The organism is Bacillus sp. SM2101, assembly GCF_018588585.1.
Taxonomy (GTDB): domain Bacteria; phylum Bacillota; class Bacilli; order Bacillales; family SM2101; genus Nanhaiella; species Nanhaiella sioensis.
The window spans coordinates 1-57671 of record NZ_JAEUFG010000027.1; the positions used below are offsets into that span (position 1 = coordinate 1).

General features: G+C 34.8%; 56 protein-coding genes and 2 tRNA genes (1 of these 58 running past the window's edge). 1 reads left to right on the top strand and 57 read right to left on the bottom strand.

What is annotated here, in order from left to right; all coding sequences use genetic code 11:
- Positions 1-708: 708 nt before the first annotated feature.
- From lysS to metG, 47 genes are all read right to left on the bottom strand, one after another.
- Positions 709-2193: a lysine--tRNA ligase gene (gene lysS / locus JM172_RS19535; protein ID WP_214484057.1), complete on the bottom strand. Its 1485-nt coding sequence runs from the start codon at positions 2191-2193 to the stop codon at positions 709-711.
- 461 nt (positions 2194-2654) lie between these two features.
- A complete protein-coding gene (dusB, locus tag JM172_RS19540; protein WP_214484058.1) occupies positions 2655-3656 on the bottom strand; it encodes a tRNA dihydrouridine synthase DusB in 1002 nt (333 codons plus the stop codon).
- A 43-nt stretch (positions 3657-3699) separates the two neighbouring features.
- Complete coding sequence (locus tag JM172_RS19545; RefSeq protein WP_214484059.1) at positions 3700-3912, bottom strand: helix-turn-helix domain-containing protein; 213 nt, start codon at positions 3910-3912, stop codon at positions 3700-3702.
- Positions 3864-4391 carry a 2-amino-4-hydroxy-6-hydroxymethyldihydropteridine diphosphokinase gene (gene folK / locus JM172_RS19550; RefSeq protein WP_214484060.1) on the bottom strand — a complete coding sequence of 176 codons (528 nt, stop codon included), beginning with the start codon at positions 4389-4391 and terminating at the stop codon, positions 3864-3866. The genes JM172_RS19545 and folK overlap by 49 nt, the downstream gene beginning before the upstream one ends.
- Positions 4392-4751 (bottom strand): dihydroneopterin aldolase, encoded by a 360-nt coding sequence (folB, locus tag JM172_RS19555; protein WP_214484109.1) that lies wholly within the window; start codon positions 4749-4751, stop codon positions 4392-4394.
- A complete protein-coding gene (gene folP / locus JM172_RS19560) occupies positions 4744-5520 on the bottom strand; it encodes a dihydropteroate synthase (protein ID WP_214484110.1) in 777 nt (258 codons plus the stop codon). Before folP ends, folB begins: the two co-directional genes overlap by 8 nt.
- Positions 5521-5594: 74 nt before the next feature.
- Complete coding sequence (pabC, locus tag JM172_RS19565; protein WP_214484061.1) at positions 5595-6464, bottom strand: aminodeoxychorismate lyase; 870 nt, start codon at positions 6462-6464, stop codon at positions 5595-5597.
- Positions 6465-6471: 7 nt separating this feature from the next.
- Entirely contained in the window at positions 6472-7050 is a 579-nt protein-coding gene (gene pabA, locus JM172_RS19570) for an aminodeoxychorismate/anthranilate synthase component II (protein WP_214484062.1), read from the bottom strand.
- Between the two features lie 78 nt (positions 7051-7128).
- Positions 7129-8544 (bottom strand): anthranilate synthase component I, encoded by a 1416-nt coding sequence (gene trpE / locus JM172_RS19575; RefSeq protein ID WP_214484063.1) that lies wholly within the window; start codon positions 8542-8544, stop codon positions 7129-7131.
- A 479-nt stretch (positions 8545-9023) separates the two neighbouring features.
- Positions 9024-9947, bottom strand: a complete 924-nt coding sequence (cysK, locus tag JM172_RS19580) for a cysteine synthase A (protein WP_214484064.1) — start codon at positions 9945-9947, stop codon at positions 9024-9026.
- A 104-nt stretch (positions 9948-10051) separates the two neighbouring features.
- Positions 10052-10978: a peptidyl-prolyl cis-trans isomerase gene (locus JM172_RS19585; protein WP_214484065.1), complete on the bottom strand. Its 927-nt coding sequence runs from the start codon at positions 10976-10978 to the stop codon at positions 10052-10054.
- Between the two features lie 402 nt (positions 10979-11380).
- Entirely contained in the window at positions 11381-12259 is an 879-nt protein-coding gene (gene hslO / locus JM172_RS19590) for an Hsp33 family molecular chaperone HslO (protein ID WP_214484066.1), read from the bottom strand.
- Between the two features lie 69 nt (positions 12260-12328).
- Positions 12329-13108, bottom strand: coding sequence for a type III pantothenate kinase (locus tag JM172_RS19595; RefSeq protein WP_214484111.1), 780 nt, complete (start codon positions 13106-13108; stop codon positions 12329-12331).
- A 407-nt stretch (positions 13109-13515) separates the two neighbouring features.
- On the bottom strand, positions 13516-15447 hold the full coding sequence (gene ftsH / locus JM172_RS19600) for an ATP-dependent zinc metalloprotease FtsH (RefSeq protein ID WP_214484067.1): 1932 nt from the start codon (positions 15445-15447) through the stop codon (positions 13516-13518).
- Positions 15448-15552: 105 nt separating this feature from the next.
- Entirely contained in the window at positions 15553-16095 is a 543-nt protein-coding gene (gene hpt, locus JM172_RS19605; RefSeq protein ID WP_214484068.1) for a hypoxanthine phosphoribosyltransferase, read from the bottom strand.
- A gap of 21 nt (positions 16096-16116) precedes the next feature.
- Positions 16117-17502: a tRNA lysidine(34) synthetase TilS gene (tilS, locus tag JM172_RS19610; RefSeq protein WP_250886786.1), complete on the bottom strand. Its 1386-nt coding sequence runs from the start codon at positions 17500-17502 to the stop codon at positions 16117-16119.
- 102 nt (positions 17503-17604) lie between these two features.
- Positions 17605-18585, bottom strand: a complete 981-nt coding sequence (locus tag JM172_RS19615) for a protein kinase domain-containing protein (protein ID WP_214484069.1) — start codon at positions 18583-18585, stop codon at positions 17605-17607.
- Positions 18554-19291, bottom strand: coding sequence for a vWA domain-containing protein (locus tag JM172_RS19620; protein WP_214484070.1), 738 nt, complete (start codon positions 19289-19291; stop codon positions 18554-18556). The genes JM172_RS19615 and JM172_RS19620 overlap by 32 nt, the downstream gene beginning before the upstream one ends.
- 68 nt (positions 19292-19359) lie before the next feature.
- Entirely contained in the window at positions 19360-21834 is a 2475-nt protein-coding gene (gene spoIIE, locus JM172_RS19625) for a stage II sporulation protein E (protein WP_214484071.1), read from the bottom strand.
- A gap of 377 nt (positions 21835-22211) precedes the next feature.
- Positions 22212-22283 (bottom strand) — tRNA-Glu (locus tag JM172_RS19630).
- 30 nt (positions 22284-22313) lie between these two features.
- Positions 22314-22387, bottom strand: a tRNA-Met gene (locus JM172_RS19635).
- A gap of 563 nt (positions 22388-22950) precedes the next feature.
- Positions 22951-23355, bottom strand: a complete 405-nt coding sequence (locus JM172_RS19640; RefSeq protein WP_214484072.1) for a S1 domain-containing RNA-binding protein — start codon at positions 23353-23355, stop codon at positions 22951-22953.
- 90 nt (positions 23356-23445) lie between these two features.
- A complete protein-coding gene (locus JM172_RS19645) occupies positions 23446-23817 on the bottom strand; it encodes an FtsB family cell division protein (RefSeq protein ID WP_214484073.1) in 372 nt (123 codons plus the stop codon).
- Positions 23818-23819: 2 nt separating this feature from the next.
- Entirely contained in the window at positions 23820-24470 is a 651-nt protein-coding gene (yabQ, locus tag JM172_RS19650; protein ID WP_214484074.1) for a spore cortex biosynthesis protein YabQ, read from the bottom strand.
- Entirely contained in the window at positions 24467-24772 is a 306-nt protein-coding gene (yabP, locus tag JM172_RS19655; protein ID WP_214484075.1) for a sporulation protein YabP, read from the bottom strand. Before yabP ends, yabQ begins: the two co-directional genes overlap by 4 nt.
- A 151-nt stretch (positions 24773-24923) precedes the next feature.
- Positions 24924-25190 carry an RNA-binding S4 domain-containing protein gene (locus JM172_RS19660; RefSeq protein ID WP_214484113.1) on the bottom strand — a complete coding sequence of 89 codons (267 nt, stop codon included), beginning with the start codon at positions 25188-25190 and terminating at the stop codon, positions 24924-24926.
- A gap of 127 nt (positions 25191-25317) precedes the next feature.
- A complete protein-coding gene (gene yabN / locus JM172_RS19665) occupies positions 25318-26784 on the bottom strand; it encodes a bifunctional methyltransferase/pyrophosphohydrolase YabN (protein ID WP_352223880.1) in 1467 nt (488 codons plus the stop codon).
- On the bottom strand, positions 26784-28385 hold the full coding sequence (locus tag JM172_RS19670) for a putative polysaccharide biosynthesis protein (RefSeq protein WP_250886787.1): 1602 nt from the start codon (positions 28383-28385) through the stop codon (positions 26784-26786). The genes yabN and JM172_RS19670 overlap by 1 nt, the downstream gene beginning before the upstream one ends.
- A 330-nt stretch (positions 28386-28715) precedes the next feature.
- A complete protein-coding gene (gene spoVT, locus JM172_RS19675; RefSeq protein ID WP_214484078.1) occupies positions 28716-29252 on the bottom strand; it encodes a stage V sporulation protein T in 537 nt (178 codons plus the stop codon).
- Between the two features lie 183 nt (positions 29253-29435).
- A complete protein-coding gene (gene mfd / locus JM172_RS19680; RefSeq protein ID WP_214484079.1) occupies positions 29436-32969 on the bottom strand; it encodes a transcription-repair coupling factor in 3534 nt (1177 codons plus the stop codon).
- Between the two features lie 400 nt (positions 32970-33369).
- Complete coding sequence (fin, locus tag JM172_RS19685; protein ID WP_214484080.1) at positions 33370-33600, bottom strand: anti-sigma-F factor Fin; 231 nt, start codon at positions 33598-33600, stop codon at positions 33370-33372.
- Between the two features lie 69 nt (positions 33601-33669).
- The gene (gene pth / locus JM172_RS19690; protein WP_214484081.1) at positions 33670-34227 is read right to left on the bottom strand and encodes an aminoacyl-tRNA hydrolase; all 558 of its coding nucleotides are present in this window, start codon (positions 34225-34227) and stop codon (positions 33670-33672) included.
- A 330-nt stretch (positions 34228-34557) separates the two neighbouring features.
- The gene (locus JM172_RS19695; protein ID WP_214484082.1) at positions 34558-35184 is read right to left on the bottom strand and encodes a 50S ribosomal protein L25/general stress protein Ctc; all 627 of its coding nucleotides are present in this window, start codon (positions 35182-35184) and stop codon (positions 34558-34560) included.
- A gap of 86 nt (positions 35185-35270) precedes the next feature.
- Positions 35271-36218 (bottom strand): ribose-phosphate diphosphokinase, encoded by a 948-nt coding sequence (locus JM172_RS19700; protein WP_214484083.1) that lies wholly within the window; start codon positions 36216-36218, stop codon positions 35271-35273.
- Between the two features lie 77 nt (positions 36219-36295).
- Positions 36296-37669, bottom strand: a complete 1374-nt coding sequence (glmU, locus tag JM172_RS19705) for a bifunctional UDP-N-acetylglucosamine diphosphorylase/glucosamine-1-phosphate N-acetyltransferase GlmU (RefSeq protein ID WP_214484084.1) — start codon at positions 37667-37669, stop codon at positions 36296-36298.
- Positions 37670-38133: 464 nt separating this feature from the next.
- Positions 38134-38421, bottom strand: coding sequence for a septation regulator SpoVG (gene spoVG / locus JM172_RS19710; protein WP_214484085.1), 288 nt, complete (start codon positions 38419-38421; stop codon positions 38134-38136).
- A gap of 133 nt (positions 38422-38554) precedes the next feature.
- Positions 38555-38929, bottom strand: coding sequence for a RidA family protein (locus tag JM172_RS19715; protein ID WP_214484086.1), 375 nt, complete (start codon positions 38927-38929; stop codon positions 38555-38557).
- A gap of 21 nt (positions 38930-38950) precedes the next feature.
- On the bottom strand, positions 38951-39775 hold the full coding sequence (gene purR / locus JM172_RS19720; RefSeq protein ID WP_214484087.1) for a pur operon repressor: 825 nt from the start codon (positions 39773-39775) through the stop codon (positions 38951-38953).
- A 56-nt stretch (positions 39776-39831) separates the two neighbouring features.
- The gene (gene ispE, locus JM172_RS19725) at positions 39832-40701 is read right to left on the bottom strand and encodes a 4-(cytidine 5'-diphospho)-2-C-methyl-D-erythritol kinase (protein WP_214484088.1); all 870 of its coding nucleotides are present in this window, start codon (positions 40699-40701) and stop codon (positions 39832-39834) included.
- Between the two features lie 164 nt (positions 40702-40865).
- Positions 40866-41051 carry a small, acid-soluble spore protein, alpha/beta type gene (locus JM172_RS19730; RefSeq protein ID WP_214484089.1) on the bottom strand — a complete coding sequence of 62 codons (186 nt, stop codon included), beginning with the start codon at positions 41049-41051 and terminating at the stop codon, positions 40866-40868.
- Between the two features lie 544 nt (positions 41052-41595).
- Positions 41596-41865, bottom strand: a complete 270-nt coding sequence (veg, locus tag JM172_RS19735; protein ID WP_214484090.1) for a biofilm formation stimulator Veg — start codon at positions 41863-41865, stop codon at positions 41596-41598.
- Positions 41866-42316: 451 nt separating this feature from the next.
- Entirely contained in the window at positions 42317-43201 is an 885-nt protein-coding gene (gene yabG / locus JM172_RS19740) for a sporulation peptidase YabG (protein ID WP_214484091.1), read from the bottom strand.
- Between the two features lie 313 nt (positions 43202-43514).
- Complete coding sequence (gene rsmA, locus JM172_RS19745; protein WP_214484092.1) at positions 43515-44390, bottom strand: 16S rRNA (adenine(1518)-N(6)/adenine(1519)-N(6))-dimethyltransferase RsmA; 876 nt, start codon at positions 44388-44390, stop codon at positions 43515-43517.
- Positions 44383-44946, bottom strand: a complete 564-nt coding sequence (rnmV, locus tag JM172_RS19750) for a ribonuclease M5 (protein ID WP_214484093.1) — start codon at positions 44944-44946, stop codon at positions 44383-44385. The genes rsmA and rnmV overlap by 8 nt, the downstream gene beginning before the upstream one ends.
- 182 nt (positions 44947-45128) lie before the next feature.
- On the bottom strand, positions 45129-46304 hold the full coding sequence (locus JM172_RS19755; protein ID WP_214484094.1) for a G5 and 3D domain-containing protein: 1176 nt from the start codon (positions 46302-46304) through the stop codon (positions 45129-45131).
- A 239-nt stretch (positions 46305-46543) separates the two neighbouring features.
- Complete coding sequence (locus tag JM172_RS19760; RefSeq protein WP_214484095.1) at positions 46544-47311, bottom strand: TatD family hydrolase; 768 nt, start codon at positions 47309-47311, stop codon at positions 46544-46546.
- 174 nt (positions 47312-47485) lie between these two features.
- Complete coding sequence (metG, locus tag JM172_RS19765; RefSeq protein ID WP_284730485.1) at positions 47486-49465, bottom strand: methionine--tRNA ligase; 1980 nt, start codon at positions 49463-49465, stop codon at positions 47486-47488.
- A gap of 465 nt (positions 49466-49930) precedes the next feature.
- Between metG and JM172_RS19770 the strand changes: the two genes are divergently transcribed.
- Positions 49931-50209 (top strand): transition state genes transcriptional regulator AbrB, encoded by a 279-nt coding sequence (locus JM172_RS19770; RefSeq protein ID WP_214484097.1) that lies wholly within the window; start codon positions 49931-49933, stop codon positions 50207-50209.
- Positions 50210-50492: 283 nt separating this feature from the next.
- Here JM172_RS19770 and rsmI read toward each other — a convergent pair whose 3' ends face one another.
- The 10 genes from rsmI to JM172_RS19820 form a co-directional block, all read right to left on the bottom strand.
- Positions 50493-51365, bottom strand: coding sequence for a 16S rRNA (cytidine(1402)-2'-O)-methyltransferase (rsmI, locus tag JM172_RS19775; protein ID WP_214484098.1), 873 nt, complete (start codon positions 51363-51365; stop codon positions 50493-50495).
- Positions 51334-51633, bottom strand: coding sequence for a GIY-YIG nuclease family protein (locus tag JM172_RS19780; protein WP_214484099.1), 300 nt, complete (start codon positions 51631-51633; stop codon positions 51334-51336). The genes rsmI and JM172_RS19780 overlap by 32 nt, the downstream gene beginning before the upstream one ends.
- A complete protein-coding gene (locus tag JM172_RS19785; RefSeq protein WP_214484100.1) occupies positions 51623-52363 on the bottom strand; it encodes a tRNA1(Val) (adenine(37)-N6)-methyltransferase in 741 nt (246 codons plus the stop codon). The genes JM172_RS19780 and JM172_RS19785 overlap by 11 nt, the downstream gene beginning before the upstream one ends.
- Before the next feature lie 188 nt (positions 52364-52551).
- Complete coding sequence (yabA, locus tag JM172_RS19790) at positions 52552-52914, bottom strand: DNA replication initiation control protein YabA (RefSeq protein WP_214484101.1); 363 nt, start codon at positions 52912-52914, stop codon at positions 52552-52554.
- 13 nt (positions 52915-52927) lie between these two features.
- The gene (gene ricT / locus JM172_RS19795) at positions 52928-53755 is read right to left on the bottom strand and encodes a competence/sporulation regulator complex protein RicT (RefSeq protein ID WP_214484102.1); all 828 of its coding nucleotides are present in this window, start codon (positions 53753-53755) and stop codon (positions 52928-52930) included.
- 1 nt (position 53756) lies between these two features.
- Complete coding sequence (gene holB, locus JM172_RS19800; RefSeq protein WP_214484103.1) at positions 53757-54761, bottom strand: DNA polymerase III subunit delta'; 1005 nt, start codon at positions 54759-54761, stop codon at positions 53757-53759.
- A gap of 7 nt (positions 54762-54768) precedes the next feature.
- A complete protein-coding gene (locus JM172_RS19805; protein ID WP_214484104.1) occupies positions 54769-55209 on the bottom strand; it encodes a YaaR family protein in 441 nt (146 codons plus the stop codon).
- Positions 55210-55229: 20 nt separating this feature from the next.
- Positions 55230-55559 carry a cyclic-di-AMP receptor gene (locus tag JM172_RS19810; RefSeq protein WP_214484105.1) on the bottom strand — a complete coding sequence of 110 codons (330 nt, stop codon included), beginning with the start codon at positions 55557-55559 and terminating at the stop codon, positions 55230-55232.
- A 139-nt stretch (positions 55560-55698) separates the two neighbouring features.
- Positions 55699-56337 (bottom strand): dTMP kinase, encoded by a 639-nt coding sequence (gene tmk / locus JM172_RS19815; protein WP_214484106.1) that lies wholly within the window; start codon positions 56335-56337, stop codon positions 55699-55701.
- A 16-nt stretch (positions 56338-56353) separates the two neighbouring features.
- Positions 56354-57671, bottom strand: the 3' portion of a protein-coding gene (locus JM172_RS19820; RefSeq protein ID WP_214484107.1) for an aminotransferase class I/II-fold pyridoxal phosphate-dependent enzyme. The gene runs 122 nt beyond the window's last position; the window shows 1318 of its 1440 coding nt (coding positions 123-1440); the start codon falls outside the window, past its right edge — the gene reads right to left on this strand; its stop codon occupies positions 56354-56356.

Sequence of the window (57671 nt, forward strand, 5' to 3'; positions counted from 1 at the left end):
TTAGGCACGCCGCCAGCGTTCGTCCTGAGCCAGGATCAAACTCTCCAATAAAGTTTGATTGCTCATTTGTTCAAAAAATTAACGTTGACGCTTTTGCTTTGTTTAGTTTTCAAAGAACATTGTAGCTGCGTTTTTCTTGGAGCAGCTTTATTATAATAACATCGAATCTTGTCTAAGTCAACATCTTTTTTCGTCGACTTTCATCAATAATTGTCGTTGTTTCTTAGCGACGAATATTAATATATCATCTATTTTGATAACAATCAATAGTTTTTTTAATAAAATTTTAAAGAAACTTAATTAATGTTAAACCTTCATCTAAAACATTTTTAAGATCCCGTTTATAAACGCTGTTACTATTTTTACTAAACTAGAATATAAAGCTGTTGTTTTGCACAACAGTCATCTTTTAATATATAGCTCGTTACGTAAACTTCGTTACTATTTTTACTAAAAACATACAGAATGATGAGCTTTAAAAAGAGCTTAATAGTTGTAAAAGTTGACAAGATATTACGAACGCTAGATTTATAAGTCCATATATCTTAGAAGAAAATCAACAATCAATGCGAAAACAGTCATTATAGAAGAAAAGATGAATGCTAAAAAATCTAGTTATATACATATCTTGATCTTTATAGGAAAAACAACATTATGAAAAAACCCCCTAAACGACAAGTTTAGGGGGAATTAACTATTTATAATTAACTATTTATTTCTCATTTGCGGGAATAATAGTACATCTCTAATGGATGGAGCATTCGTTAACAACATGACTAATCTGTCAATCCCAATACCTAATCCCCCTGTTGGTGGCATTCCATACTCCAACGCCTCCACAAAGTCCTCATCCATCATATGCGCTTCATCATTACCTTGCTCACGTTCTTTTATTTGTGCTTCAAAACGTTGCCTTTGATCAATAGGATCATTCAGTTCGGTAAATGCGTTGGCATGTTCACGACCAACGATAAACAGCTCAAAACGATCAGTAAAACGCGGATCTTGTGCGTTTTTCTTAGCTAGAGGAGAAATTTCTACTGGATGACCATAAATAAATGTCGGTTGTATAAGTTTATCCTCTATTTTTTGTTCGAAGAATTCATTTACAATATGTCCATATAACATATTATCATTTATTTCAACACCATGCTCTTTCGCATGAGCACGTGCTTCTTCAACACTCATTTCTTTCCAAAAGTCTACGCCAACATATTCTTTTATTGCGTCAACCATGTGTAGCCTTTTCCATTTTGGCTTTAATTCTACTTCATCATCACCATACATAACAGTTGTAGATCCGAGTACTTCCTCTGCAATATGAGCAATCATATTTTCAGTTAATGACATAATGTCTTCAAAATCTGCATACGCCTCATAAAGTTCGAGCATTGTGAATTCTGGATTATGACGAGTAGATACACCCTCATTACGAAATACACGACCGATTTCATAAACTTTTTCTAAGCCACCAACAATTAGTCTCTTTAAATGTAATTCAATTGCAATTCTCATATATAAAGGGATATCTAGTGCATTATGGTGAGTAATAAAAGGTTTTGCCGAAGCTCCGCCTGCGATTGAGTGCATCATCGGAGTTTCTACCTCTAAATATCCATTGTTATCTAAATAACGTCTCATCGATTGAATAATTTGGCTTCTAGATATGAACGTTTGCTTACTCTTAGGGTTAGTAATTAAATCTAAATATCGCTGACGATATCTTTGCTCTATATCTTTTAAACCATGATATTTATCAGGTAATGGTCTAAGTGATTTTGTTAATAATTCAAATGAAGTTGCTTTAATAGAAAGCTCCCCAACTTTTGTTTTAAAAACAGTGCCAGAAATTCCAATGATATCTCCAATATCTGCGATTGTAAAAGTCTCATACGGTGCATCACCTATCGCATCTTTTCTAACGTATATTTGGATCTGATCTGTCAAATCTTGAATATGCGCAAAACCAGCTTTACCCTTCCCTCGTTTTGTCATTATTCTACCAGCTATTTTAACGTGTACTTCATTTTGTTCTAACTCTTCCTTAGAGTAATGATCCAATGTGGAAATCAACTCTTTAGCGGAGTGAGTACGTTCAAAACGTTTTCCAAACGGATCAATCCCGTTTTCTTCTAGCTTATGTAATTTTTCACGTCTGACTACTAACTGATCATTCAATTCTTCTGTACTCATACCAATCAACTCCAATATTATTTTTCTAACAAAAAAAGAGATTTTATATACTTCTAGTTCAAAAGAAGCGTTACTTATTCAAGGGCTCTTCTTGTTAACTCAGTTGTTATCTTTACCAAAATAGAGTAGCAAGTAATGGGTTTAGGGATTTTTATAAATATTAAAGGCGGATAAGATATCCCGATAGTTGCATACGTGTTGCTATTTAAGAAAGAAAACAACAATCTATACGAAAACAGCCATTGTTAAAAAGAAAAACCCGACAGTGCCGAGTTAATCTGAAATTGAGTTAAGTCTAAAGAATTTAGTTTCTAAAAAGTGTTGGAACCCTTCCCCTGAAGTTGCTCGTGCCTTCTAGGTGAAAGGGTGATGCTTTCCTTCCTTTAGAAAAACTGCCAGCGATAGACTGGCAGTATATAAACGTCTTTTAGGGGTTATTATATTCCAGGCTATACTTGATGTCAAACAACTTTCGCTACACTTTGCTGTTTATTTTCCACATCATCAACGAACTTTGTTAGTAGATTTACTAAGTCTGCTCTATTATGACAATCATTTATAGCATTCCTTACTCTAGCATTGCCTTTGATCCCTTTTAAATACCATGCTGCATGCTTTCTCATTTCTTTCACCGCTATGTTCTCATTTTTTAGAGCAATTAGTCGGTCAAGGTGTAAAATACAAACATCTATCTTTTCTCGAATTCCAGGTTCTTCAATTAATTCACCCGTTTCAAGATATTTGACTGTACGGTATATCATCCAAGGGTTACCTAATGCAGCTCGTCCTATCATGACCCCATCACAACCTGTTTGCTCAAGCATCGCTTTTGCATCCTGCGGAGATTCAACATCACCATTTCCGATGATCGGTATATTAACTGCTTGTTTTACCTGTTTAATGATATCCCAGTTTGCCTTACCCTCATACATTTGCTCACGTGTTCTTCCATGTAACGATACAGCTTTTCCTCCAGCACGTTCAACTGCCATTGCATTCTCAATTGCAAATATATGTTCATCGTCCCAACCCATACGCATTTTTACAGTGACAGGTTTTTGTACAGCATCAACGACAGCAGCAACCATCTCATATATTTTAGCTGGATCAAGCAACCATTTTGCACCTGCATCACACTTTGTAATTTTGGGAACTGGACACCCCATATTAATATCAATAATATCTGCTGTTGTGTTTTGTTCTACAAATTTCGCGGCTTCTACAAGAGTCTCTTTTTCTCCACCAAATATTTGCAAGCTGAGCGGCTTCTCTCGTTCATCAATATAGAGCATACCTAACGTCTTTGCATTTTTATATAGAATGGCTTTATCGCTCACCATTTCTGCACAAACAAGCCCTGCACCAAATTCTTTTACAGTTAGCCTGAAGGCTGAGTTACATACACCAGCCATAGGCGCTAACACAACAGGGTTTTTCATTTGTAAATCACCAATCTTCAGCATATCTGTCCCTCCTTGTTATATACTTCTAATCTATATAATTGACTTATAGGTCACTAAAAGGCGATAACTCACCTATACTTACCTCAAGTTTATCCGAAATATCTTTCACTAACTCTTCGCTAGGTAATCGATTCCCTCTCTCTACCTCTCCTAACAAAGTTATTGAAACCCCAAGATCTTTTGCAAAACTTTGTTGGGTATAGCCCTTTAGCTTTCGAAACGCTCGAATACGTCTTCCCCAATTCTCCGTTTCCATACATGTACCCCTTCTCTATCAATTAATTTGTTGATATTAACCGACGATGAATCAACACCTTTTCCAAGGACAACATGTTGATCGATCTCTAACAATGGTACCATGACGAATGCTCTTTCAAGCATTCGTGGATGTGGAACAATAAGTTGCTCTGTTTCAATATTTTCTTGATTATATAACAAAATGTCAAGGTCAATTGTTCGAGGACCCCATCTAATTTCCCTTTTTCTTCCTAATTGTTCTTCTGTATGTTGACAAATCGTTAATAAATCAAGTGCTGAAAGGTCTGTATTAACTTTAATTACCATATTCAAAAATTGATCTTGATCCGTGTAACCAACAGGGTTTGTCTCATAAATTGATGAAGTTTTCGTTATAGTAATTTGAGGATGCAATTGTAAACTTTTAATAGCCTTAAACATATATAATTGTCTATCACCTTGATTAGAACCTAGTGCAATATAAGCTTCTCGTGTCATTTAGCGACTCCTTGTTATGAATACTGCTACATCTTTATAATAACCCGGAATTGGCGGGCCAGGCTTTGTTATTTTCACAGTACATTCTTCTATTTGGACGAATGTTGCTAATAAATCTGCAGTAATTCTATCGCCCACTGCTTCTATTAATTTATATGGTTTTCCCTCCACAATCCGTTGGCAAATTTCATATACTTCACCATAGTTAACTGTATTTTGTAACTGATCTGTTTGACCGGCACTTGATAAGTCGAGTTGAAGCTCAACATCTACCAAAAACCGCTGTCCTAATTTTGTTTCTTCAGTAAATACCCCATGATATCCATAAAACATCATTTCATTGACAACTATTTTATCTATTGTTCTTCACACCTTTCCCTATCAAAGCATCCATCATCATGGCGATTCTAGAAATTTGCATAACATCATGAACTCTTACGATGTGGCATCCTTTTTCTATACCAAGACAAACAGTTGCACCTGTACCTTCTACACGTTCAGCTGGTGGCAAATCCAAAATTTGTCCAATGAAAGACTTTCGAGATGTCCCTAATAACACAGGGTATCCAAGCTTGTTTAACTCATCTAAATGTCGTATGATTTCAAGATTCTGTTCAAAAGATTTTGCAAAACCAACACCAGGATCTAAAATAATGTTATCATCTTTCACTCCGGCAGACTTAACGATAGACACACTCTCTTTCAAATCATTAAGCACATCAACAAAAAAGTTTTGGTAATTACGGTTAGTCCGATTATGCATTAATACAATTGGAACTTGATAATGTGCAGCTACCTCGGCCATTTTTGGATCAGCCTTAGCACCCCAAACATCATTAATTATATGAGCACCAGCCTCAATTGCCTGCTTAGCTACTTCAGCCTTGTACGTATCTATAGATACCGCCACATTCACATTTGCAGCAACTTCTTTTACAACTGGAATAACTCTTGATAATTCTTCATCTAACAACACTTTATTTGCCCCAGGGCGTGTAGATTCTCCACCTATATCAATAATATCAGCACCTTCAGAAGTCATTCTCTCAGCATGCTTTACAGCTAATTCGATCGAATTAAATTTGCCCCCATCTGAAAATGAATCGGGTGTAGCATTGACTATACCCATAATATAGGTCTTCTTTGTAAAATCTAGATGATAAGGTCCACATGATAACTGTAAAGGTTGACCTTTCACTCGTTTCACTCCTTCCAAAAACTGTGTAGGTCAACCCTACTCCATAACGATTTTTTCGTTTCATTGTATTGCTTCTTCAAAGTATTAAAAACCATGCCCTTATTTCCCTGAAAATATCTATGTTCTATTTTATATATCGGTATCAATTCTTGAATCGAATTTGTGACAAACACCTCATCAGCCATTAGCATTTCATCCGGTTTAAATAACCCATCATCAATATGCAAACCATTATGTTTTGCAAGAGTCATTACAAATTGTCTTGTAACTCCGTTCAAAATCCCTGTTTCCAGAGAAGGTGTGTAGATTTTATCGTTCTTTACCCAAAAAACGTTCGACACAATCCCCTCTGCAATAAATCCCTTTTGAGATAGAAATATCCCTTCCTTTGTCGCATCTACTCCTATCTCTCTCTTCCCAAAAACATTGTTTAAAAAATGATGGGACTTTAATCGACTTTTTCCTTCTGGTGTATTTCTCTTTGTTTTTAGAAAAACACCAGCTTTTTCAGCAACTGGTACTTGCAGTGGTTTTATATATATAATGACGGTAGGTTTTGTATAATGTTCAACCGACAAACCGATATCTCCTACTCCAGCTGAAACATTCAATCTAACGTAAGCATTTGAAAGGTTATTTTTGTTAAGTAAACGAGTAATGATTGAGAAAATCTCATCTCGATGCAGTTCTATATCTATCGCTAAACTGTTTAACCCTTCATTTAACCTTGAAAGATGGTCATCCAACAAAAAAGGGTGTCCATCATATACTGCAAGTGTCTCAAACAAACCTATTCCATACATATACCCGTGGTCAAATGGAGAGATCTTCGCATCTTCTTTTTTTATAATTTTGCCGTCTAAGTATATATACATAAACTGATTATTTTACTTCCCTATATTGCTCAATAAAATTTTTAAGTAGTCGTTTACCGAAAGCAGTCATAATAGACTCTGGATGAAATTGAACACCTTCAATAGGGAGGGTTTTATGTCTAATCGCCATAATCTCATCTTCTTCAGTCCAAGCTGTAATTTCAAAACAATCAGGTAAAGTCTCTCTTTTCACAATTAAAGAATGATATCTAGTTGCAGTTAAAGGATTTTCAATATCTGTAAAAATTGTTTTTTGATTATGAAAAATTTGAGATGTTTTTCCATGCATTAATTTATCAGCTCTTACAACATCGCCACCAAATGCCTGAGCAATCGATTGATGTCCTAAACACACTCCGAAAAGCGGAATTTTCCCAGCAAAATATTGAATAGTTTCCAGGCTTATACCTGCTTCATTAGGGCTACATGGCCCAGGGGAAATCATAATAAAGTTTGGGTTTAGCTCCTCAATTTCTTTTATCGTTATTTCATCGTTACGCTTTACGACCAACTCTTCTCCTAATTCACCTAAGTATTGTACTAGGTTATACGTAAAAGAATCATAATTATCGATCATTAAAATCATTATCGTCACCTCATCAATATTTTTTTAGAGCTTTTGCATCCCTTCTAGTGAGAAGTTAGCAAGCTTCAATGTTCAAATTTACTCTAATGAGTTTACTTTCTTAGCTTCACATAATTCAATAGCCTTCCACAGTGCTTTAGCTTTTTTTAATGACTCTTTATACTCATATTTTGGATTTGAATCAATTACAATACCTGCACCTGCTTGAATATGAGCAATGCCATCCTTTACAACCATTGTTCTAATAACTATGTTTAATTCAATATTATCTGAGAAACCTATCCAACCAATTGACCCTGTATACATTCCTCTACGTACAGGTTCTAACTCTTCTATAATTTCCATCGTCCTCACTTTAGGTGCCCCAGTTATCGTTCCACCAGGGAAAACAGCTCTAATTAAATCATGCGCATTCTTACTTTTATCTAACTTCCCTTTCACATTTGAGACGATGTGCATTACATGTGAATATTTCTCAATAACCATAAATTCATCAACTTCTACCGTTCCATATCGACAAACTCTCCCTAAGTCATTCCGCTCCAAGTCAACGAGCATAACATGTTCGGCCCGTTCCTTCTCATTTTGAATAAGCTCATTGGCAAGCTTAACATCTTCTTCATGAGTTGTTCCACGAGAACGGGTCCCTGCAATTGGACGAGTACTCACTTCTTCACCATCTTTTTTAATAAGAAGTTCTGGAGAACCACTAACAATTTGAACTTCGCCCATTTCCAAATATGCCATATAGGGAGATGGGTTTAACTCACGTAATTGTTCATAAATGTCAATAGGGTGCTTTGTAATTGATTTTGATTGCCGTACGGATAAATTTATCTGAAAGACATCACCTTGTGCAATATAATTCTTTACCTTCTCTACTGCTTCTTTAAATTCCTCTTCAGACATTGATACATTTTGATGTTGACTTTCTTGTGTAGGGTAAGCGAAATTTAGTTCATGACTTATCTCTACACTCCACATCCTCTCATAATGATCTAAACGTTTCTGTGTTTTTTCATCATCTCCGTTATCAATCGTCATTAGCCATAGTATATTCTCATTATGATCATAAACAAAAATGTCATCAAAAATAAAAAAACAAATATCAGGGGTAAGTAAATCATCAGCAGCCACTGTAGGTAGTTTTTCAATTTGCCGAACATAATCATAGCTTATATAGCCAATAGCACCACCCTGAAAATCTGGTAAGCTAGGTACATGTTCAGTTTTATATTTCCTCATCCATTCCTTAAGAACCACAAGTGGATCTCCTTCTATTGTAGAGCGTTGACCATGTTCTATAATTTCAACCTGATTATTTTTTCCTTTAATTGTTGCAAACGGCCTAAGACCAATTATGCTATATTGCCCCCCACGGCCACTTTCAAGTAGCATGTGATACGGTTCATCTTTTGATAAGTATTTATATCTTTTAAACCACTCATCTTCTTTGATAGGTAATTTCCTAGCTACAGGTCTTCTTTGTTGCATCGTGTCACACTCCTTACTCCAAACTAAAACTGATAAGCCTATTGTACAAGAATGTCACTAAGAGTTCACCTTCCAGCATCTAAAATTTCGAATGAATGTAAAAAAAGAGTTATGAAGACCATAATAGTTAATATATCTTCCCTGTTAATCTCTATAGCTAGAACCTTCCCTCTTAATAAAGGCTCTTCTCGTTAATTTCGTAATTCAACTAAGGACAACTGTCACAGATGGTACGAACGTTAAATTTATACGTTCTTATGTCTTAAAATGAAACACTCCTTAATCCGAAAACAACATAAATAAAAAAAGACTCTTTTCACAAACTTTGTTGCTAAAGAGTCTTATGAGAACTCAATAATTTTATATACTGGATATACGTGCTTAAAACTTACAACACAAAGCAACAATCAATGCAAAAACAATATAAAAAAACAGCTCCTTTAGGGGCTGTTTTTATAAAAGTTACTTCTTATGAAGTTCTATTCTTCAAATTGATAAAGTGGTGTACTCAAATATCTCTCACCATTACTTGGGATAATTGCTAACACTTTTTTTCCTTTGCCTAGCTGCTTCGCTACTTTTAATGCCGCACATATTGCTGCACCCGACGATATCCCACCTAGAATACCTTCCTCTTTAGCAGCACGACGTGCATATTCAAATGCTTCTTCAGTAGTAATCTTCAAAATATCGTCATACACATCCGTATTTAAAATATCTGGTACGAACCCTGCACCGATACCTTGAATTTTATGCGGTCCTGGATTACCTCCAGATAAAACAGGTGAATCTGATGGTTCAACAGCCACAATTTTTACATTTGGATATTTATCTTTTAATACTGAACCCGCTCCAGTAATTGTTCCGCCAGTTCCTATCCCTGAAACAAATGCATCTAATTGATCACCCATTTGTTCAACTATTTCTACTCCTGTAGTTAGCTTATGAACTTCAGGGTTCGCCTCATTTTTAAATTGCTGTGGCATAAAGTATCCGTGATCTTCACGTAATTCACCAGCCTTACGTATCGCTCCGCCCATCCCCTCACTACCAGGAGTTAACACGATTTCTGCACCGTAAGCTTTTAGTAAATTTCTTCTTTCTAAACTCATTGTTTCTGGCATTACTAAGATTGCTTTATAGCCTTTGGCTGCTGCAACCATCGCTAAACCAATTCCTGTATTACCACTTGTTGGTTCAACGATTGTATCACCTTGTTTTAGTAACCCTTCCTTTTCCGCTGCTTCAATCATTGCTAAAGCAATTCTATCCTTTACACTACTCCCAGGATTCATAAATTCTAACTTTAAATATACTTCAGCAGAATTGTCTTCGACAAGGCGGTTTAACTTTACAATTGGTGTTTGGCCAATTAACTCATTAACAGAATTAACAATTTTCATTTTATCACCTCTTAATTCCGAGTATTTTGATTTGTTTTGTATACAATAAATGTACTCGAAATTATAGAAATTGTCAATTATTTTCAAGTCTCATTTAAAAAGATTTATTTATCTGCATCTTTACCATAAAACCAGGATACTTCTGCCTCATCCCAAAATGTTTGTGCAGATATCGGGCCATCCATTTGTTCAAGTGCTATTTGCCTTCTTATTTGGTCCTTCATACTTTCAAAGGTGTAGTTAATTCCGTCTATTTTCTCATGTAAAAGAACGACTGCAAAACCACCTTCTACTTTTATCGGCTGACTCCATTCATGTTGTTTTAATTGTTCAGCAGTTTCAAAATACTCTTTAGGTACTAATTTACTATTAGATGAAAGGACACCTAGTTCCCCTCCAGAATTAGCGGTAAATGTATCAACAGATTTCTCCATGGCTAGCACATCAAAGCTCGACCCCTCTGTTAATTCATTATTGACTTGTTCTGCCTCTGCCCTTGTTTTTACAACGATATGTGATAGATGATACTTTGGTTCAATATGATATAATTCTTTGTTTTTTTCATAAAGGTCTCTTATTTCGTCTTCTTGAACGTTTGCATCTTTTGTTAGTAGTTGTTCGAGCAACATGCTGAAACGGATTTGTTCTCTCCATTTCTCGTCATCCCAATCATCATTAGCAAGTGAGGAATATTTTTTTATCATCTTTAACTCTCTCTCAACGGACTCCTCATCTGTTTGTATATTATATTTTTCAGCTAATAGTTCAATTACTTTTCTATCGATCATATTTTGTAAAGTTGCTTTTCCATATTCAGCTTCTAACTCATTAAGCCACTGTTGTCTATAGATATCTTCATTTCCTACAGATGCGATAACTTCTTCTGATCCTGTTTGTATAATCTTTTCATTGAAATTAACAGGCTTTGTAACATCAACTACATCTTGCTTGTCACCAATCAAAATGAAGATTGTAAAACAGTTTACAATTACAAGGCCAAAAACAAGTATCCATAACGCTTTTTTACTCAATGTTAACCCACTCCATTTTGCTAAAGGTTATTTTCGTATTCATTATGGTTTTTTTACAACAAGACAAGACATCCGTATAGCTAACTTTCGAGACATCTACCTTTTGTTTATCGTTCACGTATACAACAAATATTCTTAACATCTTATCATCTGTAAATGATGTTAGTCCCACAATAAAATATTTTACTATGCTATAACAAAGTTACCGTGAAGCTATTATTAAAAAGAATACGACAATTGTTTAAGCAGCTTTTGCAATGATTGTTGTTATTCATACTAATAAACACGGATTCATACAAGTCTTCATTGTACTGTCTTGATTCGTATTATTAACAACAACATTTCACGAAAAGAGCCATATTTAAAACCTACCAACCTTTATTTAGAAAGAGTCTTACTCAATTACATCGCTTCTTTTTTAAGAGCCTCAAGTTCTTCTTTTGAAAACAAATACTTTTGATTACAAAAATGGCATTGCGCTTCAGCTTGGCCTTCCTCCACAATGATTTCTTCTATTTCGTTAGGACCTAAACTAATAATTGCATTTGCAAACCTTTCTTTTGTACAGTTACATTTAAAAGTTACTGGTTGTTTGTCTAATATCTTCACATGTTCTTTATCTATTAGTTCATATATAATTTGCTCAGGGGATAACCCTTTTTCAATTAATTTAGATATAGGCTCTATTGTTTTTAACCTTTCTTCTATTGCAGCGATCGTATCCTCATCTGTGCCAGGCATGAGTTGTATAATAAACCCACCTGCAGCAAGAATAGAATTATCAGGGTTAACTAGAACACCTACTCCAACAGATGATGGGGTTTGCTCAGATGTTACAAAATAATATGTAAAGTCTTCACCTAACTCTCCAGAAACAATCGGAACTGAACCAGTAAAATTCTCACGCAACCCTATATCTTTCACCACTGTTAAAAAACCATTTGTCCCTACGGCTCTTGCCACATCTAGCTTGCCATGTTCATTTAGATCGAAGTGTGTTTGTGGATTGGATACATACCCTCTCACTTCTCCATATGCATTGCTATCCACGATAATTGCTCCAATTGGCCCACCAGCATCTACTTTAATGGTAATTTTTTCGTCACCTTTTAACATCGCACTCATCATTACGCCCGCAGTCATTGTTCTTCCTAATGCGGCTGAGGCTGTCGGCCATGTATATTGACGACGTTGGGCTTCTCCGACAGTTTCTGTTGTCTTGACTGAATATATTCTGACTTGCCCATCATAAGCTAAGGCTTTTACTAGATAATCTGACATGGTTGTTAATACCCCTTTCACATGATGCAACTATATAATAATTGATTCATTAAGTATGATAAAACATAATTAGTTTTTATAAGAATCTTGATTCTTTTGATAAATCAGTTGTAAACCTTTTAACGTTAAGAACGGATCGACAATATCTATAACAGTTGACTCATCAGCAATTAATGATGCAAGTCCACCTGTAGCGATAACCGTTGGTAAAACATTTGCTTGAGCTTTTATTTTCTTTACAATTCCTTCTACTTGACCAACATACCCGTACAATATTCCAGATTGCATTGCAGATACCGTGTTCTTCCCAATAACATGATCTGTATGCGCAATTTCTATTCTAGGTAACTTAGCTGCTTTGGAATATAGCGCCTCCGTTGAAATTGCAATTCCAGGAGCTATAGCCCCACCCATATATTGTTTCTGCTCATTAATGTAACAATAAGTTGTTGCAGTACCAAAATCGACAATGATAAGTGGACTACCATATAAATGCATTCCCGCTACTGCATTTACGATTCGATCTGCCCCTACTTCTCTAGGGTTATCTATTTTTATATTTAAACCTGTTTTTATTCCTGGGCCAACGATTAGCGGATTTATATTAAAATACTTGTGACACATTCTTTCCAATGCAAACATAATTGGTGGAACGACAGAAGAAATAATGATGCCGTCAATGTTTGAAAAATCTAAATCTACGTGCTTAAATAACGCTTTGATAATCATGCCATATTCATCTTCAGTTTTATTTCTACTCGTTTCAATCCGCCAATGATATTTAAGCTCATTTTGTTCATAAACACCTAAAACGGTATTAGTATTCCCGACATCTAAGACAAAAATCATTTCATCACCACTTTTATCAAAATAACTGTTATTCCAAACTATCACTACATAAAAATAACAACATATTCCTCATCATACCACAAATGGTTACAAAAGCGCATGGTGTCAGCTTATGCTAGTATACGAATCGGATTTGTCCAACAACAGAAGAGCCAAAGCATATTCAAAAAGGCTGTTTTCCAATGATTGTTGCTTTTCATTATAAGATAAAACACGGACACAACAATAGTTTCGTGGCATTTTTCCTTCTATAATATGAAGATGATTATACAAGACTTCTTTTTACTGTCGTAATTTTGTATAAATGCAACAAATTATACGAAAAGAGCCTTCAAAAAAGATGCCTCGAAAAACCGAGACATCTTCTTAACCCTTCATCTTTACTAATTATCGATCAAAAAGCTAAATTAATCTTGTTGATCTTGATCATCAGATGGAGTTTCTTCTTTTTTAGAGCTAATGTTTACTTTCACGTCATCAGAACTGCTCTCTTCAATACGATCAGGTAATCTTCCATTGTCTATTAAATACTTGATTTGTTCAGCATCAAGTGTTTCAACATCAAGTAAGGTTTTTGCTACTAGTTCGAGCTTATCACGGTTTTCTGTCAAAATGTCTTTAGCTTTCTTATAACATTCTTTAATAAACCTTTGTATCTCCATATCAATGTCATGTGCAATGGCATCACTATAGTTTTGCTCGTTATGAAGATCGCGACCTAAGAACACTTGACCTCCTTGAGCCTGACCAAATTGTAATGGTCCAAGCTTATCACTCATACCATATTCTGTTACCATTTTTCTTGCAATACCAGTTGCTCGTTGGAAGTCGTTATGAGCACCCGTACTCACTTCACCGAAAATAATTTCCTCAGCAACACGTCCACCCAATAAGCCAGTAATTTTATCTAGCAACTCAGGCTTAGTCATAAAGTAGCGATCTTCTTTTGGTAGCATTACTGCATAACCACCGGCTTGACCTCTAGGAACAATCGTCACTTTATGTACGACATCTGCTTCATCCAGTACAACACCGATAATTGTATGTCCAGCTTCATGGTAAGCAACAATTTTCCGTTCCTTTTCAGAGATGACACGGCTCTTTTTAGCCGGTCCAGCAATTACACGGTCTGTAGCCTCATCCATATCGAGCATATCAATTTTCTTTTTATCGCGTCTTGCCGCTACTAAAGCAGCTTCATTTAATAAGTTCTCTAAATCAGCACCTGAAAAACCAGGAGTACGCATAGCGATTGCTTTTAAATCAATAGAATCTGCTAGCGGTTTATTGCGTGCGTGTACTTTTAACACTGCTTCTCTTCCATTAACATCTGGTCGATCGACAGTAATCTGACGGTCAAAGCGACCAGGGCGAAGTAATGCAGGATCCAAAATATCTGGGCGGTTTGTTGCTGCTATAATAATAATTCCTTCATTCGCACCAAAGCCATCCATCTCAACTAGCAATTGGTTTAATGTTTGTTCACGCTCGTCATGACCTCCACCAAGGCCTGCACCACGTTGACGTCCTACGGCATCGATCTCATCAATGAAAATGATACACGGAGCATTTTTCTTCGCATTTTCAAATAAGTCACGAACACGAGATGCACCGACACCAACAAACATTTCCACGAAATCTGAACCACTTATGGAGAAGAAAGGTACGCCAGCTTCTCCGGCAACAGCCCTAGCCAATAATGTTTTACCTGTACCTGGAGGGCCGACTAGTAAAACACCTTTTGGGATGCGAGCGCCTAGTTCTGCAAATTTTCTAGGGTCCTTCAAAAACTCAACAACTTCAACTAACTCTTGTTTCTCTTCATCAGCACCAGCCACATCTTTGAATTTTGCTTTTTTCTTTTCTTCATTATAAAGTTTAGCTTTACTTTTACCAAAGTTCATCACACGGCTTCCACCGCCTTGAGCTTGGTTCAGCAAGAAGAAAAATAAAATAATGATGATCACAAATGGAATGATTGAAGTGAAAAACGTAACCCATCCACTTGTTTCTTTTGCTGGAACAAAATCGACTACACTATTTTCTGCTGCAATTGTATCAATTCGTTGTAACATTGCCTCTGAAAAAGGTGTTGGTGTGTATGTAATAAAATACTGCTCTTCACTCTCATAAGATCTTAATTGACCTTTAATCTCATATACCCCTCGTGCAGGTTGTATTGCAAGAGATTTAACATTATTGTCCTCTAAATTAGCTATGAATACATCATATGACATTTCCTCAGTTGTTTGATTAGTATTATTGAAAACACCAACTATACCAATAACAACAAGAAAAATTAATAAATAAAATATAGTATTACGAAAAATCCGATTCATTCCTTACCTCCTCCCACGGTAAAAAAACTATACTCAATAGTATCATAGAAAAACATACCAATACAATTAATTTACTGTTATTATTTTGCTTTTTAAAAATATTATTTATGATTCCGTGTATACTTCAGGTTTAAGGACCCCTATGTATGGCAAATTTCGATATTTCTCAAGGTAATCTAAGCCATAACCTACAACAAATTCATCAGGTACAATAAAGCCTACATAATCTGCTTCTACATCAGACTTGCGTCCAGAAGGTTTATCTAATAGCGTAACAATTTTAATTGATTTTGCCTTGCGATAACGAAATAATTCCACTAGATAGCTTAAAGTTAAGCCACTATCGATAATGTCTTCGATAATTAAGATATCTCGTCCTTCTACAGATGTGTCTAAATCCTTTAATATTTTTACCTCTCCAGATGATACTCTTGATGTACCATAGCTAGAAACATCCATAAAGTCCATTTCAAGGTATGTGTCAACTCTTTTTAATAAGTCAGCCATAAAAGGCATTGCACCTTTTAACACGCCGATAGCTAGTGGGAATTTCTCTTGATAATCTTTTGTTAGAACTTCACCTAATTCATTTACTTTTTCTTGAATTTCTTTTTCTGTAACTAATACTTTTTGAATATCATGATTCATGACTACTTTCCTCCTAGAAGATCAGTGCTTCTTAAACTGTAATAAAATATATTGTTTATTTCCATTAAATTCAGTCTCAAAAGAAGACTTTTTTAAGCCGGGTAACCAAATGATTCTTCCATATCTGTCCTCAACAACAGGCCACTCATCCCTTTCATATAAAGGAATTTTTTGATCAATAAAAATATCTTTAATCTTTTTTGTCCCGTCAGTTCCTTTTAATGTCATCTTATCGCCAGGTTTCCTCGTACGAATAACTAGCGGTAACTCGACACTGTTTATGTCAATGACAATTGAATGGTTCCCATTTAATCCATTCGGTAATTGCTCAATGATTTCACTAAGTATTAGGTCACCATTAGGCAATTCAATTTGACTAGGAACCTCATGAACGTAATTATATGCTTTTATTGCTCTTTCATCATATGTAAAGATAAAATCATCATAGGATTTAACAACTTTTAAACCCATTGGATAATGTAATGTTCCTGATGGATGATCATTATTCAGGGCTGTTAGAAAGTCGTTAATATGTATTGAGGAAAGAGAAGGTGGAACCTCCTGATAAAGATATTTTAATATTAGTTGAATCCCTCTCCTTTGTAAAGGAATAGGTAACTTAAGATAAGACTCTCTACTAATAATAATAGTATTGTCTTTCTTCTTCACTACTTTATTCAATTCATTTTCTGTTAATTCCTTTAAATAATTTTGATCCTCTATCACCATCTCACTAAATTGTTGAACTCTTTCATGTACTCGTTCATTTTCTCGTTTTAAATAAGGTAGTACATGATGTCGAATCCGATTACGGGTGTAATCATCCTTATCGTTACTTGGATCTCGACGGGGCTCTAACCCAATGCTTTGACAATAATGCTCAATTTCTTCCCTACTTAAGCTTAATAGGGGGCGTATAATATGACCAATACTAAACGGCCTCTTTACTGGAATACCTGCATAGCCTATCCCTGTACTTCCTCTTACTAGCTTCATTAAAACTGTCTCAACTTGATCATCTCCATGATGACCAAGAGCTAAATATTGAGCTTCATATTTTTTCATCATTGATGAAAAAAAACGATACCTGCATTCTCTCGCAGCTACTTGGGTACTTATTTTCTTTTTTTGTTTATAATCACTCACATTTATTTGTTTTGCTTCACAAATAATTCCTAGTGAGCTACAATGTTGTTCAACAAAACGCATCTCATTCTCGGACTGATTACCACGAAACATATGATCAACATGAGCTACAACTAACCTTAAACCGAGGTTCCTTTTCATTCCAATAAGCAAGTGAAGAAGCGCCAAGGAATCAGGTCCTCCTGATACACCTACAATGATCGTTGAATTTTGTGTAATTAACTCATGACGTTTAATAAAATCATTTAGCTTATTTATCATCCTCAATTCAACCCTCTACTACTCTTCGTTCTACAGAATCTTGTCCCCTTATCGTACATGATTATATAAGTTTCTGCAAAAAAGATGTCTAGCAACTCATATTCATAATAACTGACTATATATGTATAGCCAATAGACAACAATTATTACTAGAAATAATAATGTAAATTCTAAAAAGCTCTTTTTCTTACTCCTTTTTCCGCCTTTCCTTCTATTACTTATAGAGCTACTCTTAGTTGATTGATTGGTCGTGGTTTGCTTATTGGAAACATATTGCTGATTCATTACAAGTAATAGGTCCTTCCTCATATTAGACGCACTACTATATTTCCCTTCTATTGCATTTTCTAAAACAGTTGAATACTTCCTTAATAATACATTTGATGTTATAGCATTCTTAAGTTGATCCCCTCCATTCCTACTTCTAGAAAATCTATTTGGATAGGCTATATTTATGATGATCATCGCTACTGCAAACAAATCATACGATGGTTCAGCTTTTCTAGAACCCTTTCCCCAATAACCACGGTCAAAAAACTCAGTAAATTCTTTTATGGATCTCCCTATTAGTGTCGTCCCCCCCACATCTAGTAACCTTATTTTCGGAGGAGGAGCTGTCACTAACAGGTTATCTGGCTTTAGATCGCCAAAGACCCATCCTTCACGATGAAGTATGTCAAGTTCAGCTAACAATTGTAAACATAATATGCCAATCCATTCATTACCACGCCTCTTAATAAATTGTAATAATGCCTCTCCTTTTATATATTCCATTACATAAAAAGCTGTAGGAGAGTCAAAGCCACGACGCTCCCAATCGTCAACATCTAGCAAAGAAGGTCCCAAGTATGACCTCTGGACCTTCAAAAAATGTTTAAGCACATTAACTTCTGATGATATTGACATGCTACTATCACTAATCTTAACTGCGACTAAACCGGTAGGACTTTCTGATAAATAAACTGATCCCATAGCACCTTTACCAAGTAAACTTTTAATCTTATATTTATTTTTATGCCACTTACCGACAATGACCGTTCCAACTGGTACACTACATGCCTGTTTCTTCGAAAGGTTGTTCATCTCGAGAAATCAAGCTCCTTAACGATCGTTTCTTTTTAAAATAAGTCAATGCCTCTCTAATGGCAGGCCCTGTAGGTGTCATTCCTCCTGATGTTAACTTAGGAAATATTTTAGTTAATGAATCTAAATGTGGATTCCAATCCAGGACTTTCTCGACATCTTTCTTTTTGCCTGGAAATGATAACACTGAAAAGCGATTCGAGCCAATACGTGCATTTAAACTAATCGATAAATCCAACAATGCTTCTTTCACGGTTGGTAATTTATGCTTCATACTAGCGCTCGTATCTACAAGAATAAGAACTTCTAACTCAGCAGTTTCTCCTAGTTCATCCACCACCTCCATCACTTCTCCACGTTTTTCAGGTGATAAGTCTTCCATTGAAGTTCCGGAACCAAGTATGTGCTGTAATTCTTTGTTTACCACTCCTTGTAATGTTTGTGTCATTGCTTTTCTAGTTACCATTTGTACAGTATGTGACAATTGCCTAGTATAGACGACCTCGCTAACCCCACCTCCTGCCATTGAAATGCCTTCTATCTCCGCAAGTCCACGATTATCTATTTTATCCTCTTCCATTACGCCAATAACGTTAACTGTCACCCCTTGCTCTTTAGCAAGTGTTGCCATAGCCACAGGATCTTCTCCATGATTTGAGCACCCATCAGTAATAAGTAATATTTGTTTTAAAGTACCTTTATCCACCTTTTATTCCCTCCTCAAATGGTTATTACCATCTTCGACTGAATAAAAAGTTTTTATACTTCGTACCTTTACTGCGCTTTCTTTTCATACATATGAGCAGGTATTGCAGCCCATTTAGGAGTGTTATGATCAACCTTTGCTACTACGATCGTCATATCATCGTCAATGTTTCCTGAACGAGTACGGATCACTTCCTCCATAATTAAATCTGCGACATGTTGAGGATCTTTCGTTTGTAAATCTTTTATTTTTCGCTTCATCCAAATATCGTAATTTTCTACATGCTTTGGACCTTCAAAAATCCCGTCACTCATCATAATTAATAAATCTCCTGCTTTCAATTGCTCACTAACAACATCTACCTCAAAGTCTTGAATAATTCCCATAGGTAAGTTACTAGCACAAATACTAATAACTTTCTCTCCTCTTTTAATAAAGCTAGGTGATGACCCGATTTTTAAAAATTTTGCACTCGCATCTTGTAAATCAATCATGGCTAGGTCAAGGGTAGAAAATATCTCATCCGTTGTTCTTAAAGAAAGAACAGAGTTTACAGATTTAATCGCTACTTTTTCTTCTATCCCCGACTTTAGAATTTTTTGTAACAACTCCAGAGTCTCATTACTTTCAGAATGGGCTCTCTGGCCATTTCCCATTCCATCACTAATTGCAATTGCAAATTTCCCTGCTCCTAATTCAATCGTTGAGTAACTATCACCGGATATTAACCCTCCACCTTTCGCTGCATGAGCAACACCTGTATCAACTTTGTATGTCTTTGCTGATCCAAATGTTGCCTGGCAATAGCCATTAGGATAAGCTGCACATTCCTCCTTTGTAACAATGATCGTCTCCTTTAAAATATCAGAAAGCATAGGTGCAATTAACTTTTCGCTCTCCCCTCGCCCATTACAAAATGGAATGCTCATTTCTATGTCGATGTTCCCTTGTTCTAAACAATAAATTTCGACATGACCTATCTCAACCCCGAAACCTTGCACAGCATCTAGTATTTGCTCCTCCTGCACATGATGGTTATCTCTTTCACGTTTAATCTCGTTAGCAAAGTCCCCCATCACTTGGGATACACCTAACAACTGTTCAGCAACCAGCTTCCTACTTTCTCGAATTTGTTCTTTTAACTTCTGATTGGCGTAATATAATGTCAACTCATCCTTAATTACATTTATCACCTTATCTGGTTTTATACAATGCTTATTCCACTCACGTTGTAAATGATAATTCTCTTCCAATGTGGATTGCTCATATTCATGCATAATATTCTTCAAATAATCATATGTTTTATTAAGATTGTTCGTCCAACATTGATCTTTTTTATAGCACAATTGGCATGTCCTCAAAGTGACATTACTTAAAACATAATCAACTTCAACTTCCTCATCCATATGATTAGCTGATTGATTGTAATTTTCGAAACTACTAGATAAAGCTTGAAAAACTGATGAAAATTGGGATACACGACTTGCAGTGACATCTCTTACTTTTTGTAAATACTGTTGTTGCTCAGACATATTTTCGATTGTTCCTGGTATATATTTTGCGATTTGCGAAATGAGTGATTGAGGAGTTAATAGAAATATAAAAATGGCTAATAAAGATTCAATAACACTTATTTGAAGCTGATTAGCATCATTATACATTCCTAATAAAAGAGTACCAATGAGAAGTCCAACTGATACGCCTATTTTCCGGCCATCTTTTAGTAAACCTCCAAGTAATCCAGAAAATGCAAGCAAGCTCATCTGAAATAGACTTCCGATGTTTGCAAGGCTTAATATTAACCCGGTAACCACACCAGCTGTCGTTCCAATCGTGGCACCTGCAGCACATGCAAGTAGAAGAACAAAATACCTTGAAGCAATATATTCAATTGATAAGTCATATATAGACCAACCAATCAAACCTGTCATGATAGAAGCCAATAATATAATTAAGGAAATAATTTCTTCCGTTTTTAAAGTTTGTTTTCGTTTTCGAAAAGCAACTAACGTAACACTTTGTAGAAATATTAACGTTAGTATAAAACCTAGACCTGACTCAACACCAACCAACATCAAATTATACAGATCAATTTCGTTGTTTATAAAATACAAGATTGAGAGCTTGGACATACATAAGGATAAGAACACGAGGAATGGAACTACTTTTAGTGTATCTTTACTAAACCTTCTCGTTATGTTATTTAAAAATAGAAATAATACTATTGATGAAAGAATGAATATGGAAGTTTGAAAAGATAAACTAATTCCACCTACAAGTAATGCTAGCAGGGCTAACCAGATTCTATTTTTTTGAATGACATATACGGCAGCAAAAAATGGTAATGCGAATGGTGTAACTTCAGCTAATATTAATGCTCGTCCAAGTAAAAAGCCTATAAAAACAATAAGAACTCCTCTGTTTATTATTATTTTTAATAGTTTTTGCTTGTTCTTTTGAATCCAGCTGTCAAACGATAGCTTTGTACTTTTGAAATTCACGTTCGTAATAGGTTCAATGACATTCCGTTCAGTCTTTTCCATACTTATTCACTCCCCAACTTTTTTATAGTTGGTTGTTATTATACTTCTAAGCCAGAATATTTTTTGTCAAAACAACATGGAGATATAAAAAAGTGTTCGACTCAATTCTTAATAAGATACAATAAGCATACATAATCTGAAGAATTTAATCCTATTTTTCAAAAACCAGCAACAATAATATCGAATATTCAGATAATTTATCCCATCGTTATCTCTACAACGTTAAATTGGATTTGTTTTTTTATTGAACACAATTCAACTAAAGCTGTTCACACCCTGCTCTTTGAAACAATGCCAATCACATAAACTTCATGCGACAAAGTTGACGCAAATAAGCTAATAAAAAAAGCCAGTTCATCAAGAACTGACTTTTACGATGACCCGTACGGGATTCGAACCCGTGTTACCGCCGTGAAAGGGCGGTGTCTTAACCACTTGACCAACGGGCCAAAAAAAATGATAAAATGACATTTTATAAATAGCGGCGGAGGGGATCGAACCCCCGACCTCACGGGTATGAACCGTACGCTCTAGCCAGCTGAGCTACACCGCCATAATACGACAAAGAATATGATACTAAGGAATAACAATTTAGTCAATACCTTAATTACATTAAAAACTCATTTCATATCATTTATTAAGAAATTACGAATGACGTCAACTAGAAGTTAAAGAGCCAAATATAATAACAATAGCAACAAAGTTTACTAAGAAATCTTAAGCTGTTTTCACATTTGTTGTTGCTTTTCGTTTTGTATAAATTTATTTGTTGTTGTCCTAAATTGGTCTCAATAGCAACAAAGTTTACGAAGAGAGCCTAACAAAAAAGCACCCGTGGGTGCTTGATGTACATGTTACCTGCCAGGCTATCTGTAAGAGGCTGCTCAAAAAGTAAGAAGAAATGACTGTCTAAACTTGAATAAGATACCACTTGCGATTGTTAGGGGGTTTCCCACTATTTTGCGGGACACATACGTATCGTATGTTTCTACGTTAACAATTCGAAACATAGTATCTTTATTAGTTATCAGTAAAATAGCTCTTCTAAAAATGCAAGGTATACTGCCTCATTCTTTATCCTTTTTGAATACGCACTATAAAATGATCAGCAGCAAGTTATCCTCTTCGTGCTCCTCGTCCACCTCGTTTTGACTCTGTGTTCCGTTTTAAAGATGATAATCGGTCTTCACTTTCTTTTAGGAAACGGGCCATCTTCTGCTCAAAATTCTCTTTTGGACGGAAATCCCTTGGAGGGCGATTACTGCCTTTACGAGGAGGTCGCGGTGACTCCTTTGCTTTTTTAATTGATAAGCCAATTTTACCATCTTTCTCAACATTTATTACCTTCACTTCAACTTCGTCGCCAACCTTTAGATGTTCATTAATATCTTTCACATAATTGTCAGCAACTTCGCTTATGTGTACTAAACCTGTTGAGCCTTCTGGCAGCTCCACGAACGCACCAAAATTTGTAATACCTGTTACTTTTCCTTGTAACTTGCTGCCTACTTCAATCGACATAAAAAAAGTGTTCCTCCTTAAAAAATAAAAAAATCATTTTTTTTTATTATACATAATTTAAAAATTGAGTGTCAACAAGACTAACCAACTTCACTCAGATGTATTAAATAAAACTTCGCCTTCTTGTGATAGAAAAAAATCTCTCCGAGCAATTTTTCCTATATACTCATCATCGTTAAGCTTAACAATTTCACCTTCTAAATACAATTGCTCTTTTTTCAAATCAGCTAACTCATATTCCAGTTTTTGTTTTTCAACGTTCTTTTCTTCAATTATTTTCGATTGAGAGATGAGTGTAGAACTAATAAAAAAGGCAGCAACTACAGCTAGACATGACAAAGCCGCTAACCGTCTCATTAAACCGCGACGCTTATTAGTTAATACCTGTTGATTATTCTCATGCTGACTAGAGTATGACGTTTGCAGCTCTATAACTTTCTTCTGCTTTCGTAACGCACTCATCTCTAAAACTTCCTCCTTAAAAAACTTAGGATTGATTTCCACCATTTTATTATGATATGTTGTACATTCTTTATTTTTTTAAAATATCCTGCAAGTTTTTTTAAAAAAACTACACAAAACTTTCTCCAAGAGCTAGGGAGTAGTTGAAACACAAACTTTACTAGCTTTTTCACTGGGATAAACAATACTTGTACAAAATAAATAAGTACTTTTACCAAAAAACGAATAGTCGTATAGCATACGTTTAAAAGCCCTATAACCAGTATAGCAATAAAATGATACAATATTTGAATTGGCTTTATGATAATATAGTGAACGAGCTTTTTTACAATTTGATATGTCGAAATTATTAATTTAATTACAAATTCCAGCAATCTTAAAAATAACGATTGAAATAGACTACGATAGGCAGCATAACCACATAAAATAGCAATAAAGATATAAAACCTAAGTTCACCTTCATTAACGAGTAACAAAACATAAAATATAATAAAGCCTTGCATACACCAAAACATAATATCATTTATAAAAACTAACCATGTTGCTCGGTACGACCGCTGTAAGAAGCGTCCATAAGTATCGAGAGCTGCTCCTAAAAAGCTCCCAATACCAATCATAGACATCATTGTATAAAATTGAGTCGTTAAACTCATTTGAACAACTTGCTAAAAAAACCTTTAGCCTTCTCCCCATATTGTTCATCTAAATATACAATATCGAATATTTTCCCTTTAATCGAGACAATCCCTTTATCAACATCTAGGTTTTTCATTTGTAGATTTTGGCCACGAACAGCTAAAAATCCCATCACAGTTTCTAATAAAAATTCTTCATTATCGAAGCTTTCAACCTGTTTGACACCTGTTATGTCAAGAATTCTTCGTCCTCTCATTACTAAGTCGTGCTCTTTAATCGTTCCTTTTTGATTTGAGCTACCTTCATAATATTGATCCATGATCATCCCTCGCTTTTATGCTGAAGACATGCTTCATAGCAAACATTTATATCAATGTATGTTAGGGACAATCATTTTAGAACAAGCCTATAAAACTTACGCAACCAGTTGCTCAATGTATGTTCATTAAGTTGGTCAACGGTAAATTTTTTCAGCTTTGCTCCTCTTTTCTCTCTTCCTTTACAATCGAGTATAAGTCATTAGCTTCTTCTTTACGACTTGTCTCAACAAGTTTTTCTACCTTTACCGTTACAACTTTTTGACCAAATTGAATGGTTAGTTCATCCCCCACTTTAAGAGTTGAACTTGCTTTTGCTTGGATACCATTTATCGAAATTCTTCCTTTGTCAGCAACCTCTTTTGCTAGTGTTCTCCTTTTAATTAAGCGAGAAACTTTAAGAAATTTATCTAGTCTCATATTTTTCACTTCTTTCATATATCATAGATTTCGTATATGTTTTTTTAAGTCGATAGCTTATAACATAAATACTCGTTATCAAAACCACATGAAGGGTAAGCGTATTTACCTAGTCCTAGTGTTCTCATTATAATCCTTTTTTCTTTGCAGATGTCCAAATTTCATCTAATTGTTCTAAAGAAAAGGATTCAATCTCTTTCCCCTCATCTCTCACAGTGTTTTCAATAAAACGGAACCGCTTAAAAAATTTATTATTTGCACTTGTTATCGCTTCTTCCGGATCAATTTTATAATAACGAGATATATTTACAAGAGCAAAAAGAATATCACCAAACTCAGTAAGCATATTCTTTTGGTTGTGATTGGTTGCCTCAACTTGAAACTCCTCTATTTCTTCCCTCACTTTATCCCACATCGGACTAACATCATCCCAATCGAACCCTACCTGAGCTGCTTTTTTTTGGTATTTATAAGCTCTTAATAAGCCCGGTAAGCTCTTTGGGACCTCCTCAAGTAATGATGCAGAGTGTTGCATTCCCTTTTTTTCATCTTGCTTAATTTGTTCCCAATTATAGACTACTTCATCACTATCAACTACTCTTTCCCCTGCAAAAACATGTGGATGACGTCGAATCATTTTTTCTGTTATACTTCTAACCACATCATCAATGTTAAATAATCCGTCATCATCTCCAATTTGAGCATGTAACATAACTTGTAGAAGTACATCTCCGAGCTCTTCAATTGTATTCCAAACATCATCATTGTCAATCGCATCTACAAGCTCATATGCTTCTTCAAGAATATATTTCTTTAATGATTGATGCGTTTGCTTTTTATCCCATGGACAACCATCTGGCCCACGAAGAATTGCTATAACAGAACGTAATGAAGAAAATGTATGATAAAGCAATTTCTCATCATTTACAGGAGGTACATATAAACTTGTTAAATTACTTATGGTAGACTGACGATCCAATTCATATAATGGTACTTTTCTTACTTCTTCAGCCTCGCTACCAATAGCTGTAAGGATCATTACTTCATAATCATCAGGCAAATCCTCCATAAGTGTTAGCTTCACCTCAGATGCAATAAATTGATCATACATTTGGCATATAATAATATGTTGATTATATTGAATTTGTTGCCTTTGTAGTGACGTTGCATCTAGAAACTGAAACCCTTCAATCGGATCAATTTGCAATGATGTGAATGTTGAATCAAGAAAACTTTGCCCTCCAGCAATATTAATTTCAATACCATACTTACTACACTTGTCCACTAATAGTTGAACTGTTCTCTCAGCCACAAATGGATGACCAGGTACAGCATATAATATCTCTTTATGCAGCGCTTCGGAAATTAAGACATTTACTATCTCTTCGTATACTTCTTCAAATTGATCGTATTTTTCATATACATTATCAAAAGAATTAAAATGTAGTCCTTCTTTCATAAGATCCTGTACGACTGGGTGCTCATTTGTTCGTATATAAATATGATCAGCCTTTTGTAACAATCGATAAACTCCTAGAGGTAATTGCTCTAAATCGCCAGCTCCTAAACCTATTACAGTTATTTTCTTCATTATTAATCACCTAACTTCTTATTTGCTCTATTAAAATAGGCTAGCTTATTTCCATAAGGAATGATTGACAACTCACTTTGGGTAAAAACTTGTCTTTTAATAATGACGAAGAGAAATAATATGATACCGATCATTACAGCAGTAATTGCTTGCAAAGCCGAAAAAAGCCGATTATTAATAAATACCAACAATAGATTTGTAAAATGAATATATACATATAAACCTATGCCCATTACTATGGCTGCTTCTAGTATCTTGACAACATCCTTGATTCTGCATATAGACCCTCGGAATTTCCTATACAATAAATAATACTGAAATAACACAGTTATCAATAGTGAAATGATAGTTGCAAATGCAGCCCCTTTTGTTCCTAAAATAGGAACAAGTAGAACATTTAACAGCCCTTTTAAAATTAACGCTACGACAACACTAATTGCAGGAATTATGTAATTGTTCATACCTTGAAAAATAGATGAAGTTGTTAAGATAAGTGAACTAAAGAGTATAGTAAAACCTTGTATCCTTAACACATCTGTCCCTTGATTATTTTGAAAAAGCATAATATTTGTCGGTTCAATAATAAAAGCTAACCCAACTGATGCGCCTACACCAGCAACAATGCTAATTCTGATTGATAAATTAACCTTCTCTTTAATAGATTGTAAATTATGACGAATATATGCACTAGAAATGATTGGAATTAAAGATAGCGAGATTGATGTTGATACAACAGTTCCTAATTGAATAAGTGGCCATCCACGATCATAGACTCCTTTTGCACCTTTAGCGATAACGTCACTCATACCACTTGAGATTAATAATGAGTATAACGTAAATGAGTCCACTAATTGAAAGAGGATAAGGATCATCCCACTAATACAAATAAGTCCCCCTTGCGTAAATAACACCCTTATTATTTCTTTATTTTCCTTTTTATTAAATATTAACGGGCGCTCTGTATGTAATAGATTATTTTGCTTATAATATATTAACAAAATTACAATTGCTGTTAATCCACCTGTGATCGATCCGAAAAGTGCTCCAGCACCGGTAGCATACATGCCATACCCATGTGATACGAGGAGAATAGAAAATATTAGAATAGTTATGACTCTAATAAATTGTTCAACCATTTGTGAAACAGCGGTTGGAACCATATTCTTCTGTCCTTGAAAATAACCTCTTAATACTGAGATAAATGGCATTAATAAAAATGAAAAAGCAATAACTTTAATCAATATAGTTAATTCCGGGTCACCCATAATAATCGCTATCTTATTAGCAAAAAAATATAACACACTACAAAAAACGATTCCTGCAACAAGTAAGGATAAAAAGGAGACCACAACAACTTTTTTAACTCTTTTATAATCTTGCTGTTCAAATGAAATTATTAGTAGCTTAGAAATTATAACTGGATACCCATAGGTTGATAACGTTAAAAACACTCCATAAAATGGGTATATTTGCTGATATATATAAAACCCGATATCTCCAACAATATTTTGGAAAGGTATCCGATATCCCGCACTAAGTAGCTTAGTAACGATACCTGCAATAGATAATATAACTGTTCCTTGCAAAAAAATTTTTTTTTGCAAATCGGAATGGATGTTCACCAACTCACCCCTTCAAGAAAAAAATTGAAGAAAGTCATGCTTTACTTTCACTGCTTCAATGATATTGAGAGCAATGAGAGCATATCACATGAAGGTACTTTAATTAAAACGAGAAGCAATCTCGAGAGGATAGGGGCTTGAAGCGTAAAGATTCATCATCTAAATAGCCTCTTTTCTTACTCTTTGTTGTTATATTGCAAAACTATAACAGTAAAGAAGAAGAAAAGATTTATAAACGCGGTTATTTGTTAGTGCTTAACACAACAGCCAATAAATAAGAAAAGGCCGCATGTTTGCCGCCTTTTGTTTGTTTTATTGTTCCATTTGTCTTGCTAAAAAACCTGCTGCTGTATCAACAGCTTTTTGCTCAACTTCCCCAATCACTGTATCTTTTGAAAAAATTATAACTGCTCCAATTGGATCTCCATTTGCAATGATTGGACCTATAGCATAAGATGACAATGGTTCTTCTTGGTCACTTATCAAGGATATTTCTTTTTCTTCGGTATTAAGTACAGTATTACGATCCTCCATAGATTTCTCAATCATCCTGCTAATACTTTTATTAATATAGTCCTTTTTGGAGCCTCCCGCTACTGCTATAAACACATCTCGATCACATATTAATACATTATGTCCTAAACTGTCAAATAAAGCCTCTGCATACTCTTTAGCGAAGTTACCTAATTCGCTTATAGGAGAATATTTTTTTAAAATCACTTCTCCATCGCGGTCAACAAAAATTTCTAGCGGGTCACCTTCTCTAATTCGTAATGTCCTCCGTATTTCTTTAGGGATTACCACTCGGCCTAAATCATCAATTCGACGAACAATTCCAGTTGCTTTCATCTAAAGATGCCTCACTTTCATCTGATGATTAAATGATGGTGATTAAAGTGTTGTCCATGTATAAATCACCATTGTTGACATTAGTATCCTCTTCAAACAAAGAACTATACATAAAGAAAGCATAATTTTTAAAAATAAAAACAAACATACAGTATCGCCAATTAATATTACAAATAAACCTATTTATACAGTTTTTAATTGCTCTTCCTTAACGTCAGCCAGTTTTTTTAGGAAATCGTACATTGATGCTAACCATTGCTGAGCAGGAATACCTTTTGTGTGGAAAACAACTTTTAATTGTTTGCCTTCCATACCTAACCCAATCAATCGCCCATATTGTTGTGTAAGCTGAACTAACCTTTGAACCTCAACATTACCACTCTGCTCTTCACTAAATAATATTGTTACTTCATGTTTCACCTGTTTAATTGATAGTATCTTTTGTTGTATTGCGTAAACTTTAATTTCAGCAATTTGAAATAAATAAGATACTTCATCTGGGTATTCCCCAAAACGGTCTGTCATGTCCTCTTGAAGATCTTCTAAATCATCTAGTGTAGTAATAGCTCTAAAGCGTTTATACATGTCTATTTTTTGTCGACCATCAGAAACGTATTGGTCAGGGATATATGCATCAACCTCTACGTCTATTTCTATATCTGGATCTGTTGCAGTTGGTTCATTTCCTCTTCTTGCGTCAATTGCCTCTTTCAGCATTTGGGAATATAAATCAAATCCAACAGTGTCAATAAATCCATGTTGTTGCGACCCTAACAAGTTCCCTGCTCCTCTTATTGACAAGTCACGCATGGCAATTTTAAAACCAGAGCCTAGCTCTGTAAACTCTTTTATTGCTTGCAATCTTTTTTCAGCAACTTCTGATAAGACTTTGTCTTTACGATGTGTAAAATATGAATAAGCTACACGGTTCGAACGACCGACCCTTCCTCTAAGCTGATACAATTGTGATAAACCCATTTTATCTGCGTCAAATACAATTAACGTATTAACATTTGGTATATCAACACCTGTTTCAATGATGGTTGTACTAACAAGGACATCGATTTCACCTTCTAAGAAATTAAGTATGACAGATTCCAGCTCGTTTTCAGTCATTTTTCCATGTGCATACGCAACTCGTGCATCTGGAACGAGCATAGAGATTTCCTCGGCTTTGCGTTCAATATCTTCAACACGGTTATAAAGAAAGTATATTTGGCCACCTCTAGATAGTTCTCTTTCAATGGCCTCTCTAATGAGTGCACCATTATATTCAACTACATAAGTTTGCACTGGGAATCTATTCTCAGGTGGTGTTTCAATTACAGACAAATCCCTGACGCCTAACATGGACATATGTAACGTTCTAGGAATAGGTGTTGCTGTTAAAGTTAATACATCAATATTAGCTTTCATTTGCTTAATCTTCTCTTTATGTGTTACACCGAACCGTTGCTCTTCATCAATGATTAACATCCCTAAATCACGAAATGAAATATCTTTAGACAACACTCGATGAGTACCTACAACTAAATCAATCGTTCCATCTTTTAAGCCTTTAATTGTTTCGAGTTGTTGCTTACGAGATCTAAATCGGCTAAGTAAACCTATATTAATTGGATAATCTTGAAATCTTTCTTGAATAGTTTCGTAATGCTGCTGGGCTAAAATCGTTGTCGGCACAAGGATAGCAACCTGCTTTTCATCAACAATTGCTTTAAATGCTGCTCTGATTGCTACTTCTGTCTTCCCGTACCCTACATCACCACATAATAACCGATCCATAGGGCGCTCTTTTTCCATGTCTTTTTTAATTTCCCCAATTGAACGTAGTTGATCTACTGTTTCTTCATATGGGAAAGCCGACTCAAACTCTCGCTGCATATCACCATCAGGGCTATAGCTATACCCTTTACTCGCTTCTCGCTCTGCATATAGCTTAATTAAGTCATCAGCAATATCTTGTACTGAGGACTCAACCTTTTTCTTAACCCGTTTCCACTCTGTTCCGCCAAGCTTATACACTTTTGGATCTTTACCTTCTGAGCCAACGTATTTTTGCACTTGATTTATTTGTTCGACAGGAACGTATAGCTTGTCACTACCTTGATACTCAATATGAAGATAATCTTTGTGTATACCATTGATTTCTAGCGTCTCAATTCCAATATACTTACCGATACCGTGATTAATGTGAACAACATAATCGCCAACCTTTAATTCTGAGTAGCTCTTAATTCTTTCTGCATTGGATAGCTTCTGTCTCGGTTTCGTTTTTTTCGTCCTATTTTTAAACAATTCTTCTTCAGTAATAACTACTAGCTTTTGTAAAGGCAAATCAAAACCTGTGTTTAAATCCCCTATAACAATTTGATTTGTACCTGCTATTATTTTGTCATTGCTATCAGTTGTAGCAAAATTCAAATCATAATCTTCAAGAACATGTTGTATCTTCTTCTGTCTTTCTTCATTCGGAGCCAAAACTACAACAGTATAATTTCCTTTTTTCCATCTTTCTAATTCGGTTTTCAATACATGCATTTGCCCAAAGAAACTTTGCATTTGCTTACAAGTAATATTGACAATATTTTGTGGACTTGTTTGCTGAACATGCCTTAAAAACAAAGAAAAATAAATAAGCGGCTTGTCTATCTTTTGTATAAGAGTAGAAAAATGATGAGACAGCTGTAAATCATGAATAATTTTACCTTCGGAAAGTAAGCTCGTGTACCATTCAGCTTCTTCTTTATCTAAGGTTGTCGTAATATCTTGGATACGGCTCATTTCATCAAATAAAATAAGACCGTTATTAGGTACATAGTCTAGTAAACTTGCAGGCTTTTCATAGAAAAGAGATAAATATTTAAATACTTGACTCGGAAGTTGGTCATTTTTTAATTGTTCTATTTCAGCAGTAATGTTTTCCACTAATAATTTTTTTACATCACTGTCCTTTGTTTTTTTCAAACTTTCTCCAAGTTTATCTTCTATTGAGTTAATTACGTGATCGATTTTATCGTTACTTATTAGAATTTCAGTTGACGGACCAATCGTTACTTTTTCTATCTTTTGCAATGACCGTTGATCATCAATTGCAAATGTACGTATTGACTCTATCTCAGTATCAAAAAGTTCTATTCTAATTGGAAACTCTTCAGTTAATGGGTATATATCAATAATGCCACCCCTAACACTGAACTCTCCGGGTGCTGTAACCATTGATGCTCTTGAGTAACCCATTAATACAATTTTATTTAAGCATTGATCTATGTCTATGTCATTTCCTACTGAGAAATTTAATTGATAGCTATCCCAAACTTCTTTTGGGGGAAGTAACCTTTTTATAGCTGCAACAGGTGCTATGACAATACCTTTTTTTGATGAACACCAATAATCCAATACCTCTAGACGCTGTCCTTTTAATTCTGGACTAGCAGTTCCTATCTCTGACGCAATTGTTTCATTCACTGGGTATAGAAATACATGATCACTACTTAACAACCCTAGTAAATCATCATAAATCTTCTGCGCTTGAAAGAGGTTATGTGTCACTATTAGTAACGGGCGATTTGTATCTTTATAGATTGAAGCAAAAAATAAAGATCTAGCTGATCCTGATAATCCAGCTACAAGCTGCTCTTTAAGCCCTTCATCAATGCCGTTTACAATTGAAGCCAAATCATCATTATATAAAAAATATTCTTGTATACCTAACATTCAACCCCCTCCTCTCGAATGACTTAGCAGGGTTTAATAATATTCTAGTTATATAAAATGCGTTACACTTTTTACGAATTTTTTTAAAACTTTGTTAACTATTGCTAAAGTTAGTGCGACTTTCATCTGTAAATGAGAAGAAAAAACGCATCGAACTTTATATCTTAGTACGAAAAACTACAATCAATGCGCAAACAGCCAAAATAAATAAAAAAACTTCTTTATTGCATACGTTACTATTTTATGCTAGATCAAATTGTATGCGTTATTATCGTAAAAAAAGATAATATATTCAGAACTCTATTTGTATGAAATGTTTATTTGCTTACGGAAAACAACTTAATGTTACAAAATAATCAACATTAAACAGGAAAATACTTTGGTATTAGACCAAAGCTTCTCACTGAATAAATGTTTCATATAGATGGAAATCTGGATTTCGGTTTAATGCTTCTTGACAATCCTCACAAATTGTTAATACTTTGATATCACCGTTATCTTCGTAGGATAACATCTCTTGACGTTCCTGATCAGAAAGTAATTGAAATCCTAAACTTTCAGTATATAGTGATACTCTTTCAATACTACCAACTTTTATACCACAATGCCTGCAATAATAATGGAGTGACATTTGTTATCCTCCCAATTGGTTTTAGTGATAGTATTTACGCAATCCTAGGAAGTTATTCAATTTCATTGATTAATTATACTTATTCATTACTTGTAAAAAAGGTGATGAAATCCAATCTTCACATACATCTGTTGAAACCTTTATAGCATCATTTATCTTTTCAATTTCATCATCAACAAATTTTGTAAGAACATAATTTGGAATTGCCATGCCATTCGTTGGCCTCCCAATTCCTATACGTACTCTTTTAAACTCTTGAGTGCCAAGATGATTAACTGTGGATTTAATTCCATTATGTCCACCAGCACTTCCTTTTGTTCTTAAACGAATTTTTCCTGTTGGCAAATCCAGGTCATCATAGATAATCAATAGATCTTCAATAGGTATATCGAAATAGTCCATTAACGGCCCAATACATTCTCCTGATAAATTCATATATGTAAGCGGTTTACATAATATTACTTTTTCACCATTATACATACCTGTTCCATATAATCCTGAAAACTTAGATTTATCTATATCGATATTAAATCGTGTAGATAATTGATCAATAACCATGAAACCTATATTATGTTTTGTTAGAGCATATTCTCTACCAGGGTTTCCTAAACCTACAATTAATTTCATCAAGATTCCCCCATATGTATAATAAAAAACGCAAGCACCAGACTCATCTAGACAAACACTCATGTAATTCACACGAAGGAGCTTTTTGCCTTCCTTCGGATGAATTTTTAAAGCTGTCTCGGGTGGATAGGCGCTGTAGTAGCTAGACATTATAGACCACACTAGCTTCTCATACACATCCAACAAGCACTAGAACCCCATGCCTACAAAAAGCACAACGATGCTTTTGAAGGATGGGGTTAAGCAACTTCGACAAACCCTAGATAAAGTTTTCTTAATCTCGAGCAAGTTCAACTCAATTTTGGCTAATCACTTTATGCGTAAGCATACCTACTCGTCATCTGTCTCTCTACCTTCAACATTATCAGGTTGCCCAGTTTCTTGTTCTTCACCACTATTTATTTCATCTTCTTGTTTTGGAGGTAAAATTGATGCAACTACTTCACTCATATCATGATTAATGTCAAATTTATCTACTGTTTGAATGTCACCAATAGATATCGTTTGACCAACTTCCAGGTTAGACACATCTATATCAATGGAAGTTGGGATATTAGCAGGTAACGCCCTTACAGAGACTTGGTGTAACGGTTGCTGGAGTACTCCGCCATCCTTGACACCAATTGCATCACCAATGAGTTGAATATTTACATCAACCTCAACTTCTGACTTCATATTAACAACCTGAAAATCCGCATGCACTATGTCACTTTTTAATGGGTCTTTTTGAATATCATGCAACATCACTGAATGTTGATCATTATTAAGTGAGAGCGTAATAATACCATTGCGACCAGCTTCTTTTATCGTTTTCAGAAAATCTGCCCCGTGAATAAAGATCGCCTTACTCTCATAATTCTCACCATATATAACTGCAGGGATTTTACCTTCCTCCCGCAATTTCCTAATTGATGAATGTTTAAAATCTTGCCTCTCATTTGCTTGCAATAATGCCATTCTATTCACCTACCCGTTTGGTTTGTGTACTCGTCCTATGAGTAACTTTCCCCAAAACCGGGTAGAGATAAACCTAATAATAATAATTAATCAAATAAAGCACTTATTGATTCTTGTTCATGGACACGGACAATCGCTTCTGCAATTAGAGGAGCAACAGAAAGCTCTACAATTTTTTCGATTCTCATATCATCATGTAATGCAATAGAATTGGTAACGACTAACTCTTTTATATTTGAATTCTGTATTCTTTCAATAGCTGGACCAGATAAAACCGGATGTGTACAGCATGCATACACCGATGAAGCACCATTTTCAACGAGTGCATTTGCAGCCAATGTAATCGTTCCTGCTGTGTCAATAATGTCATCAATTAAAATGGCAGTTTTACCTTGAACATTACCAACAATATTCATTACTTCAGCTACATTCGGTTTAGGTCGACGTTTATCGATTATTGCGATAGGTGCTTTCAAACGATCGGCCATTTTCCTTGCACGGGTCACACCACCGTGATCAGGAGAAACAATCACTATATCCTCAAGACCTTTACTGTTGAAATAATCTGCTAAAATCGGTACACCCATTAAATGATCAATTGGAATATCGAAAAAGCCTTGTATTTGTGGAGCGTGTAAATCGAGTGTTATAACACGTGTTGCTCCAGCGGTTTCTATGAGGTTAGCAACTAGTTTAGCAGTAATCGGCTCACGAGAACGAGCTTTTCTATCTTGACGTGCATATCCATAATACGGCATAACAATGTTAATGGTTTTTGCAGACGCTCGTTTTAAAGCATCAATCATAATTAATAATTCCATTAAATTCTGATTCACTGGTGAGCTTGTTGACTGAATAATATATACGTCACAGCCTCTGATGCTTTCTTCGATATTAATCTGTATTTCACCATCACTAAAGCGAGCAACAGCAATTTTTCCTAATTCGACTCCTATAACTTTAGCAATTTCTTCAGCTACACCTTGATTTGAGCTAAGTGTAAATACTTTTAATTTTGGATCGACTGATTGCATTCTCCTACTAACCTCCGATAATCATTATCTTAGTTATTGTAACAAATCCAGACGTTGTTAAAACATATCAGAATAAATTATTTCTTTTTTCGCAAACGGTTAACATATTGTTCTTTATTTACTTGTTGCGCACGGGCAATAGATAGTGCACTTCCAGGAACATCTTTTGTAATTGTAGAGCCTGCAGCCACATATGCTCTTTCTCCAACTGTAACTGGCGCCACTAAATTAGAATTACATCCGATAAAAGCGCCATCCTCTATTTTAGTTAAATATTTATTTTGACCATCATAGTTCACTGTTATTGAGCCGCAACCAATATTGACACCTTTACCTACCTCAGCATCTCCAATATAACTTAAATGCGATGCTTTGCTGCCATCTCCAATGATAGACTTTTTCACTTCTACAAAGTTACCAATTTTCACTTCATCTTTTATTAAAGAATCAGGTCGAATATGTGCAAAAGGACCAATATTAACTTCATTACCAATCTCACTTTGATGTACCACTGAATGACGAATAACTGACTGGCTTCCTATTTGACAATTTTTCAGCTCTGTATGAGGACCTATTGTACAATCAGTTCCAATAACTGTTTCACCCTCTATGATAGTTCCCGGGTGTATAGTTGTATCCTGACCAATTTGAGCATTTGATGATATATATGTTGAATGCGGATCAATGATTGTCACTCCATTTAACATATGGTAATTATTTATTCGCTCTTTCATTATTTGTTCAGCTTCTGCAAGTTGAATTCGGTTATTTACTCCTAACGTTTCTGAAAAAGATGGTGTTTGGTAAACAGAGACTGTTTCACCTTCATTTTTCAAGATTCCTACTACATCGGGTAAATAATACTCACCTTGTGAATTATCATTTGATACTTGCTTTAATGCATGAAATAAAGCTTTGTTATCAAAACAATAAATTCCTGTATTAATCTCTTGAATACTAAGCTCTTGATCGTTGGCATCCTTATGCTCAACAATCTTTTCGACTTTGCCTAGATCGTCTCTAACAATTCTTCCATAGCCTGTCGGATCATTTGCAATAGCTGTTAAAATAGTCACTTTTGCTTTTGTATGGTCATGGTGCTCCAACAAAGATTTCATGGTAGATTCAGTAATAAGTGGGGTATCTCCATATAAAACAATAGTAATACCGTCTTGCTGTTCTAATTGCGGAGCTGCTTGTAATACAGCATGCCCTGTACCTAGTTGCTCCTTCTGTAACACAAAATCACTAGTGTTACCAAGCTGCTCTTTCACTTGTTCAGCACCGTGTCCTACTACAGTTATCAACTGCGATACACCTATTTTTGTAACTTCTTCGACAACATGTTGAACCATCGGTTTGCCACAAACAGGGTGTAAAACTTTATATAATTTTGACTTCATTCTTGTACCTTGCCCAGCGGCCAATATTACCGCAAATCGGTTTTTCATCTACAGGCCTCCAATGTAACCTTTTTATCCACTATGAATATTATCTCAAATAGCCTCCAATTTCAAGGAAACATCCGTAAGTACATTATATTGTCAGAATAAACATTAAAGAATGAGCATATGGTCATTTATTAATTATTAGAAGATTTATATGAGGGGAAAGTTCAACCTAAGTCTCTTTCGCAAATTTGTTGCTCATGTTACTAATATGAGCATAGGGAGATAAATTTTTATGAGGCTGTCATCATTTCTTCGAAGAAATGATACCACGCAATGTTGTTGTATATGTGTTTGATCCTAATATGAAAAGCTATGATTAGTATGGAAATAGCTTAGACAACCAAAATGCCTTGTAGAAAGTGCGGTAACATCCATTTATATAAGTCTAACTGTACCATACACTTACGTGAAAAAGAGCCTTTCATCTGTGAAGGCTCTCTTGGTGTAAAAAATATTAATGTTTCTTATGAAGCACCCGCTTCTTCATATTCTTCTATCTCACCAAGTCGGTGATATTCAGCTAAAACTGCGTCTTGAATCTTCCCACGAGTTGTTGAGTTAATCGGGTGGGCTATGTCACGAAAATCCCCATCTGGAGTACGTTTACTTGGCATCGCAACAAACAAGCCGTTATTCCCATCAATTACACGAATATCATGTACAACGAACTCATGATCTAAAGTAATTGATGCAATCGCTCTCATACGACCATCGGTATTCACGCGGCGTAATCTTACATCTGTTACTTCCATTCTGTTCACCACCTTTTCCCAATTTTAAAGACTTAGTATGTTATTCAACACAATTTTTGAGTTTTCCTGCAAATTATGTAAATTTTTTTGAAAATATTAGGTCGGTATAGTAAACATAGGAATTTTAAACTAATTATTTAATCAATGCGATTACTTCAATCTCTACTAGAACATCTTTCGGTAGTCTTGCAACTTCAACACATGATCTTGCTGGTTGGTGGTTGGGAAAATATTCACTATAAACTTCATTTATCTCAGCAAAGTCATCCATATTTTTTATAAAAACTGTAGTTTTAATAACTGTATCGAAAGAAGCACCTGCCTCTTTTAATACAGCTTTCAAATTAGCAAAAACTTGGTGTGTCTGTTCATCCACATTCCCTTGTATAAGTTCACCGTTAGGTTTTAACGGGATCTGTCCAGAACTAAAAAACAAATTATTTACAACCATCCCTTGAGAGTACGGACCAATGGCTTGAGGAGCCAGATTTGTTTGGATTTTTTTCATAGCAATTCCTCCATCCTCTAGTTACTTTAAGAAATTAAAATAATTACCTATATTAACTTCTATTTTCTTAGCCTTAACGTCTACCTCAGTCAGTTTTACTAACGAAATATATTCATCAACAAGCCTCTCTTCAAGGCCCTCTGATTCCACAAGTACACCAATCCCTGCTACATTTGCTTTGAATTCTTCGAGCATGCTAATCATGCCGTTTATCGTTCCTCCAGCTTTCATAAAATCATCGATAATCAGAACGTTAGCTCCCTCATCTAAGCTTCTTTTTGAAAGAACCATCGTTTGTATTCTTTTTGAAGATCCAGAAACATAGTTAATACTTACTGTTGATCCTTCAGTCACTTTGCTATCACGCCGAACAATTACTACAGGAACGTTTAAATATGATGCAACTGCGTAAGCTAAAGGGATTCCTTTAGTAGCAACTGTCATAACCACATCTATCGGACGATCAGCATATACAGCTGCAAATAATCGACCCACTTGGTTTACAAGTTGGGGATGACCTAATATATCTGTCATATATAAATATCCTCCCGGTAACAACCGGTCCGGCTTCGCAATTAAATGACATAAGTCATTAATTGTTAACGTAGCTTCTTCAGAAGATACGCCAGGAATATATTTAACACCACCAGCTGCACCTGGCACTGTTAGTAAAGTCCCTATACCTTGCTGTTCAAAAGTTTGTTTAACTATCGCCAAATCTTCACTTATAGATGATTTCGCTGAATCATACCTTTCTGAAAAAATCGTTAAAGGTAAAAGTTGATTGGGGTGCTGCAATAAATAATTTGTCATATCGACTAATCGACCGCTTCTTCGTATTTTCATTCTCGATTCCTCCAAAATACGAATATTTTATGTAAATATATCATTAACATACGTATTTAATCAAGAGTGATTCTTTCACCTAGCATTCTTACCGCAAATACTTGATCACAAAATCCTCTTAGCCCATTGTATACTCTCTGCATTCTAGAATCGTGTTGAACTAAACCAAACACCGTTGGTCCACTTCCGCTCATCAATACAGCATCTGCACCAAAACGTTTCATCTGCTCTTTAATTTGTGCAACCTCAGGCTGCATCTGAAATGTAACATCTTCCAAAACATTACCTAAGAGTGAGCATATCAAAGGATAATCATGCGCTCGAATAGCATCTACCATTTCATCTACTCTTGGGTGTTCTACATTATTAAGATCTAGTCTTCTATATACTTCTGCAGTAGAAACACCTATTGATGGTTTTGCTAACACAACCCAACAATGCGGTGGTGGATCAATGTGAATGATCTTTTCTCCACGTCCCATCGCAAGTGCGGTTCCTCCATAAACACAAAATGATACATCCGAACCTATTTCAGCACCTAATGACGCCAGTTCATCAATTGTTAATCCAAGGTTCCACAATTTATTCAAGCCCCGTAATGTGGCTGCTGCATCACTACTACCTCCTGCTAGACCAGCCGCAACCGGGATCGTCTTTGTAATACCTATCGACACTCCCTTTTGCACTCCAAACTTCTTTTTTAATAACTGTGCGGCTTGATATGCTAAATTTCTACTATCATCTGGAACGAAGCGACTATGCGATACGATAGAAATGGTATCTTCTGCTAAATCAGTTAACTCAATTCGATCGGCTAAATCTATCGTAGTCATAATCATTTTCACTTCATGGTATCCATCTGGACGCTTATGTAATACATCTAAGGATAAATTAATTTTAGCTGGCGCCTTAACCAAAAGTCTCAAAATCTTCACCTACTTTTCGTTCTTCCATTGTTATAACGTCATTTTACCATATATTATACACATAATATTCATTGCAGAAATTGAATAATGACTTCAATCAATTGTAATGCAAGAAAACCGAAGCTACTAGGCTTCGGTTATCGCAGTTATTAATCGTTTATTTATTACTTTTGTTTATCATTATTTACAAGGTTTGCTTCAGCAAGTTCAATTGCGCGCTTCACCATGTTACCAGCGTCTCTTGCACGAATCGCTCCCCAGCCTTCATTACGAACGGTGTCATAAAAACCAAGTTCTTTTGCTAGTTCTTCCTTAAATCGATCCGACATTATTCCGCGGCGTCTACCCAACAAAAGCAACTCCTTTCAAAATAACTACGACACTCTTAGTATAAGGACAAAATTACTCATAATATGAAACCCTAAATATTCCTTTTAACATAGTTTTAGGCTAAAAACTGGAGCTTAAGAGATGCAATTAATATATTTCCTTAATACATCAACACTCTCCATATGTAAAATGTTATACATTCTATCTATATAAAACATCGGCCCTTTTCGTTGGCTTTTGCTAAAGTAGAAAAACTAGAAGAAGTTTTATACCCTCGTCAGCTTGCCATCATTACAAATGAAGACATATAACTAATTCGTATTCATTTTTTTATATAAAAACAACTTTTAACGTAAAAAAACAGCCAAATTAAAGGCTCTTTCCGTAACTTTGTTGCTATTGCTCTTCAACTAGAAGATTAAGATATTGTCGAATTACGTAACAGACATCGTTTTATAGAGGAAAAGATTCCACCACGAAATCTAAATTCGTGTTTATTTTTTTAAAGTACGAATACAATAATCTATGCGAAAACAGTCAAAATTAAAAGCAGCAAACTAAGGTTTACTGCCCGTTAACAGCTATATTCCCTGATGCGTCTTCAGAAAATGTTAATTGAACTGTTTCAGTTAGGACATCTGCATAACTGTATGAAACACGTTCAAATGCATTTTCAGCTTGATCTAACTCAACTACAAAAACGGATGGATATGTTTCTGCCAGAACACCCGAACGTTCAATCGTTTTTCTACGACCACCGTTTGCTTTCAAGGTAAGTCGTTTGCCTAGATTCCCATCTAATGCCTTTTTTATATCTGACAATGTTTTTCCCATAATCGCTCCACCTCACGATATCAATTATAGCAAATTAACAAAAAATAGTCAAATAAAAATTTCATTATATCAACGATCTATTTTGTTTGTCAATGAAAATAATACAACAAAATTCCACTTTCCTCTACAAATATTTTTACCAATTATTAATTAGATATGTAAATTGTTTTTTTATGTTAGATATTTGCTTAAAAAGTTATATATACAATTATTTTTTTATCGGCTATTTTCTTATAGATGGTTGTTTTCGCACAAAGAATATAAACCTATATCCATCTATCATTCTTGACATCTTTTTTACTTTTTATTTATGAGGCTTGGATAAAACCCCCACCTTACTGATCGTATAAATAAAAGATCGTTTTCGCATTAATTGTTGTTTTTTGTATTAAAGAAAAAAAGCGTACACAACTAAAAACTGAGTCGCCACAAATGACAACCCAGTCAGTATTTACTCTTCTTCTTGTTGTAGTTTATATGGCATCCCAGTTCGTAACACGCCCCTTGTTTCAATCCCTCCTAATCCCTTTTCTCCTGTAAGTGTATTACGAAGTACTTCCCAAACATTTATTCTATCAACAAATGGAGTAAAACTTATTTTTGATACAATATACACAGGATCTAAAGCATGAATATTAATTCTTGAAGGTGAGCTAGCAAAATTAGCTCCTGCTCTTATTAGTGATTCAAAATGAGATTGACACGCACCAGCAAAGATAACTAACTGATCCAAGTGGGGTATTTTATTTCGTGCTTGGCGAACTGTTTGGACAAAATACTTTGAGTGTCGATATGCTTTCAAATCAGATTTATCACCTTTGGCCTTTGTATATGCATCATGACCTGTTACAACAAGAATATCCGGCCTGAATTTCTCAATATAACCAGTTACTTTTTGAGGCATCTCTTTCTCATTACAATGTATTCCAAAAACAGGAACACCAATCTTCTCATATAAAGCCAAGCATTTCTTTAAATATAGCGGGTCACCATCTAAATGCAACACTTTACCAGGCAATTGGAAAAAATCAAATGTGTTAGCATAACCTTCTGTTGCATAATATTCACTCTTTTGCCTAATGAGTTGATACTCTTGACGGAATAGCTTATAAGATTGCTCAATCTTCTCTTCATCGACCTTTTTTCTTTTCTTTTGTTCCCTTTCATTGATAACAACAATATCTTCATAAGGAGCATCTGCGACAAGTCTGACATCTTCTCCATACAAAATCACAATTTTATTTCCATGCTTATCATTGTTAATGTTGATCACACGAAATAACAAATCACATTTATACGACTTGCGAGCAACAATATCGCCAATACATGCATCCATACTCTTCACTCCAGCAACAATTTGAGGCGACTCTTTAAATCCAAATGTTTTCCTTTACTTAGGCTATGCAACATCTTTGTCTGTTGTGATAAGAAATGCCGAAGTACCTATCCCCCAAAAAATAAAGACCCTTAATTCATGAAGACATCATGTATTAAGGGAGGCTTGAAAAGCTAATTGTAATTTTATATATTTCATATGTATTAAACAAAGGCTGTTTTCACATGAATTGTTGCTTTTTGTAACAAGAGCTAAACGTGTATAAAACTAGAGTTCGTGGCATCTTTTCTTCTTTACAACAATGACTAGTTTACTAAAAGAGCTCTAACAGAATATTACTGAGCAGGGCAAACTCTTCAATAGCTAATGTTTCCCCTCGACGTTTTGGGTCAATATTCGCACTTTTTAGCGCTTCTTCTATTACTTCTTTCTTCTGCTTTCCATTTGGTAATTGATTAACTAAATTGTTTAATATCGTTTTTCTCCGTTGTGCAAATGACGCGCGAACAATTGTAAATAAGTGATCTTCATTCTCTACATTGACTACTGGATCATCTCGTCTTGTTAAACGGATAACAGCAGAGTCAACATTTGGCTGAGGGACAAAAACTGTTTTAGGTACTGTCATTACCTTCTCAGCCTTTGTATAATATTGAACAGCAATCGACAAGGATCCATAATCTTTCGTTCCCGCAGCAGCTGTCATCCGATCAGCAACCTCTTTCTGCAGCATAACAACAATACCCCTGATTGGGATTTGTTCAGTTAGTAATTTCATAATAATCGGCGTTGTAACATAATATGGTAAATTCGCAACTACCATCAAATCTTTCATTTCACCAAACTCTTCTTGTATAACAAGTTCTACATTTGCTTTAAGAAAATCTGAGTGAATTATTTTAACATTATCGTAAATACTTAACGTTTCTTGTAATACTGGTAATAATCGTTGATCTATCTCAAAAGAAACTACCTTGTTAGCACTTTTAGCCAAATGTTCAGTAAGCGCTCCAATACCAGGCCCTATTTCTATTACTCCACTCTCTTCAGTTAACTCAGCATGGTCTACAATACGACGTAACACGTTCGTATCAATTAAAAAATTCTGTCCTAAACTTTTTTTGAAAGAAAAACCATACTTCTCAAGAATTGCTCTCGTACGATTAGGTGTTGCTATATCTTTATTCATGAATTTGCTCCTCCTGTAGCACTTTACGTAATGCAGCTGCAAATGAATCTCTAGATATTTGAAACATGATTAGACGTTTGTGTAGTTGTTTACCATTTGTATAACCAATTTTGAGATATTTGCCTAATCGTTCACGTCTTAATTTTGCCTGCTGACCACCAATTAAACCGGCATCTACAAGATCTTGAAAAGGTATAGCTTCCTGTATATCCTCAATTTCTTGCTTTACATCCTTGAGGGCTTGTTTTATCGCAGTTGGCGAAGCATGCTCAACCCCTATACCTTTTCCATTTTTCCCAATAGCTTCAGACTTTTGCAGAAATGCATGCTTACAACCTGATACTTGCTCAGATATTATTTTTCTTATGCGCTCACCTGGGAAGTCTGGATCAGTAAATATAATAACACCTCTCTTACGTTGCGCTAAGCGAATTTGTTCAATTACAATACTATTTATCGCTGATCCATTTGTCTCTATCGTATCGGCTTGCACAGCACGTTTAATAGCTACTGTATCATCCCGACCTTCAACAACAATTATTTCTTTTATAATCATTTTTATTTTTTCCTCCAAAAGTTGAAACTTTTTTACCCGTTCAATCGTCTAACATGTAGAAAGTAATTTTCTTTGCCTTATTATGACTGCTTTTTTACACAATCTATACTAAAACAATTTAGCTTAAACAATTATAACGTAAAAATGCAGAGGATAGAAAAATCCTCCGCATGAACAAAGTGTTAATTAATTATTCTTATTTTTACTTTTTTGTTGCCCCATCGATAAGCTTCATCTTTCGTCGGGAAAAACACATCAATTTTATAGCCTTTAATAGCAGAACCAACATCTCCTGCTACAGCGTAACCATAGCCTTCTACATATACTTTAGTTCCTAAAGGTATAACACTAGGGTCTACGGCAATTACTTTTGCTTGAGGGTTTGCTTTTAAATTTATGCCAGTAGAGGTTATTCCACTACAGCCATTACAACTTGCAGTATATGCGGTAGAAGATACATAAAATTCTTCCCCACCTTCAGTACCACGGGATACTTGAATGTCTTCTTTAGTACCCACAGCTACAACACGGTCAAGACTTTCTTTTAATGTCGATGTATTTACTAATGTTCTTGAAATTTCTTTGCCATTTTCTAAGATAACTTCATATTGTTTTTCAACTAAACCTTCTTTACCTTCAGAAAGAACTTTTGAAGCACCTTTAGATAATTTACTATCATTTTTAGTAACAACTGCATAGTCGACTGGCTCTTCCACTACATCGGTGACTTTTTCAACTCTCGTCACAGTAATAACCGAATCCTTTTTCACTCGTTCTGTTAAGTTGGGTTCAACGCGATCAAGTAAATTGAGAGTGATCTCTTGCTGCTTTAAAAAGTCAGCGACAGTAGTCGAAGTAGACCATACTTGTTTATCTTCTCCGCCGACATTTAGTGTAATTTGAAATGCCTTTTCCAATGTTACTACAATTTCATTACTTATATCTGTACTTAATTCTGGTCGAATTCGGTCATGACTTGTTAATTCAATTTCATTTTCTGCCAGAAATTCTTTTACTGTTTTTGCAGTTGTCCAATACGCTTGCTCTTCCCTCTCATTTACAAAGAGAACAAGCTGTGCTGGCTCCCACACCACTTCAATATTATTACTTATTGGTGTATCCACCGATGGATTTACTTTGTCTGCAGGTTTTACATTGACATCATAATCGTCTAACAGCTCATTAACTGTATCCGCATGTGTATTAACTACCTGCGTATAACCATCAAGAGTTAGAGTAACTCTTTCCTTCGTAGCTTGGAAAATGATAAAGACTAATCCAGCTGAGATAGCTATGAAACTACTAATAATTATAGCTAATCTCTCTTTCTTGAAGGGCTTAAAAAACAGATTTTTCAATCTTGATAACTCGATGAAAAACGCCTCCTTCTCCTCGGAGAGATTATATATAGTTAGATACTATCTGTCAACCCTGACCTCCTTTTCACTTTCGATATACAACATTATGCAAAAAATAACTAAAAAAGAAAAGGGAGACTTATCGACACTCTCATCACCTACTATAGTAAAGGATGTAGAATTTACTCAAGGTCAGATATCGTTAGACAAGTCTCTTCAGCAAAAGACAAAGAAATTTATCATTTTATGCCGAATAATTTTTTTGCATTTAACGCTGTTTTTTCAGAAACTTCCTCAACCGTAATTCCTTTTAAATGAGCAATGGATTCAGCAACATACTTTACATAGCTCGGCTCATTACGTTTCCCACGATAAGGGTGTGGAGCTAAATACGGACAGTCTGTTTCTATGAGAAGATTTTCTAACGGTATATCCTTAGCAACTTCTTTAGGCTTTTTTGCATTTTTAAATGTGACAGGACCTCCTAGTGAAATATAAAAGTTCATATCCATACACTTTTTAGCTACCTCTACACTTCCGGTGAAGCAATGCATAATCCCACCAACTTGTTCAGCATTCTCTTCCTCAAGAATTTGTAAAACATCAGCTGTTGCTTCGCGATTATGAATAATAATTGGTAAGTTTACCTTTTTTGCTAGTTTAATTTGTTTGCGGAACACTTCTTTTTGAACATCTTTTGGTGATTTATCCCAATAATAATCTAGCCCCATTTCCCCAATCGCAACTACTTTTGGATGACTTGCCAATTCTTCAATCCATGATAGGTCCTCATCAACCATATCAATTGCATCAACTGGGTGCCAACCAACTGCAGCATAAATAAAGTCATACATGTCAGTAAGTTCCATAGCGCGAGTAATTGTTTGACGATCAAAACCAACAACAACTATATGGGATACACCTTCCATTTTAGCACGATTAATGACATCTACTACATCCTCGTCAAATTGCGTTGCATTTAGGTGTGCATGTGTATCAAATAACATCTTAAAACCTCTTTTCAATTATTAAATTCTCTAGCAATACAATTATGTTAAATTTAGATTAAATTAAGGTGTTCCACTTCTATAATGAGCAGAACACCTCTAATTGAAAACCTAAAAGCCTTGTTATTCACCTATAAATGAGACAACAAAGACAACCTATGCTGTGTACTATAACTATTTTACTTTTGTTCCATTAGGTAGATTTTGATTAACAGATGCTAAAGACAGCATGCCCTCATTTTTACCTGCTAGAATCATTCCTTGTGATAATTCACCACGAAGTTTAACTGGTTTTAAGTTCGTTACACAAATGACTTTTTGTCCAACTAACTCATCAGGCTTATAATGCTCTGCTATTCCTGATACAACTTGACGTTGTTCATACCCTAAATCTAATTGAAGTTTTAACAATTTATTTGCTTTCTTCACTGGCTCAGCATGTATAACCTCTGCAACCCGTAAATCGATTTTCATAAAGTCATCAATCGTAATTTCATCTAGTTCAGGCTCATTCTTCTCAGTTTTCTCAGTTTTTTCAACAACATCACCTTGCATTTGTTGTTTAATATACTCAACCTCTTCCTCCATATCCAACCTTGGAAAAATAGGTTCCCCCTTGTTAACTGTTACATTTGGTGGAATAAGCCCAAATTGTGCTAAACTATCCCATTGCTTTAATTTGTCGTCAGTAATTCCCATTTGCTCAAACATGAGTGACGGTGTCTGTGTTAAAAATGGCTGTAATAAGATTGCCACCCTACGTAGTGATTCCACTAAATGTGTCATAACTGAAGCAAGCTGTTCTCTACTATTTTCATCTTTCGCTAACAACCATGGCTGAGTTTCATCAATATATTTATTTGATCGACTAATTAATTGCCACACGGAAGAAAGCGCAACTGAAAACTCCATTTTCTCCATAGCATCACTATATTTCTCTACAACTTTTTCATTCATTGTTACAAGTTCATTGTCAAAGTCTGTTTTAGAACCGTTATATCTAGGTATCTCCCCATCAAAGTACTTTTGAATCATAGCAATGGTTCTATTGAGTAAGTTACCTAAATCATTAGCCAAATCAAAATTTATCCTTTCAACAAACCCTTCTGGGGTAAACACGCCATCTGCCCCAAATGGAACTTCTCTAAGTAGATAGTAACGTAATGCATCTAAGCCATATCGGTCAATTAAAGATACAGGATCAACAACATTACCTTTCGATTTCGACATTTTGCCGTCCTTCATGAGGAGCCAACCGTGAGCAAATACTTTCTTTGGTAGCGGTAAATCCAATGCCATAAGCATTATAGGCCAATATATCGTATGAAAACGTACTATTTCTTTACCAACCAGATGTACATCGGCTGGCCAATAAGCTTGAAATTTTTCATCATTTTCTGAGCTATATCCCAATGCTGTAATATAATTTGTCAATGCATCTATCCACACGTAAATGACATGCTTAGGATCACCAGGAACCTTTATTCCCCAATCAAACGTTGTTCTTGATACTGCTAAGTCCTCTAGGCCAGGTTTAATGAAATTATTTATCATTTCATTTTTTCGCGATTCTGGCTGAATAAATTGAGGATTGTCTTCGTAGAATTTTAGCAGTCGATCAACATATTTACCCATTTTAAAGAAATATGATTCCTCTTTCACTTTTTCTACAGCACGTCCACAATCTGGGCATTTTCCGTCGACTAATTGACGTTCAGTGTAGAAAGATTCACAAGGTGTACAGTACCACCCTTCATATACATCTAAATAAATATCTTCCTGTTTAACAAGTTGATCAAAAATCTTCTCAACAATATCTTTATGCCTTGGTTGCGTTGTTCGTATAAAATCATCATACGAAATATCTAATTTTTTCCATAATTCCTGTATTCCTGATACAATGTTATCTACATACTTTTGAGGTGAAACCCCTTTTTCTTCAGCCTTTTGCTGAATTTTTTGACCATGTTCATCCGTACCCGTTAAATACATCACATTATAACCTTTAAGTCTTTTATAACGGGCCATCGCATCACCTGCGACCGTTGTATAAGCATGTCCTATATGCAACTTGCCGCTTGGATAATATATTGGGGTAGTAATATAAAAGTTATTAGCTCCTTGTTTCATCTTTTCCTCCTTATGTAATAACAAATCAATAATTATAAACCTTAGTTTACTATAAAGATAAGCTTCTTTAACTAGTGTATAGGATTTATTGTTTATTTTATTTTAAAACGTATAGTCGAATCAAATTTCAAATTTTATTAGTATTTATTTTCCAGTAGTTTTTTGTCGATTTATAGTTGAAATTTGTCGAATTTTATTTATAATAATTCTTAACTATATTGGTAAATTGTTTGAAAAAGTTAAGAATAAATGGATTATTTTCTAAATATTTACCATTTAGTGATTTTATAGCATTTTAACTTAAATCCTATTAAAACAATAGTTATCTCTCTATATAATACCATTTTTTTAAAAACACTACATATATTTCAATTAAATTTATTGACTAGCATGGGAAACACTGGTATTATAAAGAAAATAATCATTTGTCGAATAATGACGAATTTAAGAGATAAAAAAATTTTTGTACTACTGAGAGGAGTATTTATTATGAAATCTACAGGTATAGTTCGTAAGGTTGATGAGTTAGGTCGTGTAGTAATCCCGATTGAACTTAGACGTACACTAGGAATTGCAGAAAAGGATGCACTAGAAATCTACGTTGATGATGATAGAATTATTTTGAAAAAGTACAAGCCTAATATGACTTGTCAAGTAACAGGGGAAGTATCTGATGATAACTTTACTCTTGCCGAGGGTAAAATTATTCTAAGTCCTGAAGGTGCAGAAAAGCTAATAGATGAAATTAAATCAAACCAAGTAAAATAATGAAGTTATTATAAAAACAAGCGCCTTACATTTCCGTTATATGGAATGTCTATAAGGCGCTTTTTTCTTTTTATTTGGCTATTTTTCGAAAACTATGTTGTTGTTTTTACTTTAATTTGAGAAACTCATGTCGTGTATTATATATTGACTTTTGTAGTTTTTAGATAAGAAAAGATATCCCGAACATTAGTAATATTCGTGTTTAGCTCTTATTGTAAAAAAAGCAACAATAACTACTAAAACACCCATTTATTTCCTAGGAAAAAGGATCATAATTTGAATTCTACTTTATATGGTATTGTTGATAAACTTCTCTTTTTACCATATCCCTATCTTTTGCTACTTTTTTTATAGCATCCTTTGAAGTGTACGACTGTTTATTTATATAATAATCGATATGCTCTACAACAGTTAATTCTTCCCACCATTGATTTTCCATATGACTTTCTTTACTACTTCCTTCTACAAGAATACAAAACTCACCACGCACATTCGATTGCTGAGACCATTGCAATAGATCTTGTATCGTTCCCCTTATAAATTCTTCATACTTTTTTGTCAGCTCTCTAGAAAGGACTGCAGGGCGATCACCTAATTGTTCTAACATCATTTTTAACGTCTCTTGCAACCTATGCGGTGATTCATAAAATATCATCGTTTCTTGTACTTGGTTACAAAGCTCCAATTGTTTCCGTTTTTCTTTTTTGTGACGAGGTAAAAATCCGTAAAAATAAAAAGGTTGTGTTTTTATTCCAGAAGCAATTAACGATGTTAATGCTGCATTTGCACCTGGCAATGGAATCACCTTGTACTGCTCTTTTAATGCTGCAACAACAATTTCAAAACCTGGGTCAGAAATTGTCGGCATCCCTGCATCACTAACTAATGCTACCTTTTTTCCTGATTTAAGCAGGTTTATTATTTTTTCGCCACTCGTCTCTTTATTATGCTCATGATAGCTCATGACTGCATTTGATATTTGAAAGTAATTCAATAGCTTTTTCGTTTGTCTTGTATCTTCTGCTGCTATAATGTCTGACTCTTTTAGTATACGTATGGCTCTAAATGTCATATCTTCTAAATTACCAATAGGTGTTGGAACAAGATATAAGCACCCCTCGGTATTATCGTTTTGAAAGCTGTTTTGTTGCCACATACTTTAGCTTGTTCTCCTTTGCTATAAATTGCTCTTTCTTCTGTCGTGTTTTAAGTTGCTTGAAGTCCCATTCTGCCCGAAGTGCTTCACTTTTTGTAGCATACGATTTGGAGAACAGTAATGATACGGGAATACGTCCTCTCGTATACTTTGCCCCTTTGCCCTCATTATGTGTTCTTATGCGTTTCTTAAGGTCATTTGTATAGCCAGCATAATAGCTTCCATCACTGCATTCTAATACATATAAGAAATGCTGTTTACTTTCCATATAGAATGTTCCTCACATCGTCAGTGTATTCATTGTGTTCATTATATACTACTAGCGGAGGTAATAACTTCAAATCTGGGCTTCCATCCTTGGTCGCTTCAATTAATAGGGTATTTGCTTCTCGTCCATGTCGTGGGTAAACGAATTGTAATCTTTTTGGCTCTAAACGATATTTCCTCATTAAAGTAATCATGTCAATAAGACGACCTGGTCTATGTACAAACGCTGCTTTCCCTCCCTGTTTAAGTAGCATACTACTTACTCTAATTGTATCCTCTAGCGTACAATGAATTTCATGTCTAGCAATTGCTAAATGTTCATTTTTATTAATTTCTTCATTACTAGGTGTTGGAAAATAAGGTGGATTACAAGTAACAATGTCATACTTTCCTTGTCCTAATAATGTGGGCATATCTTTTATATCGCCATGGATAAATTTTATACGGCTATCTAGCTTATTAAATGCAATTGTTCTCTCAGCCATCTGATAAATTTTTTCTTGGATTTCGACTCCTGTAATATGCCCTTTTGTCCTTTTACTAAGTAATAATGGTATAACTCCATTTCCTGAGCATAAATCAATTAAATTCCCCTTTTGAATTGGTACATAAACAAATTTGGCTAATAAAACTGTATCTAGTGAAAAAGCGAACATCGATGGGCTCTGAATAATTCTCATATTTTCACCAAGTAAATGATCTAATCGCTCATCCCCTATAAGTTCAACCATCATAGACACTCCTTTCTGTTTACAACGATGTTGTCGCATTAAGAACTAAACACATTCGACACCTTTTCTTATGACAATACATTTCCGTCACTCAACTTTAAGTGAAAAGTGCATAATTAAAAGTTTGTCACTTCTATAGCTATTAAAATTCCTAGTAAAAATAGTCTCCCAAAGTGGAAGACTATACATTATTTTTTATTTAAAAATGATAAACAAAACAAGCAATCTCCTTCTGCACGAACACTACCATAGTGAACATTACATATATGAAAGCCTTCTTGATATAAGCGGGCTAAATTATCATAACCCTCCCCAATATCGACTTGCTTATTTTGTTTCCTTTTGTTATTAGATTTGTTCTTCTTTAATTTTTTTGGCTCTTCTGAGGTTTGCTCTAATCTACGTCTAAGATGCTCATTCTCAATAATTAAATGGTGATTTTCTTCCAATAATTGTGCAAGATGATCTTTTAGCTCTCCCAGTTGACGATATAAATGCCCTATTTGCTCCTCCATACTGCTTACTGAATGAAAAATCTCTTTTTTATCCACAAAATCCACCTCATTAATCTGTGGCTTGAATTGATACAGCTCCCTCGTTCATTAATTCATCCAATGTGTATTCAATTACTCGTTCTCTATCGTTTAACTCAACTTGTAATACACGTTCTAATATATTCAATCCAACTACACGGCCTGCTCCATTAGGTGTCACGATCTTCTCTCCAATATCAGGTAGCAGTTGTTTAGCAGATTCGTATTCATCATTTTCATACTTTAAGCAACACATCAACCGGCCACATAGACCAGATATTTTAGTAGGATTTAAAGAGAGGTTTTGGTCTTTTGCCATTTTTATAGAGACTGGTTCAAAGTCCCCTAAAAATGTCGAACAGCAGAGCATTCTTCCACACGGACCTATACCACCTAACATTTTGGCTTCATCACGAACACCAATTTGACGTAATTCAATTCTTGTTCGAAAAATAGCTGCAAGATCTTTTACTAGTTCTCTAAAATCAACGCGGCCATCTGCTGTGAAGTAGAAAATTACCTTATTTCGGTCAAAGGTATACTCTACATCTACTAGTTTCATCTCCAAGCCATGTTGATTAACCTTTTCGATGCATACTTCATATGCTTCTTGTGCAGCCTGTTTATTCTCTTCAACAATAAGTTTATCTTTTGATTCAGCAATTCTAATAACTTTTCTTAATGGAAGAACTATGTCGCTCTCATCGACTTGTTTTTTATTTATGACTACCTTGCCGAATTCAATTCCACGAACTGTTTCTACTATAACAAATTCTCCATCATCTATTTTAAATTCCCCTGGATCAAAATAATAAATTTTCCCAGCTTTTTTAAAACGTACACCAACTACATCATACAAATTAAAATCCCTCCTGCAAATTCAATACAAGTTGTTCCATTAATAAATGTGGATTCATGTTGGTGTGTAAACGACTTTTGGCCTCTAAAACTGCTGACATTTGTTCAGCAATATGATTTTGAGAAATATGAAGGGCATATTGATTTAATTTTTCTAATTGGTCAGTATACACAACGTATTCATTTTCACCTAACTGAATATATAGTAAATCTTTTAATAAAAGTAATAATAAGTCTAAACTACTATCAAGCTTATCTTTATCATTGAAATGGGAGAGCCACTTCTCTTGAATATATAATAAAGCTTTAGCATAATTCATATTTAGCATTTCATATAATTGTATCACTATCATCCTAGATTGCGCAAACCAATCATCTTGACATAATTCCGTTGCTTCTTCAAAGTTATTGGTCAATTGAGCCACTATTGCAGCTAAATGGTTTGGAGCCCCTTTGTCTAATAGGAAATCTTTCATAACAATTGAAGAAATTGGTTGAAAGGATAACACTTGACAACGAGAAATAATAGTATTTAACATTTTCTGTATATTTTCTGTAAGGAGAATAGCGATTGTATCAGAATCAGGCTCCTCTAAAAATTTCAATAGACTGTTAGCAGCATTTGTCGTCATCCGATCAGCATGTTCAATAATATATAACTTTTTAGATGACTCTACTCCAGTTTTAGAAAATTCACTTTGTAAATCTTGAATTTGTGATTTTTTAATTGATTGGCCATCTGGTTCAATGATATGCACATCAGGGTGGTTTTTCGAATCAACCCTACGACAATTGATACAATTTTGGCAAGGCATGCTTCCATTCAAATGTTTACATAACATGCTTTTAGCTAGCAGAAGGCTAACATGCTTCTTTCCTGTACCGCGACCACCTTCAAATATATATGCGTGGGCTACTCTATCTTTAAGTATACTATTAGTGAGCATTTTTATTATTGTCGGTTGATAGGTTTCTAGCTTGTCCCACGTATCATTTTCCACAAACATCACTCTCTTACGTATACAAATTTATTAATAATCCTTTTATAATCCCTATTTTATTTAATAGAGAAATTGAATTACTTTCTTTATCTATCAGTGTATCAGCTAAATCAATCAACTCTTGATCGATGTTTTCGATAATTTTTAGCTTTCTACCCTGTCCCCTAGAATTCCAACTATGAGATTGCTTTAAGTCCATGCCGAAATCAACAGCTTGCTCAACGAAGCGTTTCACTAACGCTTTATACTTAGTTAAATCCTTAAATGTTCTTGAGCGAGCGAGCAAATTACCAGCTACTTCAATATCTTTCATAAGCTTGTTTAACTGTTCAACATGCATTTTTGAATCTTGTTTCTGTACAAGCTCATTAAACTTCATTTGATTACTAGATGATTGCTTAATTTCTGGTTGAGCCTTTTCAATGGTTGTCTTTACATCTTGGTTAATTTTCATTATAAATACCTCATATCCGTCTAAAATTGGTGAAATTGATCGATTGGAAGAACAAATACCGTAGCTCCTCCTACCTCTACTTCAACCGGATATGATGCGTAAGTATCTACATTTCCACCCATTGGAGAAATAGGGGCAACTAATTGATCACGATGTTGGCAACTTTCTTTTATGACCTGTAAGGCTTTTTCAACACGAATATCTTCTGTTCCAATTATAAATGTTGTATTTCCAGATTTTAAAAAACCACCTGTACTTGCAAGCTTTGTCGCTCGAAAATTATGGTCAACTAGTGCATTTGATAATCGATTACTATCCTGATCTTGGACGACTGCTAAAATTAATTTCATAACATCAGCCTCCTATCATTTTATCACGAAATTCCTATATCATCATGTTTAGGATGTTGGAAAATATCGTTTATGTTTCGTTTATTATAACATCATTTTCCATCACTTTACCTAGGCACTTATCATGAATTTTAAATTATTAGCGTTTATGTCCTTCTATAAAATGCTCTATATGCATTTTTGCTTCATTGAATACCTCTTCAAGCGGCCTGTCAGCCTCGACTAGTCTAATACGGTCTGAAAAGCGGTCAAGTAATAATAAATATCCTTCACGCACCCTCTCATGAAAGGAGATGTTCTCCATATCTAACCTATTAACCTCTCTTTTATTATTTTGTTGAATTCTTTGTAGTCCCACAATTGGCTCTATATCAAAATATAAAGTAAAATGAGGCATTAAGTTGTTAATGGCAAACTTATTTATGCCAAAAACTTCATCAATACCAATTCCTCTAGCATAACCTTGATAAGCGAGTGAGCTATCTATAAAACGGTCACACAATACTACTTTCCCTTCTTCTAAGGCTGGGATTACCTTTTCAACGAGATGTTGACGTCTTGCAGCTGCATATAACAAAGCTTCTGTACGACCATCCATTGTATCGTTCTGTTGATCTAATATTACATTCCTAATTTGCTCTGAAATGGCAATGCCTCCAGGTTCACGAGTTGAAATGACATCATACCCTTTTTTATATAAATAATTTGCTAATTTATCAATGATTGTTGTTTTTCCAGCACCTTCAGGGCCTTCAAAAGAAAAAAAATATCCAGACACTCAATATTCTCCTTTGCTATCTATCAAAAATTTCTATCTCATTTTGCTTCAATAATTGTCCACCATGAAATTTTGCACCCAATTCCTTAAAATTAAGAATTCTTTCAATATGAGATTCTGTAATTACTTCTCCTACTATTAAAAGTGGTACTCCTGGCGGATAAGGTATTAACATTTGAGCACATAATTGACCTACCGCATCTTTTAACGGAATTACTTTCTTATTGTAGCTTTTTAACTGGCTATATGAAATAGTTAAAGTAGAAATGTTATCGTTCGAATACATTTTTACGTTAGAACTCTTCGTCTTAGTTATTTCGACAGAATTTAATATATTTTCTAAAGAAAGTAACGGCTTAAATAAGTTTTCATCATTTGATAATGGAAATATGAACAACACATTATCAGGATCGGCTAATTCTGTATAAACTCCATAAACCTCAAACAATTTTTGAAGATCATAGCCAGATAATACACAATTAGATTGAATGGTAACCTTCAATGGGTCAGTTAATATAGATGGATTATTTGTTCTCGCTACTTTAATTTGTGGTATAGAATGTAAAACCTCAGTATATTGATTTATTTTCTCAACAAGTTGATTGATTATGCTAGTATGTTTTATATCGTTAAGATAGTATCTTGCTAAATCCAAAGAAGCCATTATGGGATAAGAGGGACTACTTGTTTGAAATAGCTGTAAGTAATACACCAAATTATTTATATCAACAAGATTACTTTTGACATGAATAAATGACCCCATAGTCATTGCGGGTAAGGTTTTGTGTGCGGAATGAACAACAATATCAGCTCCACACTCAATTGCAGAAATAGGGAATGGCTGACCTAGATTAAAATGAGCACCATGTGCTTCATCAACTAATACTGGAATATCATAATCATGAGCATATGAAATAACCTCTGTTAAGTCAACTGACTGACCATAATAATTGGGATTTGTTAAAATGATAGCCTTCGCCTTAGGATGTTCTTTAATTGCTCGTTTAATCGTATCAATTGGGACATGAGCTGCAGTTTTTACTATGTCATCATAATAAGGGGCTAAAAAAACTGGCTTAACCCCTGCCAATTGAATACTATTAAAAATAGACTTATGACTATTCCTTTGTACAAGAACAGTGTCATTTTTCTCGCATACAGCAAGTACCATTGCTAAATTACCAGCTGTGCTGCCATTAACTAAAAAAAAACTCTGGTCTACACCATATAACTCAGCAGTTAATTGTTGGGCTTGTGCAATAGCAGATTCAGGTGCATGTAAATCATCTAGCCCTGTTAATTCAGTCGCATCTATTTTTAATATATTTTCAAAG

Bases quoted from the DNA above. Each gene is read 5' to 3' on its own strand.
- lysS (WP_214484057.1), bottom strand. From the start codon at position 2,193: ATGAGTACAGAAGAATTGAATGATCAGTTAGTAGTCAGACGTGAAAAA.
- JM172_RS19805 (WP_214484104.1), bottom strand. From the start codon at position 55,209: ATGAAAATTAACCAAGATGTAAAGACAACCATTGAAAAGGCTCAACCA.
- JM172_RS19660 (WP_214484113.1), bottom strand. From the start codon at position 25,190: ATGAGACTAGATAAATTTCTTAAAGTTTCTCGCTTAATTAAAAGGAGA.
- JM172_RS19640 (WP_214484072.1), bottom strand. From the start codon at position 23,355: ATGTCGATTGAAGTAGGCAGCAAGTTACAAGGAAAAGTAACAGGTATT.
- spoVG (WP_214484085.1), bottom strand. From the start codon at position 38,421: ATGGAAGTAACAGATGTAAGATTACGCCGCGTGAATACCGATGGTCGT.
- spoVT (WP_214484078.1), bottom strand. From the start codon at position 29,252: ATGAAAGCAACTGGAATTGTTCGTCGAATTGATGATTTAGGCCGAGTG.
- JM172_RS19810 (WP_214484105.1), bottom strand. From the start codon at position 55,559: ATGAAATTAATTTTAGCAGTCGTCCAAGATCAGGATAGTAATCGATTA.
- ftsH (WP_214484067.1), bottom strand. From the start codon at position 15,447: ATGAATCGGATTTTTCGTAATACTATATTTTATTTATTAATTTTTCTT.
- tilS (WP_250886786.1), bottom strand. From the start codon at position 17,502: ATGATAAATAAGCTAAATGATTTTATTAAACGTCATGAGTTAATTACA.
- rsmI (WP_214484098.1), bottom strand. From the start codon at position 51,365: ATGTGGCAACAAAACAGCTTTCAAAACGATAATACCGAGGGGTGCTTA.
- JM172_RS19785 (WP_214484100.1), bottom strand. From the start codon at position 52,363: ATGGTTGAACTTATAGGGGATGAGCGATTAGATCATTTACTTGGTGAA.
- yabQ (WP_214484074.1), bottom strand. From the start codon at position 24,470: ATGAGTTTAACGACTCAATTTTATACAATGATGTCTATGATTGGTATT.
- mfd (WP_214484079.1), bottom strand. From the start codon at position 32,969: ATGTTAGGTATACAAGAATATTTTTTATATAATGATGATTTGGCTTCA.
- JM172_RS19595 (WP_214484111.1), bottom strand. From the start codon at position 13,108: ATGATTTTTGTCTTAGATGTCGGGAATACTAATACCGTTTTAGGTGTT.
- JM172_RS19645 (WP_214484073.1), bottom strand. From the start codon at position 23,817: ATGAGTGCGTTACGAAAGCAGAAGAAAGTTATAGAGCTGCAAACGTCA.
- spoIIE (WP_214484071.1), bottom strand. From the start codon at position 21,834: ATGGAAAAGACTGAACGGAATGTCATTGAACCTATTACGAACGTGAAT.
- JM172_RS19695 (WP_214484082.1), bottom strand. From the start codon at position 35,184: ATGGCATTATTGCAAGCAAATGAGAGGCAAGATTTTAAACATTCATCA.
- hpt (WP_214484068.1), bottom strand. From the start codon at position 16,095: ATGAATCATGATATTCAAAAAGTATTAGTTACAGAAAAAGAAATTCAA.
- trpE (WP_214484063.1), bottom strand. From the start codon at position 8,544: ATGCAACAAAGAAGACCTGTAGCTAGGAAATTACCTATCAAAGAAGAT.
- JM172_RS19700 (WP_214484083.1), bottom strand. From the start codon at position 36,218: ATGCAATCAGTCGATCCAAAATTAAAAGTATTTACACTTAGCTCAAAT.
- JM172_RS19770 (WP_214484097.1), top strand. From the start codon at position 49,931: ATGAAATCTACAGGTATAGTTCGTAAGGTTGATGAGTTAGGTCGTGTA.
- glmU (WP_214484084.1), bottom strand. From the start codon at position 37,669: ATGAAAAACCGATTTGCGGTAATATTGGCCGCTGGGCAAGGTACAAGA.
- folK (WP_214484060.1), bottom strand. From the start codon at position 4,391: ATGACACGAGAAGCTTATATTGCACTAGGTTCTAATCAAGGTGATAGA.
- hslO (WP_214484066.1), bottom strand. From the start codon at position 12,259: ATGTCAGATTATCTAGTAAAAGCCTTAGCTTATGATGGGCAAGTCAGA.
- JM172_RS19780 (WP_214484099.1), bottom strand. From the start codon at position 51,633: ATGGAAAGTAAACAGCATTTCTTATATGTATTAGAATGCAGTGATGGA.
- JM172_RS19760 (WP_214484095.1), bottom strand. From the start codon at position 47,311: ATGTTATTTGATACACATGCACACCTAAATGCAACGCAATTTGACGAG.
- cysK (WP_214484064.1), bottom strand. From the start codon at position 9,947: ATGAAAATTGTTAATTCTGTTAATGAGTTAATTGGCCAAACACCAATT.
- veg (WP_214484090.1), bottom strand. From the start codon at position 41,865: ATGGGAAAAACATTGTCAGATATAAAAAAGGCATTAGATGGGAATCTA.
- pth (WP_214484081.1), bottom strand. From the start codon at position 34,227: ATGAAATTAATTGTAGGTTTAGGAAACCCTGGTAGAGAATATGCTCTA.
- pabA (WP_214484062.1), bottom strand. From the start codon at position 7,050: ATGATTTTAATGATCGATAATTATGATTCTTTTACGTATAACCTAGTA.
- purR (WP_214484087.1), bottom strand. From the start codon at position 39,775: ATGAAAATACGAAGAAGCGGTCGATTAGTCGATATGACAAATTATTTA.
- pabC (WP_214484061.1), bottom strand. From the start codon at position 6,464: ATGTATATATACTTAGACGGCAAAATTATAAAAAAAGAAGATGCGAAG.
- rnmV (WP_214484093.1), bottom strand. From the start codon at position 44,946: ATGATTATAAAAGAAATAATTGTTGTTGAAGGTCGGGATGATACAGTA.
- rsmA (WP_214484092.1), bottom strand. From the start codon at position 44,390: ATGAATAAAGATATAGCAACACCTAATCGTACGAGAGCAATTCTTGAG.
- JM172_RS19545 (WP_214484059.1), bottom strand. From the start codon at position 3,912: ATGGAAACGGAGAATTGGGGAAGACGTATTCGAGCGTTTCGAAAGCTA.
- yabG (WP_214484091.1), bottom strand. From the start codon at position 43,201: ATGGATGCATGTATTGGCGATATTGTTGCTCGCAAGTCGTATAAATGT.
- yabP (WP_214484075.1), bottom strand. From the start codon at position 24,772: ATGGATCAATATTATGAAGGTAGCTCAAATCAAAAAGGAACGATTAAA.
- folP (WP_214484110.1), bottom strand. From the start codon at position 5,520: ATGGGTATAGTCAATGCTACACCCGATTCATTTTCAGATGGGGGCAAA.
- dusB (WP_214484058.1), bottom strand. From the start codon at position 3,656: ATGCTGAAGATTGGTGATTTACAAATGAAAAACCCTGTTGTGTTAGCG.
- JM172_RS19615 (WP_214484069.1), bottom strand. From the start codon at position 18,585: ATGAACAACCTTTCGAAGAAACAGGCATGTAGTGTACCAGTTGGAACG.
- fin (WP_214484080.1), bottom strand. From the start codon at position 33,600: ATGTCACTCCATTATTATTGCAGGCATTGTGGTATAAAAGTTGGTAGT.
- JM172_RS19715 (WP_214484086.1), bottom strand. From the start codon at position 38,929: ATGAAAAAAATCCAAACAAATCTGGCTCCTCAAGCCATTGGTCCGTAC.
- holB (WP_214484103.1), bottom strand. From the start codon at position 54,761: ATGTTTGTGGAAAATGATACGTGGGACAAGCTAGAAACCTATCAACCG.